This is a genomic window from Streptomyces sp. NPDC002004 (assembly GCF_053593975.1).
In genome coordinates this window covers 173,015-229,611 of record NZ_JBSFDP010000007.1, presented here as the reverse complement: position 1 = coordinate 229,611, position 56,597 = coordinate 173,015, and the positions used below count along the sequence as shown (strand labels likewise).

The following is a 56,597-nucleotide window of genomic DNA, read 5'->3' as shown; positions in this document are numbered from 1 at the left end:
TTCTCACAACCGCATACCGAGCAGGTCCTTGCATCACGCACCACCTCCCAGAAGCGCGTGCCGAGCCCGGCACAGGAAAACAACCGGAGGAGCCGCAGTGGCCACCACGCCCAGGTTCACCAAGCAAGGCAGCACCCCCGACGCGTCGGAAGGAGACGGAGCCAGGCACCCCGTCGACGAGACGCTCCCCCCTCTGAAGATGGCGACCACCGGTCTCCAGCACGTCGCCGCGATGTACGCGGGCGTGGTCGCCCCGCCCCTGATCGTCGGCGCGGCCGTGGGCCTCTCGCCGAGCGAGCTCACCTTCCTCACCGGCGCCTGCCTCTTCACCGCGGGCCTCGCCACCTTTCTCCAGACGCTCGGGTTCTGGAAGGTGGGCGCCCGGCTGCCCTTCGTCAACGGTGTGACGTTCGCGGGCGTCGCCCCGATGCTCGCGGTCGTCGACTCCGCCAAGGACAAGTCCGACGCGCTCCCGGTGATCTTCGGCGCGGTGATCGTGGCCGGTGTGCTCGGCTTCATCGCGGCTCCCTTCTTCAGCAAGGCCGTCCGCTTCTTCCCGCCGGTCGTGACCGGCTCCGTGATCACGCTCATCGGTGTGTCCCTGCTGCCGGTGGCCTTCGGCTGGGCGCAGGGACCCGACCCCGCGGCCAAGGACTACGGGTCGACCACCTATCTGACCCTCGCGGGCATCACCCTCGTGATCGTGCTGCTGCTGCGCCGGTTCACACGCGGTTTCGTGAAGCAGATCGCGGTGCTGCTCGGCCTGGTCATCGGCACCCTTCTCGCCATCCCCTTCGGTGCCACCGACTTCGGGCCGGTCGCCGACGCCGACCTCATCGGCTTCCCCACCCCGTTCCACTTCGGCGCACCGCAGTTCGCGCCGGCCGCGATCGCCTCGCTCTGCGTGGTCATGGTCGTCTCGATGACCGAGTCCACCGCGGACATGCTCGCGCTCGGCGAGATCGTGGAGCGCCCCGCCGACGAGCGGACCATCGCCGCCGGACTGCGCGCCGACACCCTCGGCACGGCCCTCAGCCCCCTCTTCAACGGCTTCATGTGCAGTGCGTTCGCGCAGAACATCGGCCTGGTCGCGATGACGAGGATCCGCAGCCGCTTCGTGGTCGCGGTCGGCGGCGGCTTCCTGGTGCTGATGGGCCTGTGCCCGATGGCCGCGTCCCTCATCGCGGTCGTGCCACGCCCGGTGCTCGGCGGCGCCGGGGTCGTCCTGTTCGGCTCGGTCGCCGCGAGCGGCATCCAGACGCTGGTGAAGGCAGGCCTCGAACGGGACAACAACGTCCTCATCGTCGCCGTCTCGCTGGCAGTCGGCCTGATCCCGATCAGCGCGCCGGGCTTCTACCACGCGTTCCCCGAGACCGCGAGGATCATCCTGGACTCGGGCATCTCCACGGGCTGTGTCACCGCCGTCGTCCTGAACCTCCTGTTCAACCACACCGGCAGGGACCGGGAGGCCGACGAGGTGACGGCCCCGATGGAGCCGGGCGGGGAGATCTCGCAGACGCGGGCGCGGGCGGCGGAGGCGCACTGATCCCGGCGGAGGAGCGCTGATCCCGGGAGGCGGCCGACAGTGCGTGGCCGTCGCCGGTCCGTCTCCGGTCCGCTTCCGGTCGGCACCGCCCGCGTGGCGGGGGCCGACCGGAAGCGCAGCGCATTCCGCTTACCGCGGGAAACGTTGCGCGTTCATGCCAGGACTACTAGCGTGACGCTGCTTACCGGGGGGTAACCCGCCGCGACCTGCACGCACACGAGTCCTGGGGAGTCCATGCGCAGGCGACCACGCCGCCCTACGATCCGCGGACGGATCGTAGCCCTGACGGTCATGCCGATCGTCGTCCTGCTGGGCCTGTGGACGTTCGCCATGGTGTCCGTCACCGGTGAACTGCGCGCGCTCGTCCGTCTCCAGGACGTCTACGAGACCTTCGGCACCCCCGTCGACACGGCCGTCGGACAGATCCAGATCGAGCGGCGGATGTCCGCCGCGTACCTCGGGGAAGCGCAGCGCGGCGGTACCCCGGACGTGGCCGCGCTGACCCGTCAGCAGCGCAGGACCGACCGGGCCGTCGCCGCGATGCGCGTCGCGGTCGGCGACCGTTCCATGCGGGACGAACTCACCGCGCGGCAGCGGGGGTCGCTCGACGCGATGACCCGCTCCGTGTCCGGCCTGGAGGACCTGCGCACCCGTGTGATGGCCCGGAACATCTCCTGGGACCGCGCCGTCGACGCGTACACCGCGATGGTGGAGCCGACCTTCGACGTACAGTCCCAGCTCACCGCTCTCCAGGCCGGGCAGCTCGCCCGCGAGGCGCAGGTCGTGGTCGAGCTGGTCCGCGTCCGTGAGTACGTCTCCCGCGAGGACGCCCTCGTCGCCGGGGCGCGCGCGGCGGGCACCGTCACCGACCGCCAGTACGATGCGCTCACCGGCACGATCGAGGACCGACGCGTCTTCCACCGCACCTATGTGGCCGACCTGCCCGGCGACTCCCGCAAGCTGTTCCACGACTACGAGCACGGCGCCGTGTACCGGCAGCTCACCCACGGCGAGGACGCCCTGCTGCGCGCCGGGTCGGCCGGCGCCGCCCGCGCCGTCGCCGCGGACTCCTGGCGCACCACCACCGACCACGCGGTCCTGCGCTACCGCGAGCTGTGCACGGATTCCGCCCTCAACGCGGCGAGCCGCGGAAGGGCCTTCGCCTACCACGAGCTGATCAAGTCCGCGGTCGTCGGCGGTACGGGACTGCTCGCCGTGGGGCTGTCCATCTGGTTCTCCGTCGCCAGCGGCCGCCGTATCTCGCGTCGGCTGGAGGCCCTGCGCGACGCCGCCGACGTCCTGGCGACACAGCAGCTCCCCGAGGTCATGCGGAAGCTCAGCGCGGGCGACGAGGTCGACGCGGCCGCCGCCGCGCCGCCACTGGACTTCGGCGCCCCCGAGCAGGACCTCGACGAGATCGGCCAGGTCGGCACGGCGCTCAACACCGCGCGGCGGGCCGCCGTGGAGGCCGCGGTCAAACAGGCGACCCTGCGCCGCGGGGTCTTCGCGGTGCTCCTGAACATCGCCCGCCGCAACCAGGCGCTCGTGCACCGCCAGGCCAAGCTCGTCGACACCCTCGAACGCCGGACCACGGACGCCGACATCCTCGAGGAACTCTTCCGCATCGACCACCTCACCACCCGGATGCGGCGGCACGCGGAGGGCCTGATCATCCTCTCCGGCGCCGTCCCCGGGCGCCGCTGGCGCCGGCCGGTGCCCGTGGTCGACGTCGTCGCGGCGGCCGTCGGCGAGATCGAGGACTACACCCGCGTCGTCGTGCCGCCGATGCCTCCCGTGGGCATCACGGCCGACGCGGTCGCCGACGTCGTCCACCTCCTCGCCGAACTCATCGAGAACGCGACCGTCTTCTCGCCCCCGCACACCCAGGTCACGATGCGGACCGGCGAGGCGCAGAGCGGCTTCGTCCTGGAGATCGACGACCGCGGGCTCGGCATGGACGCCGAGGAACTGAAGGAGGCCCACCACACCCTCTCCCGCCCGGGCGACTTCGACCCGGTGCAGGACGAGCGGCTCGGGCTGTACGTCGTGGGACGCCTCGCCGAACGGCACGGCATCGGCGTCACCCTCATGGCCTCGCCGTACGGCGGCACCACCGCCGTGGTCCTGCTGCCGACCTCGCTCCTGGCCCCCGTCGACGGGTCCGCCCCCGCCGGGGAGAGCGGTCCGGCCGCGGCCGGCACCGACGGCACCGGTACGCCGGCACGGGGCACGGGCCACGCGGCCCCGGCGGGAACCGCCGGCCACACCCCGGCCGCGGCTGGTGCACCGGCCGCCGGGACGGGTGCCCCGACGACGGCCGGCTCTCCCGGACCGGCCGCGCCGCGCGGGGGTGCCCCTGCCCCCGCACCGGTACGCGCCGTTCCGCTGCCGCGCCGGACCGGGCAGCCGCTGCTGCGGCCCGTCCCGGACCTGGACGGGGCCCCCGCCGGCCAGGAACGGGACGAGGAGCCGGCGCCCGGCGACGGGCACCCCGACGCGGCCGCGTCCCTGCCCGAAGCCGTAACCTTCGTGCCCGAGGCCGTCGAGCCCGAGCCCGACGCACCGGCGCTGCCCACCCGCGTACGGCAGGCGTCCCTTGCCGCGCCGCTGCGCGAGGAACCTCCGGCGCCCGGCCGCTCCGACGCCCCGGAGCCGTCCGCGGAGGAGATGCGCGCGGTGTTCGGGGCGTTCCAGCGCGGACTGGACCGGGGGCGGGCGGGCGAGCCCGCACGCGGACACCAGCGGAACCCCGACGCCCGCCGCACCCGTACCACCGACGAAGGGACCGACGACGATGCCTGAGGCACACGAGGGCGAACACGCGGACCTCGGCTGGCTGCTGGACGATCTGCTGGCCCGCACCGACCATGTGCGGCAGGCCGTGCTGCTGACCGCGGACGGCCTCGCCATCAGCGCATCCGAAGGGATGGCCCGCAAGGACGTCGAGCACCTGTCCGCCGTGTGCGCCGGCTTCCACAGCCTGGCCAAGGACGTCGGGAGCCGTTTCGAAGCGGGCGCGGTGCGGCAGACCATGGTCATGCTGGAGGATGCCTACCTGTTCGTCACCCCGGCCGGCGACGGCAGCCGGCTCGCCGTGCTCACGGACCTGGAGACCGACGTCGGACAACTCGCCTACGAAATGTCGCTGCTGGTGAGGCGCGTCGGCCGGCACATGGCCGTGTCCGCCCGCGCCGACGCCGAGGCCACCGACGCCTAGCCCGTGAACGACCACTGGTACGAGGACGAGACCGGTCCCCTGGTACGGCCCTACACCGTCACCCGGGGCCGCACCCGGCCCGCGACGGAGCACGGCATCGACCTTCTCTCGCGGGTCACCGCGCTGGAGCCGACCGGCGCGGAACCGCCGCTCGACCATGCCCGCAGCGCACTGCTCGCCGTGGTGCGCCGCGAACCCCGTGAGGTCGCCGAACTCGCCGCCGACAGGGACCTGCCGGTCACCGTCGTGCGTGTGCTCCTGGCCGACCTGGTCGACGCCGGCCTGGTCAGGATCTCCGCGCCGAAGACCCGGACGGCCCACGACGACCCCGCCCTGCTCCGCGAAATCGTGGACCGCCTGCGGGAGTTGTGACGCGGAACACGGACCGCCCGCCCGCCGCGCGCACCGGGAGGCTGATCATGGTCACATAGGGTGACCCCATGGTGGAGGGGACCAGAACCGAGGACAGCGGGGCGGCGGCGCCGGCGGCGCCGGAGCAGGGACACGCCCGCCGGGGGACAGCGACCGGGGGAGGCCTGGCGCGCTCGTCGCTGCTGATGGCGGCCGGCACCGTGGCGTCACGGGCGACCGGCCTGGTCCGTCAGGTGCTCCAGGCGGCGGCGCTGGGCGCGGGCCTGCTGGCCAGTACCTACAACACCGCCAACACGGTGCCGACCAGCCTGTACACCCTGCTCATAGGCGGCGCGCTCAACGCCGTGCTGGTGCCCCAGCTGGTGCGCGCCAGGAGCACCCAGCCCGACGGAGGGCGGGCCTACGAGCAGCGCCTCGTCACGCTCGTCGTCTGCGTGCTGGGCGTGGGGACCGCACTGGCGGTCTGGGCGGCCCCGCAGATCGTGAGCCTGTACATGCAGGACACACCGCACCGGCACCAGGCGTTCGCACTGACCGTGCTGTTCGCCCGGTTCCTGCTGGTCCAGATCTTCTTCTACGGCCTGTTCGGCATCTACGGCCAAGTGCTGAACGCCCGCGAGAAGTTCGGCGCCATGATGTGGACACCCATCCTCAACAACATCGTGCTGATCGCCATGTTCGGCGCCTACCTGGGGCTGATGACCGTGCCCGACCGGGTCGAGGACATCACCCTCGCCCAGGTGCGGCTGCTGGGAATCGGGACCACGGCCGGCATCGCCGTCCAGGCACTCGCGCTGGTCCCCTGCGCCCGGGCCGCCGGATTCCGTTTCCGGCCGCGGTTCGACTGGCGCGGTACGGGCCTCGGCGCGAGCATCCACGCCGCGAAGTGGACCCTGCTGTTCGTCCTGGCCAACCAGGTCGCCCTGACCGTCGTCACCAACTTCGCCAACGCAGCCGACCAGGAACTGCCGAGCGCCGGCGTGGGTTTCACCGCCTACACCTACGCCCAGACCATGTGGATGCTGCCGCAGTCCATCGTCACCGTCTCCCTGGCGACGGCCCTGCTGCCCCGCATGAGCCGGGCCGCCGCGGACGGCCGTGTCACCGAACTGCGCGACGACCTCTCGCGGGCCCTGCGCCTCAGCGGCGTCGCCATCGTGCCGGCCGGTTTCCTCTTCCTGGCCCTCGGCCCGCAGATCTCCACCCTGCTCTTCGCCCACGGGACGCTGGACGCCGCCTCCGCCCAGCCGCTCGGCCATATGCTCCAGGCCTTCGGGATCGGACTCATCCCGTTCTCCGCCCAGTACCTCCTGCTGCGCGGCTTCTACGCCTTCGAGGACACCCGCACCCCGTTCCTGATGGCCGCCTGGATCGGAGCCGTCGACATCGCGCTGGCCACGGCCTGCCATCTGCTGCTGCCCGCGCGGTGGGCCGTGACCGGTATGGCCGCCGCGTACACCCTGTCCTACCTGGCCGGACTCGTCGTCACCGCGCGGCTGCTGCGCAGGAAGCTCGGCCGTCGCATCGACGACGGGGCACTGCGCCGCACCTACCTCCGGCTGCTGTGCGCCGCGGCCCCGGCGGCGGCACTGGGCTGGGCCGTCGCCCGCGCCTGTACCGCCGCCCTGGATCCCGGAATGTGGTCCGTCGCGCTCACGCTGCTTGCGGGTACGGCCACCATCGGCGCGGCCTACCTCGTCCTCGCCCGGCTGATGGGCGTGCGCGAGCTGAGCCGGCTGCGCCTGACGCGATAGGAGCAGCATCGCGGCGATCCGGCGCGGGGCGAACCGCCGCCCGCCCCGCGCCGCAGCGTCAGCCGATGTGGTAACCGTCCCCGTACACCTTCCAGTCCAGCGGTGTGTGCAGGTCGAGGTTGCCCCTGCGCAGGAACACCCGCTGCTCGGTGTCGACGCGGCTGGTGTCGCTGTGGGCCTCCTCCTGCTTCATCGCCCAGACGCGTGCGTCCAGGAAGGCGTTCAGATAGGCCACCTCGTCACCGCCCTGCGCGGGCGGCTTCGCCTTGGCCAGGGCGCGCTTGCGGATGCTGCCGAAGCTGGTGCGGTCGGTGCCGTCGCCGTGCATCACGATCGCGTCGTAGTAGGTGAACTGGCCCAGCACGCCGATCCCGTCGGCCTTGCCCCGGCGCACCGCAGGGTCGAAGTAGACCCGGTCGCGCTCGTCGTTCTGGGCCTGCTGGAAGGCCGGGTCCTGGGCCGCCCTGCGCCACGCCCCGGGGAAGCCCGGGTCGAGACCCTCGTGGGAGTCGCTGCCGTTCACACGGCGCAGCGCCGGCAGGTAGGGCGCGAGCGCGTTGCCCGGCGTGCGCCGGGTGTAGAGCTCGACGAGGTCGAGCATGTCGCCCGTGCCGGAGCAGAAGCCGATGATGCCGGCGGTGTAGCCGCGTCCGTCGCCGATGTCCTCGATGTACTTGTACTGCGCCTTCCAGTCCAGCGAGGAGTTCTCCGCACTGGACACCAGCTGCATGGCGATGTCCTTCTTCGCCGGGTCGTCCAGGCCGACGGCGGTCGGCGAGGCGTTCGCGGCCCGGATCAGCAGGCCAGGTCCGGCGAGCGCCGCCGCGCCCGCCAGGGCGAGGAGGGTGCGGCGGCGTGTCGTGGTGTGCACGTGGGGGGTTGGCACGGGACCTCCAGCGGGGGACGGGTACGTTCGTATTCTGTTAGGAAACTTTCCTACCAGAACGCGGGCTTGACGTATACCCGTCAGGGGCGGCGGAGTTGACGCTCCGGGACCGTCCCGCGGCCGTTCGGTGCCGCGCGCCTACCGGCTCCGGCCGAGCAGCGCATGCACCTCCAGGGCGACCTTGTACGTGTCTCCCGTGGGGCGCGTGGTCAGGGTGCCCGGATTCCTCGTCCAGCGGTCCTCCAGGGCGAACCAGTCGATGGCCGTGGGCGTCCGGTGCTCCCGCACCGCCGCCGCCAGCTCCGTGAAGTAGGCCGACCAGCGCAGCCGGTACAGACCGCCCACCAGGCCGGCCCACTCACGGTTGGCGTAGTCGTGCAGTCCGGCGTCGGCGCCCTTGCGTGTGCCCCACACCGTCAGCAGGGACAGCTGGTCGTACGCCAGCCGGTCCTGCTCCGCGGCGTCCGCCCCCCAGGCCCGGGCCTCGGCGACCCAGCGGCCCAGCAGATGGGCGGAGTCGGTGGCCAGCAGCCGCTCCAGCAGATCCATCAGCGCCAGCCAGGTGCCGGTCAGCCGGGCGAACCCCGCGCCGTCCCCGGTGTCGTACGCCTCCTTGATCCGTGGGAGCAGCACCCGGCTGCGGTTCGACAGCGTCTGCCGTGCCACGTCGAGCAGATCGCGGCGGTACGCCGACGACCCGCGCAGCGCCCTGCGTACGGCGAGCAGCTCGCCGAGCGCGGGCTCGAAGTCCTCGGCACGGTAGCGCAGCTGCTTCGGCGACCAGGACGCCGCCGAGCCGGCCGTCAGCGAAGGGCGTGCGCCGAACAGCCCGTCGGCGGCCTCGCTCCACGAGTCCTCGCGCGTCGTCCCGTACGCCGTGCGCCGCAGGACGTCCCAGGCGGCGGCGGCATGCGCGTCCTCGCCGCCGTACCGCGCGACGGACCACTGTGCGAACCACGCCTTCAGATCCAGGTCGCCGTCCGTCCAGGGCAGTTCGGAGAACAGTGCGAACGCGGCCGGGTTGTTGTCCGCGGCTTCCGGAAGCAGCGCGACACCGTCCAGGGCACTGCCGGGGCGGGTGCGCCACTCGCGGTACCGCTGCGCCCAGTCCGGGGTGTTCGCGCCGAGCGCCGTGTGCCCGCCGAAGTTCCAGATCGAGCCGAACGCGTACGGTGTGCCGCCCCAGTCGGACTCGCGGTCGGTGATGCGCGGAAAGCGGTCCGACAGGCCGTCGACGACCAGCATCCGCTTCTTGTCGACCGCGTCGACCAGGGCCCTCGGCGGATTGTGCTGCCAGCCGAGGATCACCCAGGTGGCGTCCGGATGCGCGGCCAGCAGAGCCTTCTGCACACCCCGCGCCGCATCCCCGACCGGCACGTCACCGGGCTTCCCGCCCTCGTGCAGCAGATCCATCTTGTACAGCGTCGACGCGCCGAACATCCGGTCCTGGGCCTCGTAGAACGCGGCGGCGACCCGCGCGAAGTGGCCGGACCTCGGATCCAGCCAGTCGGGACGCCGGAGTCCCATCCAGTTCCCCTGGGGGACGGTGTGGGCACCCGGGTTGCGCTCCGCGAAGTCCGGCGGCACCGTACCGAAGTAGCCGGGGAACACCGGTGTCATGCCCAGCTCGCGCACCCGGTGCGCGATGCGCCGGCCGAGGGCCGCCCGGGCATCCAGCAGCTGCCGCGACACCCCTTGCGGGAACTTGGGGAACCCGGACAGGTTCTGCAGCAGCCACCACGGCTGGTGCGCGGGGCTCGGGATCCACCGCCGCAGCTCCTCGTCGTGGTACCCGAACCCCTGGAACACCCGGTGGTAGAGCGCGTCCGCGCCGACGTAGACGAGCACCTCGTTGTAGCCGTGCAGGGCGAGCACGTCGAGCTCGCGCTCCCAGTACGCCCAGTCGTGGTAGGCGCTCGTATAGCCGTCGTTGGTGTCGTTGAGGACGAAACGGTGCGGGACGTTCGCGCGCCGGGTGAGCGTCCCGGTGACGGCGGGCAGCCGCGCCGGCAGGCCGACCTGTTCCCCGGCCCAGGTGATGTTCGCGTGCGCCACCTGCCGCAAGTAGTGGTTGAGGCCGGTGAGTTGCACGGCGGGTGTGGTGCCCGCGACGGTGATCCTGCCCCGGCCGCCCGACACCTCGAACACATCCCCGTGGTGCGCGGGCACCGTCCGGAACGCGAGCTGCTCCCAGTGGTGGGGGAGCAGCCTGCGCGCGGACGACGCCGCGGGGGACAGCGCGCCCGGAGCGGCGGCCCGGGCGCCCGGCGCCACCGCCGTGCCGTCCGCGCTGGCCCGGGAGCAGGCCACAGCCGCGACGCCCGCCGAACCGGCGAGCGCGGCCAGGAACGTACGACGAGGAGGACGGGGGGCCTGGACGGTGTGGGGGAAGGGCATGGTGCCTCCGGCGGCCGACGGGTGGGGGAGGGCGTGACAAGTCCGGCGTCAGGAAAGCCGTGTGAAGCCATACCCGCTGCGTTAACGTTCTGAGCGCGCAACTTCGGCCAGAGGCCTGTGGGGAGTAAAGGCATGAACGAGTCCGGCCGGGTGGAGGCGTTCAGCGACGGCGTGTTCGCCATCGCCATCACGCTGCTCATCCTCGAGATCAAGGTGCCGGAGACGTCCGGGCACGAGAGCCTCTGGGTGGCCCTGGGCCACCAGTGGCCCTCGTACTTCGCCTATGTGGTCAGCTTCCTGGTCATCGGCATCATGTGGGTCAACCACCACCAGGTCTTCAGCTACGTCGCGCGCGTCGACCGCACGCTGATGTTCCTGAACCTGCTGCTGCTCATGGTGGTGGCCGCCGTGCCGTGGCCGACGTCCCTGCTCGCCGAGTACCTGCGCGAGGACCAGTCCTCCCACATCGCCGCGGCCGTGTACTGCATCGTCATGGTCGCGATGGCGCTCACCTTCCAGTGCCTGTGGTGGCATCTCACCCGTACGGGGCACCTCTTCGACGCCCGAGTGGACGTACCGGCCGCCCGCCGCACCCGGACGCGTTTCGCCGTCGGCTCGCTCGCCTACCCGGCGACGGTCGCCCTCGCGTTCGTCTCGGCACCGCTCACCCTGGCCGCGCACGCCCTGATCGCGGTGTACTACGGCTTCAACCAGGTGCCGGTGCCGATACGGGCCGGAATGGAGGAGGTCGAAGCCGCATGACGCGGTGTCACGCGGCCCGGCCCGGGACCGATCGGCGGCACACCTCCTGACGGCCGATGTCGCCGTGTGACGCGCCCCGACGCCGGGCCGGCGCCGCGGCACGGGCCGCGCGCACCGCGGTGCCCACGCCGGCCCGCCGGACCGCACCGGAATGACGCCGGGTCAGGGATCCGGGAGGGGTCTTGCGTCCCTCAGAGGCCGAGCGCGCCCGGGTCGGCCGCCAGGGCGCGGAAGTACTCCGCGGGGTCGGCGACCAGCCTGCGCTCCTGGAGGTCCAGCAGACCGCCGACCGCGGTCACCTCGGCGGCCACCGTGCCGTCCGGCTTCCGCACCTCCTGCCGGACGTGGAAGGTCCTGCCCTCACCCCATACGAACGCGCAGGTCACGTCGACCTCGTCGCCCGCGCGCAGCTCATGCCGGTAGCGCACGGTGGTCTCCAGGGTCACCGGTCCGACACCCTTGCCCACCAGGTCGGTCTGCCCGATCCCGGCCCGTTGCAGCAACGACCAGCGGGCGTGCTCCGCGTACTGGAGATAGACGGCCTGATTCAGATGGCCCTGCGTGTCCGTCTCGTACCCGCGGACGACCACGTCCACGGAGAAAGGCTCTGCCACGGTGTTCCTTTCCGGGCGGTGACCGGCCGCGCCGACCACCTCGGTGAGCGCTCGCTGAGCGCTTGCTCATCAGAGGCAACATATGGGGGACCTGTGACATTCCGGTTCCGTGCGCCGGTCCGGCCCGGCCCGTCCCGGGGTACCGCCCCGGTCCGCCCGGCGACGGCTCACCGCGGGCCGACGCTCAGGCGCGACGCGGGGACGCCAGCAGATAGCGGTCGCCCGTGCGCGGCTCCCGGTGCGCCCCGGTCTGCCACCCCGCCCGGTCCAGGGCGTCGGCGCACGCCCGCAGGGCATCGGGGCCCGGGGCCCGTACGGCGACCGCCTCCGGCTGCGGGGTGTCCATGACGCGGTAGCCCTCGCGGCCGGGAGCCGCCGGGGCGCAGCCTGCCGCCTCCAGGGCCAGTGCGGCGGCGGGGACGAGATGCGTACGCTCCCAGGGCCCCGGGCGGTCCGTCGCACCGTCCGGGTTGGTCATCCGCCGCATCTCCAGCAGACCCTGCCAGGCCGCGTACACCTCGCGCACCCGCGCGGGTCCGTCCACGACGTCCGGCTCACCACCGGTACGCGCGGCGAACACACCGGGCCGCGCCGCCGTCGCGGCCGGCCCCGCGGCGGGCTCGACGGCGGCGGGTGAGCCGGCGGGAGCCGAGCCGGCAGGATCCGCAGAGGACGGCGAGTCGGTGCCGGACTCCGCGCGCACCCGATGGCCTTCGGGGGTCAGGAAGCAGTCGTGCGGCGGGCGGGGATGCCGGAACGCCAGCCGCAGCCGTACCAGTGCCGCGAGCTGCGTCTCCGTGCCCCTCAGACGGCCCGTCACCGGGTCGGCTGCCTGGATGATCCGCCGCTGCGCGGCGGTCGGCGGACGTGACATGGCCCGTACCCTCCCCGGTGCTCCGGCCGCCGTCCCTACCGCCCGGGCGCTGCCCTCCGCGGCGGACGCCGGCGGGCCGTCCCCGCACGGCGCGTGCGGACGGGCGGCTCTCCCCTGCCCGTCCCTGCAGGCTAGGTCCCCGGTCTGACATTCCACTCGGCGACGACCGGCCGGTCGTGCTCCGTGCCCAGCCGGCACACCGTCCCCGTGGCCAGCTGGAACAGTGCGCCGCCCGACGCGGGCAGGCCCAGCCTGCGCGCGGTGAGCACCCGCAGGAAGTGTCCGTGGGCGACCAGCACCACGTCCCCGTCGGAGTCCGAGAGCGTCCTGTCCACCCTGGTGAGCACCCGGTCCGCGCGCTCCCCGACCTCCTCCGGGCTCTCGCCGGGCCGGTCCGGCGGGCCCGGGGCGACCCCGTCCCGGAAGAGGAACCAGTCGGGGCGGGTGCGGTGGATCTCGGCGGTGGTGATCCCCTCGTAGCCGCCGTAGTCCCATTCGTGCAGGTCCGGGTCCGTGTACACGCCCTTCAGACCGGCGAGCCGGGCGGTCTCCTGGGCACGCTTCATCGGGCTGGCGAAGGCGGCGCCGATCCGGTACGTCGCGAGCAGCGGGGCGAGCTCCCGCGCGTTGTCCCGGCCGCGCTCGGTCAGCGGGATGTCGGTCAGGCCGGTGTGCCGCCCGGAGAGCGACCACTCGGTCTCACCGTGCCGGACGAGGAGAAGATCACCCATGCGTCACAGATTACGGGCCCAGCGCTCCAAGTCCGCGAACTGACGCTCGCGCAGCCCCTTGCGCGCAGCGATGGGCAGGAGCAGCGCGGGGGCGTCGTGACATGGCCGCGGTGCCGGAGGAACCGGGCGCGGAACGGGTTGAGGAGGCCGGCGACGTCGAGGAGCGGCAGCGGTCGGTCACTCATGGGGAAGACCTGCCCGTGGTGACGCGGTCGCATCTGTGGGGGCGTAGCCGGCCGCTACTGCCGATAGCCGCTCAGGAACCGTCCGATCCGGCTGATCGCCGCGTCCAGGTCGTCGGCGTGCGGCAGCGTCAGGATGCGGAAGTGGTCGGGGCGCGGCCAGTTGAAGCCGGTTCCCTGCACGACCTGGATCTTCTCGCGCAGCAGCAGGTCGAGCACGAACTTCTCGTCGTCGTGGATCGGGTGCACCTTGGGGTCCAGGCGGGGGAACGCGTACAGCGCGCCCTTCGGTTTGACGCACGAGACGCCGGGGATCTCGTTGAGCTTCTCCCAGGCGCGGTTGCGCTGCTCGTGCAGCCGGCCGCCGGGGGCGGTCAGCTCGTCGATGGACTGCCGGCCGCCGAGCGCGGCCTGGATGGCGTACTGCGCGGGAGCGTTGGCGCACAGCCGCATGGAGGCCAGCATGGTCAGCCCCTCCAGATAGTTCTGCGCATGCCGGCGCGGGCCGGTGACGACGAGCCAGCCGGAGCGGAAGCCGGCAACGCGGTACGTCTTCGACAGGCCGCCGAAGGTCAGGACCACGAGATCGGGCGCGAGGGTGGCGGTGGTGTGGTGCACGGCGTCGTCGTAGACGATCCGGTCGTAGATCTCGTCCGCGAACACCATCAGCTGATGGCGGCGGGCCAGGTCGAGGATCCCCTCCAGGATCTCCTTCGGGTAGACCGCGCCCGTCGGGTTGTTGGGATTGATGATCACGACCGCCCTGGTCCGGTCGGTGATCTTCGACTCCATGTCGGCGAGGTCCGGGTACCAGTCCGCCTGCTCGTCGCACAGATAGTGCACGGGCCTGCCGCCCGAGAGCGTCGTGACGGCGGTCCAGAGCGGGAAGTCCGGTGCGGGGATGAGGACTTCGTCGCCGTCCTCCAGCAGCGCCTGCACGGCCATGGTGACCAGCTCCGACACGCCGTTGCCGAGGAACACGTCGTCCACGCCGACCTCGAGACCGAGGCCCTGGTAGCGCTGGGCGACGGCCCGCCGGGCGGAGAGGACGCCGCGGGAGTCGGTGTAGCCGTGCGCCTGCGGGAGCATCCGGATCATGTCCTGGACGATCTCCTCGGGCGCCTCGAAGCCGAACAGCGCGGGGTTGCCGGTGTTGAGGCGCAGGACGCTGTGGCCCGCCTCCTCCAGGGCGTTGGCGTGCTCGATCACCGGGCCCCGGATCTCGTAGCACACCTCGCTGAGCTTGCTCGACTGCCGGAACTCCATGTGCTGGCCTCCCAGACCCTTCGGTGACGCACCGACTCACTGACACCATCCGTGCTTGGTTTTACCAAGTGCGAGCTTGGAAAGTCCAACAACTTGTCTAGACTGAGTCGCATGCCACGTCAGCAACGACAGCCCCGTCAGCCGCGACAACAGGGCCGCAGCTACGACCAGTACTGCGCCGCCGCCCGCGCCCTGGACGCCGTCGGCGACCGCTGGACCCTTCTGATCGTCCGCGAGTTGCTGGCCGGGCCGCGCCGTTACACCGATCTGCACGCGGACCTGCCCGGCGTCAGCACGGACATGCTGGCAGGCCGGCTGAAGGACCTGGAGCGCGAGGACGTCGTCACCCGCCGCAAGCTGCCCCCGCCGGCCTCCGCGGCGGTCTACGAACTCACCGCCCGCGGACGTGCGCTGCTGCCCGTGCTCGAGGCCCTGAGCGTCTGGGGCGCCCCCCTGCTCGAGGAGCGCCGCCCCACGGACGCCGTGCGCGCCCACTGGTTCGCGCTGCCCCTGCGGGCGCGCCTGGAGGCGCTGGAGGTGACCGGCACGGTCGAGGTGCGGCTCGACGAAGGGGAGTTCCATCTGCGCCTCGGCCGCGAGGCCGGGACCGTGGCGTACGGCGACGGGCCCGCCCCCGAGGAGCCGGACGCCCGGCTGCGTCTCGACGCGGGGACCTGTCTGGCCGTCACCCGCGGCGAGCTGACCCTGGAGGACGCCGTGCGCGAGGGGCGCGTCGACGTCACGGGCGAGGGAGCGGCGGCGAAGGTGCTGCGGGGTGCGTGAACGCGTGAGGCCCGCCGTGCGCAGCGCACGGCGGGCCTCACGGTGACGGCCGCCCCTTACGGGGTGAGCCGCCGTCAGACTCCCGGTGGCACCCGGGACGGCCGACCCGAGCCGCGGGTCAGCGCATATCCCCCGATGCCCGCGAGCGCGGCCAGTACGGCGCCCAGCGCGGTCCAGACCCAGCGGTCCGTCCACCAGCCCGACGACCAGCCGTCCTCGGGCTCACCGGTGGGCAGGGCCTGCGTCGTACCGGTGTCGGCATCCTCCGTGTCCTGAGCGCCGGAGGCGACGCTGACGCCCGGTACCAGCGGCTTGCCGAGCGAGCCGTCCACCGCCTGCGATCCGCCCATGTCCTTGGAGTCCGCCCGGACCTCGGCGTGCACGGGCAGACCGAGCTCCGACGGCGCGAGCCCGACCACCGTGAGCCGTATGTAGTACGTGCCGGGCAGCGGCTCGTTGTCCCAGGCGTCGGCCCAGGCGCGCACCGGGCGCAGCGTGCAGGCCAGTTCGACGGAACCGGCGCCCGCGTCGGCCGACCGCGTCTGTGTGCCGTACATGCAGGGCTGGCGGCGGCGCAGCCCGTCGTACACGTCGACCTGCCAGGTCGAGGAGGAGCCGTGCCCCGCCGACGACGGCAGCTTCACCGTCGCCCTGACGGTCGGGCGCTGACCGGCGTCCGCCGGGAACGACCAGTACAGATAGTCGCCGGTGGACGCGTCCGCGGTGGCCCGCTGACCCTGCCGGATCGCAGTGGCCGTCCGGAACGACGTACCGGCCTCGGTCGGTGCCGCGTCACCGGAGGTGGCGCTCGGCGATGGCGAGGAGTCGGCGACGGCGGGGGCGCCCCCCGCACCGAGAACGGCGACCCCCAGCCCCAGCAGCGCGAACAGATTCCGCAGTCGTCGTGCCGCACGCATCAGTTGGTCCTCCAAACGGCCACCCGCCAGCGCGAGAGCCAGCCCCACACGAGACCCGCCAGGAATCCGACGACCACCAGGGCGCCGAGCAGCCACCAGCCGCGGCCGAGCCCGAAGGCGGCCACGTCGGACGCCTGGCTCGGGCCGTCCACGACGTCGACGGAAAGCTCGACCGGCATACCCGGCGTCGTCTTCACGGAGGACGGCGCCGAGTAGGCGTTGCCGAGTTCGAGGCAGACGGTCTCGGCGGCGGGCTCGCCGCTGTCGTCGCTGTCATCGGCTTCGGGCTTCGGATAGCGCAGCCCCGTGGAGATGACGTCGGTGCGCCCGGCTCCGGACTCGGACCCGCGCACGATCTCGCGCCCGTGCGCGGTCACGGCCCGCAGAAGGACGCCGTAGTCGCGGTTGACCTGCCGGTCGGCGGCGACGCTGGCGGACGCGCGCAGCTCCTGACCCGGACGCACGTCGACGCGGTACCAGCGGTGCCTGCCGAACTCCTCGCGGTCGGTGTAGAGCCCGGGCTTGAGCTGCGGGGCGTCGGTGCACCGTTCCGTGCCGTCCACGGCCACCGGCGTCGCGGTCCGCTGGGCCGTCCGATGGACCAACTGCCCCACCCGGTCGCTCAGTTCGTGCCGGTGGCGCACCGTGGTGTACGTTCCGCCGGTCGCCTCGGCGATACAGCTGAGCTGGTCGCGGGTCTTGGCGTTCGGCACCAGTCCGAGCGTGTCGATGACGAGATGGATGCCCTTGGCGGCGATGTCGCGGGCCACCTCGCACGGGTCGAGCGGGGCGCAGGTGTCCTCGCCGTCACTGATCAGCACGATCCGCCGCGAGCCGTCGCCGCCCTGAAGGTCCCCTGCGGCCTTCTGGAGGGCCGGTCCGATCGGGGTCCAGCCGGTCGGCGCGAGCGTCGCGACCGCGGTCTTCGCCTCGGTACGGTCGAGCGGCCCGACCGGATACAGCTGCTGGGTGTCCTTGCACCCCTCCTTGCGGTCCTGGCCGCGGTACTGGGCGCCGAGCGTCCGTATACCGAGCTGTACGTCCTCCGGCGTCGCGTCCAGCACCTCGTTGAACGCCTGCTTCGCCGCGGCCATCCGCGACCCGCCGTCGATGTCCCGCGCCCGCATCGAACCGCTGACGTCCAGCACCAGCTCGACCTTCGGCGCGCTCTTCGCAGGCTCCCCGTCGGCGGCGTACGCCCCACCGGGCTGCAGCCCGACGCTCAAGGCGGCGAGCAGGGCACACAACCCGGCCGCCAACCGTTTTCTTATGATCATCGGCGGATCCTATTGATCGCGGGGTGCGTGCTCAAAACCGGGCGGCCGGGGCGGCCACGGAAGGCGCCGACGGGCCGGGGGAGTTGCGGCCGTCCCGACCGCTGCGGGTGCGCCTGGCAGGCAGGTACGGCTCGCGGCCGTCGAGGGCCGGGGCGACCGCAGGGGTGCGCCGACTCGGGGGGGCGCAGGGCCGCGTCGGCATGTGCCGGCCGACCGTGTACGTCCCGCGGGCCCTGCGCGAAAAAACCCACGCCGTCCGTCCGCGCCTCTGCCGTACCCTGGCCGGTGTGCTGCGCCAGGTGACCGCCGTTCGCTACGTGACCCCCCTCCGGACCGGAGGGTCGGTCCCGGGTGTCGTGGAGGCCGACGACCTGGGGACGTACGTCGTGAAGTTCACCGGCTCCGCACAGGGGCGCAAGGCGCTGGTCGCCGAGGTGATCGTCGGGGAGCTGGCGCGGGCGCTCGGGCTGCGGGTGCCGGAGCTGGTGCTGGCCCACTTCGACCCGGCGGTCGCCGGGGACGAGCCGCACCAGGAGGTGCGCGACCTGCTGGACCGCAGCGCCGGCCTCAATCTGGGCATGGACTTCCTGCCGGGCGCCGTCGACTTCACCCCCGGCGCGCCGCTGGCCCTGGACCCCCTGGAGGCCGGGAAGGTGGTGTGGCTCGACGCCCTCACGGCCAACGTGGACCGCACCGTGCACAGCTCCAACCTGATGATCTGGCCCACCTTCGGCACCCGCGAGCCGAAGCTCTGGCTCATCGACCACGGTGCGGCCCTCGTCTTCCACCACCGGTGGGACTCGGCGGGCGACTCCGTCGCGAAGGTCTACGACTTCCGCCAGCACGCACTCGGCGCCTACACCCCGGACACCCGGGCGGCCGACGCCGAGCTGGCGTCCCGGGTCACCCCCGGCCTGCTGCGCGAGATCGTGGACCTGGTCCCCGACGCGTGGCTGGCCGGCGAGCCGGGCTTCGCCACGCCCGACGAGGTGCGCCAGGCCTATGTGACGTACCTCGCAGCCCGCGCGAAGGCCTCTTCGGCCTGGCTGCCGGACGACTTCCCCTCCCGCGAGGAGCTGGCCGCCGAGGCCGCCCGCCGCGCCGAGGCCACGGAGGCCGGCCGCCCCGCCTGGCTGAAGCGCGTGCCGAACCTGCACGGCAAGCCCGCCGCCGCCCAGGACTGGTCCGTCCACCTGGGATGAGCGCGCCCGGCCTGATCCGGCCCGAGGCACCGGTGCGGGCCCGCGCACGCCCGCATACTGGCGATCATGACGAGTCGCATAGCTGTGCTGTCCGACGTCCATGGGGTCCTGCCGGCCGTCGAGGCGGTCCTGGCGGAGCCCGACGTGGCGTCCGCCGACCGGATCGTGCTCACCGGCGACATCGCCTGCGGACCCCAGCCGGTCCAGGTGCTCGACCTGCTCGCGGGACTCGGCGACCGGGCCGCATGGGTCAGGGGCAACGCCGACCGCGAGCTCGTCGAGTACCGGCGCGGGCTGCGGACGTCCATCCCCGACCCGATCGCGCCGTCCGCCGCCGAGAGCCTGCGCGAGGACCAGGTCGACTTCCTGGCGGAGCTCCCCACCACGCTCACCGTGCCGGTCGACGGACTGGGCGAGGTGCTGTTCTGCCACGCCACGCCCAGGGACGACGCCGAGATGGTGCTGGTGGACTCCCGCGCGGCACGGTGGGAGGAGGTCTTCGCCGGTCTCGGTCCCGGCGTGACCACCGTGGTGTGCGGGCACACCCATATGCCGTTCACCCGGCTCGCGGCCGGCCGGCTCGTGGTGAACCCGGGCAGCGTCGGCATGCCCTACGGCCGCCCGGGAGCCCACTGGGCCCTGCTCGGGCCCGGGGTCGAACTGCGGCGCACGGTGTTCGACGTGGCGGCCGCGGCCGCCCGCATCGCCGCGGACTCGGCCTTCCCGCAGGCCGCGGAGTGGGCCGACCACTGCCTCAACGCCCGTACGACGGAGGCCGAGGCCCATGCCCTGTTCGCGCCGCACGACGGCCGGGGACGGTGACGGCCCCGTCCCCCCTGACGTCGTGCGGCGCCGGGGTCGGGGCCGTGCTCCCCGGGCCGTGCGCGGTCAGCCGGTCAGCTGCTCGTACGCGGGGAGGGTGAGGAAGTCCGCGTAGTTCTCGTCGAGCGCGACCTCCAGGAGGAGGTCGTGGGCCTGCTGCCAGTGTCCGGCCGCGAAGGCCTCCTCGCCGATCTCGGCGCGGATGTCGGCCAGTTCCTCGGCGGCGACCTTGCGGGCCAGCTCGGGTGTGGCGTGCTCGCCGTTCTCGAACACGACGCCCGCGTTGATCCACTGCCAGATCTGGGAGCGGGAGATCTCGGCGGTGGCCGCGTCCTCCATGAGGTTGAAGATGGCGACGGCGCCGAGGCCGCGCAGCCAGGCCTCGATGTAGCGGATGCCGACCTGGACGGCGTTGACCAGACCGTCGTACGTCGGCTTCGCGTCGAGGGAGTCGACGGCGATCAGGTCGGCCGCGGCGACGGAGACGTCCTCGCGGAGACGGTCCTTCTGGTTCGGCCGGTCACCGAGGACGGCGTCGAAGGAGGCCATGGCGATGGGCACGAGATCGGGGTGGGCGACCCAGGAGCCGTCGAAGCCGTCGCCCGCCTCGCGGTCCTTGTCGGCACGGACCTTCTCGAAGGCGACCTTGTTGACCTCGGCGTCCTTGCGCGAGGGGATGAACGCCGCCATGCCGCCGATCGCGTGCGCGCCCCGCTTGTGGCAGGTGCGCACGAGCAGTTCGGTGTAGGCGCGCATGAACGGGGCCGTCATCGTCACCGCGTTGCGGTCCGGCAGCACGAACCGGGGCCCTCCGTCACGGAAGTTCTTGACGATGGAGAACAGATAGTCCCAGCGGCCGGCGTTGAGCCCGGAGGCGTGGTCCCGCAGCTCGTAGAGGATCTCCTCCATCTCGTACGCGGCCGTGATCGTCTCGATGAGGACGGTGGCGCGGACGGTGCCCTGCGGGATGCCCACGTAGTCCTGCGCGAAGACGAAGATGTCGTTCCAGAGGCGGGCCTCCAGGTGCGACTCGGTCTTCGGGAGGTAGAAGTACGGCCCCTTGCCCAGGTCGATGAGCCGCTGGGCGTTGTGGAAGAAGTACAGGCCGAAGTCGACCAGGGCGCCCGGGACGGGGCGGCCGTCGACCCGGAGGTGCCGCTCCTCCAGGTGCCAGCCGCGCGGGCGCATGACCACCGTCGCCAGCTGCTCGTTCGGCTTCAGGGCGTAGGACTTGCCGCTGCGCTCGTCGGTGAAGTCGATGCGGCGCTCGTAGGCGTCGATCAGGTTGAGCTGACCGGTGACCACGTTCTCCCAGGTGGGCGCCGACGCGTCCTCGAAGTCGGCGAGCCAGACCCTGGCGCCCGAGTTGAGGGCGTTGATGGTCATCTTGCGGTCGGTGGGGCCGGTGATCTCGACCCGGCGGTCGTTCAGCGCGGCCGGGGCGGGGGCGACGCGCCAGGTGGGGTCCTCGCGGAGCTGTGCGGTCTCCGGGAGGAAGTCGAGGGTCGAGGTGCGGGCGATCTCGGCGCGGCGCTCCGCACGGCGGATCAGGAGCTCGTCACGCCGGGGCGTGAACAGCCGGTGCAGCTCAGCCACGAAGGCCAGGGCCGCGTCGGTGAGGACCTCATCCTGCCGGGGCAGGGGCTCTGCGTCGACGATGGCCGGCGAGGACGGCGCTGGTGCGGACATGAGCTGTCACTTCCTTCAGCGAACTTCTCGGGCGTCTCAGGCGGTTGCCGGGGCCGCCCCGCTCTCGCTCGGCGCGAGCCGGGGGACCCCCACGGCCGACGGGTCGCCTCCATGGTGCGCGTGGCGGGAGTGCGGGGTAAGTCGGCACTGCGTGCCACGGCTCCGGATGCGGCCGTGGACGCCGTCTGAGGGTGTCGGGCGCTTCTGAACAGTGGATAGTAGTTTCCTCATGGTGGAAGTTCAAGGTGTGTTGATGTCGAGATTCTTCTTGTCGACACAACATGGCGCTGAGTGCCACGCCGCTCACTCCCGGTGCGTCGCGCGCGCCGGCGCGGCGCGGCGGCTCACTCCAGGTGAGTCAGATCCGCCTCCGTGTCGATGTCGTACGGCTCCGCGACATCCCCGCACTCGACCAGCGTGATGCCCTCCCCGTGCGTCTTGAGGTAGGCGCGCGCGCCCCGGTCGCCCAGCGCGGTCTCCCGGATCCCGGCCCAGTGCTCCGCGCCGAACAGGACGGGATGGCCCCGCTCCCCGTCGTACGAGGCCGCTGCGAGCGTCGCGGGCGAGCGGTAGGCGGCAAGGACGCGGGCGACGGCCGCCGGGCCGATGCCCGGCTGGTCGACGAGGGACACCAGCGCCGCCCGCGCGTCCGTGCGGGCGACCGACGAGAGTCCGGCGCGCAGCGACGAGCCCATGCCCTCCTCCCAGGCCGGGTTCTCGACCAGCACGCACCCGTCGAGCCGGGCCCGCTCCCGGACCGTCCCGCTCCGTGCCCCCAGGACCACGTGCACCCGGGTGCAGCCCCCCTCGCGCAGGACCCGCACGGCGTGCTCCACCAGCGGCCGCCCGTGGTGCTCGAGCAGCGCCTTCGGCCTCCCGCCGAGACGCCGCCCGCCGCCCGCGGCCAGCAGCAGCCCCACGACCTCGCGCCGGGCCCTGTCCAACTGTTCGGATTCGGTCATGCTCCCTGCATACCTCAGCGGCGTGCACCCATGGCAACGCTGCATTCCGTGCCACGTCGATGAGTTGAATTTCGGTCCGTGGAGTGGCGCCCACCGGTTCGGGTGGCGTTTACTGGCCCGCGATCCCCGGCGTCCGGGCACTGCACCCGGGGGGCACCTCCCGGGCCCTCGCGGCTCGGGGGAGGGCGGGTACGGCGGAGTACGCGGAGCGGCGCACGAGGATGTGCGCGGGGGGAGTGCTGTGTTGCGGAGCGTGGGGCAGAAGCCAGTGATCGGCAGCGACGAGGACCCTCGAGTGACGGAGCTGCGGGGCGCAGTCTCCCGGTTACGCCGTGAACTCGCCGCCCATCCGGCGGAGTTCCCCGACCGGGGGATCGCGGAGGACGAGCTGGCGGCACTCGACGCGATGGCCGGGAGCGGGGTGCCGGAGATCCCCCGGCTGCGCCGGTCCCTCCTGCTCATCGCCGGGGCCATCGGCTCGGTCAGCGCGCTGGCGTCCCGGCTGGCCGACGTCCGCGACGCGGTGGACCTCTTCGGCGAACCCCCACGACGGTGACCCCGGGCTCTTCGTCCGCGGCGCCGGGAAGCGCCCGTCACCCTTCCGGTGCCCCGGCACCGCGGCCTCCCCGGCTCGCCGGCCACCTCCCGTCGCCCGCCCGGTCACCCGGCACCGTGGAGACGCTCCCCGCCGCCCTGCACGGCACCCGGCACCCGTGGGCTGCGCCCACCTCCGCTCCGGCGGAACGACTGCCCACAGCGGTAGCGGCTCGCGTGCCCCCGATCCGTGGTGAAGCGGTCCGCGCCCCCGCGGGCAACCCGGGTCAGCCTTCGCGGCGGATCAGCCCCCGTGCCGTCGCCGCGGCCACCGCCGCCGTGCGGGAGTCGACGCCCAGCTTGGCGTAGATATGGACCAGGTGGGACTTGACCGTGGCCTGGCTGAGGAAGAGCGCCTTGCTGATCCGCTGGTTGGACAGGCCGTCGCGGACCAGCCGCAGCACTTCCAGCTCACGCCGGCTGAGGGCCGCGCCGGGCGCCCGCATACGGTCCATAAGCCGGTTGGCCACGGCAGGGGCCAGCGCGGACTGACCCGCCGCCGCGGTCCGTACCGCCGCCGCCAGTTCCTCGGGCGGCGCGTCCTTGAGGAGATAGCCCGCCGCCCCCGCCTCCACCGCCGCGAGGATGTCGGCATCGGAGTCGTACGTGGTCAGCACCAGCACCCGCGGAGCGCCGGCCCGCCCGGTGATCGCGGCAGTCGCCTCCGCCCCGTGCATCCCGGCACCGAACTGGAGGTCCATGAGGACGACGTCGGCATCGCCCGCCGCGGCCAGTTCCACGGCGTGCTCCGCCGTCGCCGCCTCCGCGACGATCTCGAAGTCCGTCTCGGCCGCGAGGACGGCCCGCAGCCCGGCACGGACGACGGGATGGTCGTCCGCGAGCAGCAGTCTGATGGTCACGCCCGGCCCTCCTCGACGAGGGCGGGGGCCGATGTCCGAGGGGGGACGAGGCCGGGGACGAGGCCGGGGACGGGTGCCCGGCCGAGGGCGGCGGACGCCGCCCCGGGGTCCGTGGCCGCCCCGGACGGCAACGGCAGCGTGACCGCGACCGCGGTGCCCTGTCCGGGCGCCGACTCCACGGTGAACGTGCCGCCCAGCGACCGGGCCCGCGACCGCATCGCGGGCAGCCCGAACCCGCCGTCGCCCCGCTCCGCCCGTACCGCGCCGGGGTCGAAGCCGGCCCCGTCGTCGACGACGTCGAGGGCCACCGCCGTGTCCATGAAGCTCAGGGTGATCTCGGCCCGCCGCGCCCGGGCGTGCCGCACCGTGTTGCCCAGCGCGGACTGCGCGGTCCGCAGCAGCGCCACCTCGTACGGCGTGGGCAGCTCGACGGGCGTGCCGCTCACCGAGAACTGCACCTTCGGCGCCCCGGCCGCCCCGGCCGCCCCGGGCAGCGCGGCGCACAGCCGTTCCAGGGCGGCCGCCAGCGAGCCGTGCTCCAGGTCCGGCGGGGCGAGGGCACGCACGAACCGCCGGGCCTCGGCGAGGTTGTCCTGCGCCGTCGCGCGCGCCTGCTCGATGTGCGGCGCCGCGGGCGAACCGGGCCCGAGCGCCCGTTCGGCGGCGCGCAGCAGCAACTGGATGCTGGACAGGCCCTGGGCGAGCGTGTCGTGGATCTCGCGCGCCAGCCGCTCCCGCTCGGCGAGCGTCCCGGCGGCGCGCTCCGCGGCGGCGAGCTCCGCGCGGGTGGCGATCAGCTCCTCGATGAGCTGCCGGCGCCGCTCGTTCTCGCGGTACAGCGCCTGGTAGCCGAGGACCGTGGCGACCGCGACGGCCGCGCCCAGCAGCGGTCCGATGAAGGCGCCGGGCGTGACCGGTTCCCCGTGGCGCACGAAGGAGGCGATCGCGGTGGCCGCCGTCAGCAGCACCACCGGTACGCCCCAGCGGGCGCGCAGCAGATGCAGCTGGAGGAAGTACAGCGGGAACGCCAGCCACAGGGCGTCCGGGGTGAGTGCGAGCAGCACCAGCCAGGCCGAGCACAGCGCACCGAGCCACAGCGCGGCGGCGGGGCGCGAGCGGCGCACCGCGGGCAGCAGCGCGGCCGCGCCGTACACGCCGGCCATCGCGGCCGCGGCCGTGACCACCGCCCAGGCGCCGGAGCCGTTCGGGCGGTCCGCGACGGCGCGGACCGCGGCGAGGGCCAGCAGTCCCGCCATCAGCAGATGCAGGCAGACGCGCAGGACGCGCAGGGCGGGGGAGAGTGAACGTGGATCCATACCGTCCTCAAGGGTAGGCAGCGGACCCGCGTGCGCGGTCAACCGAAAGGTGGATTCCGCCCTCGCTCCTTCGATCCCGGCGAAGCGTGCCGCGGCGCGATGCCGGACGAGGGGTCCCGCCGCCAGGGTGGAGGCATGTTCGTCGCATGGAGAGACCTACGGTTCGCCAAGGGCCGGTTCGCCCTGATGGGGGCCGTCGTCGTTCTGATCACCCTGCTCGTCGGTCTGCTGTCCGGGCTGACCGCCGGGCTCGCCAAGGAGAACACCTCGGCGATCGGCGGGCTGCCCGCCGACCACCTCGCGTTCGCCGCGCCGCCCGACGGCCGGTCGGTGTCCTTCACCGACTCGGCGCTCCCCGCACGCGCCTGGCACACCTGGGCCGCCCGGCCCGGCGTCACCTCGGCCGACCCCCTCGGCATCCGCACCCTCAACGCGTCCGCGGGCGACCGCACCGCCGCGGTGTCCGCGTTCGGCGCCGAGCCGGACGCCGAGGTCGCGCCCCCGGGGATCGCGCCGGGCCGGGCCGTGCTCTCGCGGAAGGCCGCGGCCGGTCTGGGCGCCCGGCCCGGCGGCCGGGTGCGTGTCGGCGGCGTCGACCTGCGCGTCGCGGCCGTCGCGGGCGACGCCTCGTACAGCCATACGCCCGTGATCTGGACGTCGTTCGACGACTGGCGGCGCCTGTCGCGCACGTCCGGCGCACAGGCCACCGTGGTCGTGCTCCGCACCCGGGGCGCCGACTTCGCGGCCGGAGACAGGGCGGCCCGCACACGGTCCCTCACCGTGGACGACGCGCTCGGCGCCATCGGCTCCTACCCGGCCGAGAACGGCTCGCTCCAGCTGATGCGCGGCTTCCTCTTCGCCATCTCGGCGCTGGTCATCGGAGCGTTCTTCACGGTGTGGACCATCCAGCGCAGCGGCGACATCGCCGTGCTGAAGGCACTGGGCGCACCGACCTCGTATCTGCTGAGGGACGCGCTGGGGCAGGCGGTGCTCCTGCTCGCCGCCGGATGCGCGCTCGGCACGGCGCTGGCCGCCGGGAGCGGCGCCCTGATCGGCGGCCACGTGCCGTTCGTGCTGGACGCGCCGACCGTCCTCGCCCCGGCCGCCGTGATGATCGTCCTCGGCGTGCTCGGCGCCGCCCTGTCCGTCCGGCGCATCACCGCCGTCGACCCACTGACCGCCCTGGGGAGCGCCCGATGACCTCTGCGAACCTCGTCCTGGACGACATCACCCTCACCTACCCCGACGGCGACGGCAGGCTGACCGCGCTGGACCGGGTCGCCCTGGAGGTGCCCGCGGGCACCCTGACCGCCGTGGTGGGGCCGTCCGGGTCCGGCAAGTCCAGTCTGCTCGCGGTCGCCGCGACGCTCGTCACGCCGGACTCCGGCAGGGTCGTCGTGGACGGCAGGGAGACGGGGTCACTGACCCCCGCGGAGCGGGCGCGGCTGAGGCTGCGCGGAATCGGCATCGTCTTCCAGCAGCCGAACCTGCTGCCCGCGCTGACCGCGCTGGAACAGCTCCAGGTCATGGCCCGGCTCGACGGGCGGGACCCCCGTGCGGCGAGGGAGCGGGCCGGTGAACTCCTCGCGGCGGTCGGGCTCGCGGGCCAGGCGCACCGGCGCCCGCACCAGCTGTCCGGCGGTCAGCGCCAGCGCGTCAACATCGCCCGTGCCCTGATGAACGCGCCGTCGGTGCTCCTCGTCGACGAACCCACCAGCGCGCTCGACCACGAGCGCGGCACGGCCGTCCTCACGCTGCTGTCGACGCTGACCCGGGAGCGCGGCACCGCGACGGTCCTGGTGACCCACGACCGCACAAGTCTGTCCGCGGCGGACCAGGTGGTGGAGATGTCGGACGGCCGCCTGACGAGACCCGTGCCGGCCTGACGCATTCCGCGCCCGCGACCCCGCAGGGCCGTCGGGCCACCGGGCCCGAGCCCGTCTCAGGCGGCCGGGCCCGAACTGGTCAGGGCCTCGGAAAGGTCCGCTGCCACCTGCTGGAGCACCGGCACGATCTTGTCGGTGGCGGCCTCCGTGACCCGGCCCGCGGGGCCGGAGATGGAGATCGCCGCCGGAGTGGGGGAGTCGGGGACGGTGACCGCGATGCAGCGGACCCCGATCTCCTGCTCGTTGTCGTCGACCGCGTAGCCGACGCGGCGTACCTCTTCGAGTGCGTCGAGGAAGCCGTCCGGGGTGGTGATGGTCTTCTCCGTGGCGGCCGGCATACCGGTGCGGGCGAGCAGCGCGCGTACGTCATCCGCGGGGGTGTACGCGAGCAGCGCCTTGCCGACGCCCGTCGAGTGGGGCAGCACCCGCCGCCCGACCTCGGTGAACATCCGCATCGAGTGCTTCGAGGGCACCTGGGCCACGTAGACGATCTCGTCGCCGTCGAGCAGCGCCATGTTCGCCGTCTCGCCGGTCTCCTCGACCAGCCGCGCGAGGTAGGGGCGCGCCCAGGTGCCCAGCAGGCGCGACGCGGACTCGCCGAGGCGGATCAGCCGGGGACCCAGCGAGTAGCGGCGGTTGGGCTGCTGGCGCACGTATCCGCAGGCGACCAGCGTGCGCATCAGACGGTGGATGGTGGGCAGCGGCAGCCCGCTGCTCGCGGACAGCTCGCTCAGGCCGACCTCGCCCCCGGCGTCGGCCATCCGCTCGAGCAGATCGAAGGCGCGCTCGAGGGACTGGACACCACCGCTCGATGCGGTCGTTTTGGAGGCGTCGGTGGTGCTGGCGCTCGACGTCGGCACGGCGCGTTCCTTTCGGGGCGGACGGTCGGGCAGTTCAAGGCCGACCGGCAAGGCAGCAGCCTACCCGGCGGTTCATCGGAGGGTCCCCCGTACGTCGTGCCGTCCTTCCCGGTCAGGGCGCGTTTGTCCGGTGTTCGCGGGCGCTGTCGAGGGGCGCGCGACAGTCTCCCTGTGCGGATCTACCTTCTGTTTCGTGGAATTCTAATTCCACTTTGTGGAATCGTCCAGACGGATGGAGGAGGTGTCGGGTCACAGGGGTCCCACTCTTGACGGGGTGGGGCTGGAGGTGAAGACTCCTTCAACAGAACGTTGAATTTCCGTGGTGCGGAAGGTTCCGCCCGGCGGAGCGAGGGTTCCGGCCCGCGCGGGAGCGTGGGGAACCGAGCGAGAGGGGTCCGGGTGTCCGACGTCGAACTGGTGCTGCGCTCGACGCGCGTCATCACCCCCGAAGGCACGCGGCCCGCCTCGGTGGCCGTCGCCGGAGGGACGATCACGGCGGTGCTGGCGCACGACGCCGAGGTACCCGCCGGTGCCCGGCTCGAGGACGTCGGCGACGACGTGCTGCTGCCCGGGCTCGTCGACACCCACGTCCATGTGAACGACCCCGGCCGCACCGAGTGGGAGGGCTTCTGGACGGCCACCCGCGCGGCGGCAGCCGGTGGCATCACGACCCTGATCGACATGCCGCTCAACTCGCTGCCCCCGACCACCACCGTCGACAACCTCCGCACCAAGCAGGAGGTCGCCCGCGCCAAGGCGCACATCGACGTCGGCTTCTGGGGCGGCGCGCTGCCCGACAACGTGAAGGACCTGCGCCCGCTGCACGACGCCGGGGTCTTCGGCTTCAAGTGCTTCCTCTCGCCGTCCGGCGTCGACGAGTTCCCCGAACTGGACCAGGAGCAGCTCGCCCGGTCCCTCGCCGAGATCGCCGGGTTCGGCGGACTGATGATCGTGCACGCCGAGGACCCCCACCACCTCGCCGCCGCTCCGCACCGGGGCGGCCCGAAGTACGCCGACTTCCTCGCCTCGCGCCCGCGCGACGCCGAGAACACCGCGATCGAGAACCTCGTCGCCCAGGCCGCGCGGCTGAACGCGCGCGTACACGTGCTGCACCTGTCCTCCTCCGACGCGCTGCCGCTGATCGCCGCCGCCAAGCGCGACGGCGTACGGCTGACCGTCGAGTCCTGCCCGCACTTCCTCACGCTCACCGCCGAGGAGATCCCCGACGGGGCCACCGAGTTCAAGTGCTGCCCGCCCATCCGCGAGCACGCCAACCAGGACGCGCTGTGGGAGGGCCTCGCCGACGGGACGATCGACTGCATCGTCTCCGACCACTCGCCCTCCACCACCGACCTCAAGACCGGCGACTTCGCCACCGCCTGGGGTGGCATCTCCTCGCTCCAGCTGGGGCTCCCGGCGATCTGGACCGAGGCGCGGCGGCGCGGCCACACCCTGGAGGACGTCGTCCGCTGGATGTCGGCCGGGCCCGCCGAACTGGCCGGACTCTCCCTCAAGGGCGCCATCGAGGCCGGCCGGGACGCCGACTTCGCGGTCCTCGCGCCCGACGAGACCTTCACCGTCGACCCCGCCGGACTGCAGCACCGCAACCGCGTCACCGCGTACGCGGGGCGCACCCTGCACGGCGTCGTCAGGTCCACCTGGCTGCGCGGCGAACCCATCGTGGCCGACGGCGAGTTCACCGAGCCCCGGGGACGGCTCCTGGCCCGGCTCGGGTGACCCTGCCCGGCTGATCAGAATCCGCGCGCCCCGGGCCCGCTCCCCGGCCCGCGCACCCCCAGGCCCTCGCACCCTTCTGGAAAGGAAGACCCGATCAACGTGACGGCGATACCCAGTTTCACCGGCGACGCGAGCCCGTACGGCGGAGGCGACCCGTACGCCGACTACCGCACCGCCGACTTCCCGTTCGCGCAGTACGCGAACCTCGCCGACCGCAGGCTCGGCGCCGGTGTCATCGCCGCCAACGACGAGTTCTTCGCCCAGCGCGAGAACCTTCTCGTGCCCGGGCGCGCCGAGTTCGACCCCGAGCACTTCGGCCACAAGGGCAAGGTCATGGACGGCTGGGAGACCCGCCGCCGGCGCGGCGCGTCGGCGGAGCACCCCTGGCCCACCGAGGACGACCACGACTGGGCCCTCGTCCGCCTGGGCGCCCCCGGCGTGATCCGCGGCATCGTCGTCGACACCGCCCACTTCCGCGGCAACTACCCGCAGGCCGTGTCCGTCGAGGCCGCCTCCGTACCGGGCTCACCGTCGCCCGAGGAACTGCTCGCCGGCGACGTGAAGTGGACGACCCTCGTCGAGCGCACTCCGGTCGGCGGTCACGCGGCCAACGGCTTCGCCGTCGACGTGGAGCAGCGCTTCACGCACCTGCGGCTCAACCAGCACCCCGACGGGGGCATCGCCCGCCTCCGGGTGTACGGCGAGGTCGTCCCGGACCCGCAGTGGCTCGCCGCCCTCGGCACCTTCGACGCCGTCGCCCTGGAGAACGGCGGCCGGGCCGAGGACGCCTCCAACCTCTTCTACTCGCCCGCCACCAACACCATCCAGCCGGGCCGCTCCCACAAGATGGACGACGGTTGGGAGACCCGCCGCCGCCGCGACACCGGCAACGACTGGATCCGCTACCGGCTCGCGTCGCAGTCGGAGATCCGTGCCGTCGAGATCGACACCGCGTATCTGAAGGGCAACTCCGCGGGCTGGGCCTCCGTCTCCGTCAAGGACGGCGAGAGCGGCGAGTGGACCGAGGTGCTGCCGCGCACGCGTCTGCAGCCCGACACGAACCACCGGTTCGTGCTGGACGCCCCGGCCGTGGGCACCCACGCGCGGATCGACATCTTCCCGGACGGCGGCATCTCCCGGCTGCGCCTGTTCGGTTCGCTCACCGAGCAGGGCGCGGCACGGCTCGCGGCCCGTCACCAGGAGCTGGGCGGCTGACACCCCCTGGCGGGCGCGCCGGCCCGACAGCACCGGCGCGCCCCGCGCCCCCTGCGCGGGCCCGCGGCGAAGGGGGCGCGGCCCTACGCTCCGTAGCCGCCGTCCACGGTGAACTCCGCGCCCGTGACGTACGCGGCCTCGTCACTCGCCAGATACGCCACCAGCGAGGCCACCTCGTCCGCGGTGCCGTAGCGGCCGAGCGCCGTCATCGCGCTCTGCGCCGCCGCGGACGGCCCGTCGGCCGGGTTCATGTCGGTGTCGGTCGGGCCGGGGTGCACGATGTTCGCGGTGATGCCCCGCTCGCCGAGTTCCCGGGCGAGCGCCTTGGTCAGACCGGTCAGGGCCGACTTGCTCAGTGTGTAGAGGGTGGTGCCGGGGCCGGGGGAGCGCCGGGTCAGACAGCTGCCGAGGGTGATGATGCGTCCGCCGCGCTCCATGCGCGCGGCCGCGGCCTGCGACGCGAGGAAGACGCCCCGGACGTTCACCGCGAGGACGCGGTCGACGTCGTCGAGCGACAGCTCGTCCACCGGGGCGAGGGCGGCGACCCCCGCGTTGCCGACCAGGACGTCCAGCCGTCCGCCGAGCGCTTCCGCCGCGCGGTCCACGGCTTCCGCGGCCTCCGCGGCGTCCGCCGAGTCCGCCCTCAGGGCGACACCGCGACGACCGGCGGCCTCCACCCTGCGCACGACCTCGTCGGCCGCCTCCTTGCCGTGCACATAGGTCACGGCCACGTCGGCGCCCTCCCGGGCGAGCCGCACCGCGGTCGCGGCGCCGATCCCGCGGCTGCCTCCCGTCACCACGGCCGCCTTGCCGTCCATGGAACCTCCTGAAGTCATCGGTGAGTGGGACCCCAGGAAATCGCCGGAAGGATCCCGGTGCTGGCGGGATACGGACGCCGCGTCCGGGGCCGCGGGGGAAGCCGCAAGGGCCCTCTCGGAACCCCGGCGCGGGTGCCGTACGTTGATGCAGCGCACCATCGCCTCCGTACCGTCAGGGAGTCCGGCCGTGACCCTTCAGCAAGAGATCGTCGGCAATGCCATGCAGATGGCCGTCGTCAGCCTTCAGCCCGGGCAGACCGTGTACTGCGAGGCGGGGAAGTTCCTCTTCAAGACGACGAACGTCACCATGGAGACCCGGCTCTCCGGCCCCGGCGCCGGAGCGAACGGCGGCGGCCGGCAGGACCAGGGCAGCGGCGGCATGGGCGGACTGCTGCGGCAGGCCATGGGCACCGCCATGCAGGTCGGCCAGCGCGCACTCGCCGGTGAGTCGCTGGCCTTCCAGTACTTCACGTCGACGGGCGGCGAGGGCACCGTCGGATTCGCGGGTGTGCTGCCCGGTGAGATGCGCGCCCTGGAACTCGACGGCACCCGTGCGTGGTTCGCGGAGAAGGACGCCTTCGTGGCCGCCGAGTCCACGGTCGACTTCGGCATCGCCTTCCAGGGCGGACGCACCGGCATGAGCGGCGGTGAGGGCTTCATCCTGGAGAAGTTCACCGGCCGGGGCACGGTCATCATCTGCGGTGCCGGCAATTTCATCGACCTCAACCCGGCGGACTTCGGCGGCCGTATCGAGGTCGACACCGGCTGTGTCGTCGCCTTCGAGGAGGGCATCGAGTACGGAGTGCAGCGGATAGGAGGTCTCAACCGCCAGGGCCTGATGAACATGGTGTTCGGCGGCGAGGGCCTGTCCCTGGCCACGCTGGAGGGCAACGGCCGGGTCATCCTGCAGTCCCTCACCATCGAGGGCCTGGCGAACGCCCTGAAGAAGGCGCAGGGCGGCGACAAGCAGGGCCCGACGGGCGGCCTGTTCTCCACGAACGTGGGGTAGCCGCCGGGAGCCCGGGGCTGCAACGGCCGCTCGGGTCGCCGCGCCGGTCGGTGCGCCGTGCCGGCGCCTCGCCGGCCGGACCGCCGGACTGCCGCACCGCTGTGCCGTTGCGCACCGCCGCACCGTGCCGATCGAGGCGGTCGCGCCACCACGTGAACATCCGGTTCGCCTCGTGAACGTCCGGAAAACTTCCGGGAGTTGTCGTTGACACGTCAACGTCTACGCGCGTCATGATGGGCCTTATGCGAATCCCCCCACGAATTCTCGCAGCCACTGCCCTTGCCGCCACCGTTCTCGTCGGTGGCCCCGTCGCCGCGTCCGCGTACGCGACCCCGTCCAACTCCACGACGCACGTGGCCGGTTCGTACCGCGTCGCGGACGTCGGTCACGTCTGCTCCTCCACGCTGCCCTCCGAGGCGCACGACACGCTCGACCTGATCGAGAAGGGCGGCCCCTACCCCTATCCGAAGGACGGCACCGTCTTCACCAACCGTGAGGGCGTGCTGCCCAAGCAGTCCAGCGACGACTACTACCACGAGTACACCGTGGTCACCCCGGGCTCCCCCGACCGCGGCGCACGCCGCATCGTCACCGGTGAGGGCAACCAGGAGGACTACTACACCTCCGACCACTACTCGACGTTCTCGCTGGTGGACTTCGGCTGTTGACGGTGTAGCGCGGGGAGCGCCGGCTCCCCGCGCACCCCGGTCGTGCGAGGGCCGGCTCCCCCACACCATCGGGTGGGGGAGCCGGCCCCGCTTTCTTCCGTGCGTACGGGTCAGTTCCCCGCGGGCTTCACGGGGTGAACGTCCCTTTCCGTGCGCTTCATCCGGTCCGTCGCCACGAGCAGCGCGATGCCGAGCATGGTGAACACGACGCTCGCGTAGAGCTCGTAGCCGTCGAAGACCGGAAGCCGCACCAACAGCCCGTGGACATGGCTCCAGCCGGTCCACTCGTGCACGAGTCCCATGATTCCGCTGCTCCCCACGACGAATCCGACGAACTCCATCAGCTTCCGCATGCGGCCGCGGCTCGACAGCTTCTGCATGCGGGTCATCCTCGCCCCGTGGCCCTTCCCCTGACATCGGCCGCGGGGCGACGCCATGGCCGGCTCCGGTCGTACCCACGGCGTGCCGCGGACCATCGAAAGGAGGACCCCCGCCATCTTTGGTCGGCGGATCGCGCCCGACCGGGCGCCGACGGCGCGGCGTTGCGTAGATTTCTCGGCATGGCAGGTCATGAGGCGGCACCGCCGGCACCGCGCTTTCCCCGGCACCGGTGGCTGCTTCCGTCGGCGGTCGTGAAGGAGCTGGACCCCGACCGCACACGGGAGGGGCCGGCGAGGACCCGTCGCACCGTCCGGGACTGGGCCGTCGACGTCATGTGCTTTCTGGCGGCCGTCCTGTTGTGGCTGACGTCCGTGAGCCCCGATTCCGGCACCCGGGACGTTCCCGTGGACCTCGAGGTCCTGAACGCCGTGCTCGGAGCTCTGGCCTGCGCCGCCGTCTGGCTGCGGCGCAGGTGGCCGGTGGCTCTGGCCGTCGCGATGCTCCCCGTCGGAGTGCTGGCCGAATCCGCGGGCGGAGCGGAGGTGGTCGCCCTCTTCACGGTCGCCGTGCACCTGCCCTTCCGTCATGTCGCCTGGATCGGCGGCGCCTCGATCGCGGCGGGCGCCGTGTCGCTCCTGCTCTGGCCCGAGCCGGATCTGTCCTATGTCGCATCGGTCGTGTTCAGCGCCGTGCTCACCGTCGCCGTCGTCGGCTGGGGCATGTTCGTGCGCTCCCGGAGACAGCTTCTGATGAGCCTGCGCGACCGGGCCCGGCGTGCCGAGACCGAGGCCGCCCTGCGCGTCGAACAGGCGCAACGGCTGGCCCGTGAGGCGATCGCCCGCGAGATGCACGACGTCCTCGCGCACCGGCTGAGCCTGCTCAGCGTGCACGCGGGCGCCCTCGAATTCCGGCCGGACGCGCCCCGCGACGAGATCGCCCGGGCGGCCGGGGTGATCCGGGAGAGCTCCCACGAGGCGCTCCAGGACCTGCGGGAGATCATCGGAGTGCTGCGCGCCGGGGACGGTGACGCGGCCGGGCGCCCGCAGCCCACCCTCGCCGCGCTCGAAGCGCTCGTCGCCGAGTCCCGGGAGGCCGGTGCGCGGGTCGACCTCGACAACCGGGTCGCCGAACCTGCGGCCGTGCCCGCTTCCATCGGCCGCACCGCCTACCGCATTGCCCAGGAGGCCCTCACCAACGCCCGGAAGCACGCCCCGGGCGCCCATGTCGGCGTCCATGTCTCCGGTGCGCCCGGCGACGGTCTCACCGTCTCCGTCCGCAACCCCGCGCCGCCGGGCGAGGTCCCGGACGTCCCCGGCTCGGGCCAGGGGCTCATCGGCCTCACCGAGCGGGCCACGCTCGCCGGCGGCACGCTCGCGCACGGGCCCGAGGGCGACGGGGGGTTCGCGGTGCGGGCATGGCTCCCGTGGCCGGCGTGACGGACGCGCCGTGACGGACGCGCCGCGACGGACGCGCCGCGACGGACGCGCCGCGACCGCCGCCCCCGCGGTGCGATCGGCCCGGTTGGCCGAAACGCCATGACCGCGGCCCGCACCTGACACCGCCCGACCCTGGCTACCGTGACCCCATGAATCCGATCCGGCTGCTCCTCGTCGACGACGATCCCCTGGTCCGCGCGGGCCTGTCCCTCATGCTGGGCGGCGCGGACGACATCGAGATCGTCGGCGAGGCGGCCGACGGCTCCGAGGTCGCCGCGCTCGTCGACCGGCACCGGCCCGACGTCGTCCTCATGGACATCCGCATGCCCACCATGGACGGCCTCACCGCCACAGAAGCCCTGCGGCGTGGCGAGAACCCGCCCGAAGTCATCGTCCTCACCACCTTCCACGCCGACGAGCACGTCCTGCGGGCGCTGCGGGCGGGTGCCGCCGGATTCGTCCTGAAGGACACCGCGCCCGCGGAGATCGTCGAGGCGGTACGCCGCGTGGCCACCGGATCCCCGGTGCTGTCACCCACGGTGACCCGCCAGCTCATCACCCAGGTCGCCGGCCCCGAACCGCGCCACGACCGCCGTGAGCGCGCCCGCGCCCGCCTCGAAGCGCTCGCGGACCGGGAACGCGAGGTCGCCGTCGCGGTCGGCCGCGGCGCCTCCAACGCAGACATCGCGGCCGAGCTGTACATGAGCGTGGCCACGGTCAAGACCCACGTCTCCCGCATCCTCGCCAAACTCGGCCTCAACAACCGTGTGCAGATAGCCCTGTTGACCTATGACGCCGGAGTGCTCGACGACGAGACCTGACCACGCGTTCCGGGAACCGGACGGCATGTCCCGGGAGTTACCTCTCCGGACCATGGGTCGGAGCAGTCCGTTCGCAGTGGACCGGTACCGACGCACCACGCACGGAGACAGGGGGCAGAAGATGGCGGACCTCGTCGATCTCGGAGAGTTCGGACCGGCGTTCAACGACGACCCGCACGAGGTGTACGCCCGGCTGCGCGCCATCGGCCCGGTGCACCGGGTCCGGATGCCGCCACCCTCCGACTTCCACGAGGGATGGCTCGTCGTCGGGTACGAGGAGGCGCGCGCCGCCCTCGCCGACCCGAGGCTGTCCAAGGACATCACCAGGAGCGGTGAGCTCTCCCCCGACGAGCAGCGGATCGGCCGCCATCTGCTGCTCGCGGACGCCCCGGACCACACCCGGCTCCGCAAACTCGTCGCCCGCGAGTTCACCGGCCGGCGCGTCGAGTCGCTGCTGCCGCTGATCGGCCGCATCACGGACGACCTCCTCGACGCCATGCTGCCGCGTGGCCGGGCCGACCTCGTCGAGTCGTTCGCGTTCCCGCTGCCGCTCACCGTCATCTGCGAACTGCTCGGCGTGCCCGCCATGGACCGCGAGGCCTTCCGCGCCATGTCCAACGACGTGGTGGCGCCCCCCAGCGCGGAGGCCTCCGACGCCGCCTTCGCCGGCCTGGCCGACTATCTGGACGAGCTCATCGAGGACAAACGGTGCAGCGGCCCGGCCGACGACCTGCTGAGCGCGCTGGTGCGCACCACCGACGAGGACGGCGACCGGCTCTCCCCGGCAGAGCTGCGCGCCATGGCCTTCCTGCTGCTCATCGCGGGCCATGAGACCACGGTCAACCTGATCGCGACCGGAGTGCATCTGCTGCTCACCCACCCCGGCCAACTCTCCGCGCTGCGCTCCGACATGGGCCTCCTGGACGGCGCGATCGAGGAGTTCCTGCGCTACGAGGGGCCCGTGGAGAACGCGACCTACCGCTTCGCCGCGGAGCCCCTCGACATCGCGGGCACCCCGGTCGCCGCCGGGGAGTCGGTGATCATCGGGCTGGCCGCGGGCGACCGCGACCCCCTGCGCTTCCCCGACCCCGACACCTTCGACATCCGCCGCGCACCGCAGGGGCACCTCGCGTTCGGGCACGGCATCCACTACTGCCTGGGCGCGCCGCTCGCCCGGGCCGAGGGCCGGGTCGCGCTGCGGTCGCTGCTGGAGCGGTGCCCCGATCTGGCGGCGGACGGCCCGGCCGGTCCCTGGCTGCCGGGCATGCTCATCCGGGGCGTACGCCGCCTGCCGGTGCGCTGGTAGCGGCGCCGCCCGGCCCGGCGGCGCGCCCCCACCGAACCGTCCACGCCATGCCCCCGAGGAGCCCGGCACCATGACCGCACCGTTCGATCTCGACCTGGCCCGCCAGGTGCTGGACAGCCAGCCGTTCAGCAGACTGCTGAAGGCACGGATCACCGCGTTCGGCGGGCGCGCGGCAACCCTGGAGGTCGACATCCGGGAGGAACTCCGGCAGCAGAACGGCTTTCTGCACGGTGGAGTCATCTCCTACGCCGCCGACAACGCCCTGACCTTCGCCGGCGGGGCCGCGCTCGGCCCCGCCGTGCTCACGGGAGGCTTCTCCATCCAGTACCTCCGGCCGGCCACCGGCCGGACCCTCCTCGCCCGCGCCGAGGTCGTGCACGCCGGGCGCCGGCAGGCGGTCGTCCGCTGCGACCTGTGCACCGTGGACGCCGAGGGCTCAGAGACCCTGTGCGCCGTGGCGCAGGGCACCGTCCTGGTGGCCGCCCGGGAGGCGCCCTGACCCCGGTGCGGCCCCGACCCCCGACCCGCAGAAGCCAGGAAAGGACGAACGTGACCCACGAGGCGATCGTCGATCTCGCCGCGCTCGGCGATGAGTTCACCCGCGACCCCTACCCCGTCTACGCCGGGCTGCGGGCCCGGGGCCCCGTGCACCGGGTCCGGATGCCCGAGGGTCCCGACGCCTGGCTCGTCGTCGGATACGAACAGGGGCGCGCCGCGCTCGCCGACCCACGGCTGTCCAAGGAGTGGCGCCGTGCGTCGCCGGACCTCGGCGTCCAGCCGGTCACGCCGGGCGTCTCCATGCTGAGCAGCGACACGCCCGTGCACACCCGGCTGCGCAAACTCGTGGCGCGGGAGTTCACCGTGCGCCGGGTCGAAGGGCTCGCCCCGCGCGTCCAGCGGATGACGGACGAACTGCTGGACGCGATGCTCGCCGCCGAGGACCGCCGCGCGGACCTGGTCGAGGCACTGTCGTTCCCGCTGCCGATGTCCGTCATCTGCGATCTCCTCGGCGTGCCCTTCCTCGACCGCGAGCGCTTCCGCGCCTGGTCGAACGTCGCGGTCTCGGCGACCGACGAGGCGGCCCGGACGGCCGCCGCGAAGGAGATGGGCGCCTACCTCCCGCGCCTGCTCGACGAGAAGCGCGCACATCCCGGCGACGACCTGATGAGCGCCCTCATCCACACCGCCGACGAGGACGGCGACCGGCTCACCGGCGACGAACTCCTCGGCATGTCCTGGCTGCTGCTGGTCGCCGGGCACGAGACCACGGTCAACCTCATCTCGAACGGTGTGCTGGCCCTGCTCACCCATCCCGAGCAGATGGCCGCACTGCGCGCGGACTTCGACGGCCTGATCGACAAGGCGGTCGAGGAGATGCTGCGCTACGACGGTCCGGTGGAGACGCCCACGTACCGCTTCACCACCGAGCCGCTGGACATCGGCGGCACCACCATCCCCGGCGGCGGTGAGCTGGTGCTGATCGCGATGGCCGACGCCGACCGCGACCCGGCGCGGTTCGACGAGCCGGCCCGGTTCGACATCCGGCGGGACGCCCGCGGCCATGTCGCGTTCGGCCACGGCATCCACCACTGCCTGGGCGCCCCGCTGGCCCGTCTGGAGGCCCGCATCGCCATCCGCTCCCTGCTGGACCGCTTCCCCGGCCTGTCCCTCGACATCTCCCCGGCGGCGATCACCTGGCGCACGGGCATGCTGATCCGCGGCCCGGAGCGGCTGCCGGTCCGCTGGTAGCGGCGACGCCCGGTGCCGGGTCCGGGGAACCTAAGGGCCGCCCGCGCCGACGGGCGGCCCTGGGGGCCTGAGGCGGGCTGCGTCCCACCGCGTGGCCCACCCGGGCCCGGCCGGGGCCCGCCCGATCCCCGGGCGCCCGGTACCGGCGCACCGGGCCGAGGTCAGGCCCCCGGTGCCCCGGGGATCTCCTCCAGCCGGACGGGCCTGCGCTCCCTGCGCGACAGCTCGCACGCCTCGGCGATCCGCAGCGCATGGAGCGCCTCGCGACCGTCGCACGGGTTGTCCCGCTCGCCCCCCAGCACGTCGACGAACGCCCGCAGTTCCGCCTCGTACGCGGGTGCGAACCGCTCCAGGAAGCCGGTCCACGGCTTGTCGGCGGCCGGTGGCCCGCCGGGCTCCGTCGAGGCGATCGGCGTGCGGTCGTCCAGCCCCACCACGACCTGGTCCAGTTCACCGGCGAGTTCCATGCGGACGTCGTACCCGGCGCCGTTGCACCGGGTCGCCGTCGCCGTGGCGAGTGTGCCGTCGTCGAGGGTCAGCACGACAGCGGCGGTGTCGACGTCACCCGCCTCCCGGAACATCGCGGGCCCCGCGTCGGACCCGGTCGCGTACACCTCGCTCACCTCACGCCCCGTCACCCAGCGCAGGATGTCGAAGTCGTGCACCAGGCAGTCCCTGTAGAGCCCACCGGACAGCGGCAGATACGCGGCCGGCGGCGGCGCCGGGTCCGAGGTGATCGCCCGGACGGTGTGCAGCCTGCCGAGACTGCCGGAGCGCACCGCATCGCGCGCTGCCGAGTAGCCGGCGTCGAAGCGCCGCTGGAAGCCGAGCTGCAGGATCGTGCCGGCGGCGTCCACTTCCCGCAGCGCGGCCAGGGTGCCCGACAGGTCCAGGGCGATGGGCTTCTCGCAGAAGACCGGCAGCCCCGCGCGTGCGGCGCGGCCGATCAGCTCGGCGTGCGCCGAGGTCGCGGCCGTGATGATGACGGCGTCGACGCCCCAGGTGAAGATCTCGTCCACGGTGGGCGCCGCAGTCGCCCCGATCCGGTCCGCCAGGGCGGCCGCCCGCGCGGGGTCGGCGTCGGTCACGACGAGGGAGCCGACCTCGCGGTGGCGGTTCAAGACTGCCGCATGAAAGGTGCCGATGCGGCCCGTTCCGATGAGTCCGATGCGCATGGGTACAACCTGGCGTCGGCCCCGCGCCCTGTCAATGGTTTGTCCGGACAATCGAACTTCACAACTTCCCGTCATCATTTCCTGCGACTACGCTCGCCCCGTGCCCAAACCAGAAGTCGATCCGACCGTGACGCTCCAGCTCGGCGTGGACCGCAGCAGCCCCGTGCCGCTGTACTTCCAGCTGGCCCAGCAGCTGGAGGCGGCGATCGAGCACGGGACGCTCACCCCCGGCAGCCTCCTCGGCAACGAGATCGAGCTGGCCGGCCGCCTCGGCCTGTCCCGCCCGACCGTCCGCCAGGCCATCCAGTCGCTCGTCGACAAGGGCCTGCTGGTGCGGCGCCGCGGCGTGGGTACCCAGGTGGTGCACAGCCAGGTCAAGCGCCCGCTGGAGCTCAGCAGCCTCTACGACGACCTGGAGGCGGCGGGGCAGCGTCCGGCCACCCGTGTCCTGAGCAATGTGCTGGTGCCCGCGTCCGCCGAGGTGGCCGCCGCGCTCGGGGTCACCGAAGGCGGTGAGGTGCACCGTGTGGAGCGGCTGCGGCTGGCCCACGGCGAGCCCATGGCGTACCTCTGCAACCATCTGCCGACCGGGCTGCTGGACCTGGACACCGCGCAGCTGGAGGCCACCGGCCTCTACCGGCTGATGCGGGGCGCCGGCATCACCCTGCACAGCGCCCGCCAGTCCGTCGGGGCGCGGGCCGCGACGGCCGAGGAGGGCGAGCGGCTCGGCGAGCCGGAGGGGGCGCCGCTGCTCACGATGCAGCGCACCACCTTCGACGACACCGGCCGGGCCGTCGAGTTCGGCTCGCACACGTACCGGGCCTCGCGCTACTCCTTCGAGTTCCAGCTGCTCGTACGTCCGTGAAGGCGCCGGGCGGGTTTGTGCGGCAGTAAGAATGTTCTGACAAACCCATTGACGTTGCCGTGCGCACAGGGCTAGAACTCCCTCCAGCCGCAACCGGGCGGCCGGAGAAGAGGTGGTCCCACGATGCGTAGAGCCCGCACGGCAGCAGCAGTGATCGCCGCGATGGCGCTTGCCGCCGGATGCAGCAGCTCCGGCGGCAAGGCGTCGGAGGACGGGTCCGGCGGCGGTTCCGGTGGCGGCAAGGCCGCGAACACGCCGCGGCTGAAGATCGCCATGGTGACCCACTCGGGCGAGGGCGACACCTTCTGGGACATCGTCCAGAGCGGCGCCAAGCAGGCGGCGGCCAAGGACAACGTCCAGTTCCTCTACTCCAACGACAAGGAGGCGAACGGCCAGGCGCAGCTGGTCCAGTCCGCGATCGACAAGAAGGTCGATGGGCTGATCGTCACGCTGGCCAAGCCCGAGGCGATGAAGGACGTCCTCGCCAAGGCCGAGGCGGCCGGCATACCGGTCGTCACGATCAACTCGGGGGCGGAGTTCTCCAGGAAGTTCGGGGCGCTCACGCACATCGGCCAGGACGAGTCCGTGGCCGGTGAGGCGGTCGGCGACGAGCTGAACAAGCGGGGTCTGAAGAAGGCCCTCTGTGTGATCCACGAACAGGGCAACGTCTCCCTGGAGCAGCGCTGCGCAGGCGTCAAGAAGACCTTCAAGGGCTCCGTCGAGAACCTCAACGTCGAGGGCACCAACGCACCCGCCGCCCAGTCGTCCGTCGAGGCCAAGCTCCAGGCGTCGAAGGGCATCGACGCCGTCGTCGCCCTCGGCGCCCCCATCGCCGCTCTCGCCGTCAAGGCGAAGGACGACGCCGGCAGCAAGGCGGAGATCGACACCTTCGACCTGAACGCCGAGGTCGTCAAGCGCCTCAAGGCCAAGGAGGTCGGCTTCGCCGTGGACCAGCAGCCCTACCTCCAGGGCTATCTCGCCGTGGACGAGCTGTGGCTGTACAAGACCAACGCGAACGTCATCGGCGGCGGCAGGCCCGTGCTGACCGGCCCCCAGATCATCACCGGGAAGGACGTCCCCGCCCTCGAGAAGTACACGGCACGCGGCACCCGATGACCATGTGCGCGATCCCGGTGTGCCCGGCACGCGTCCGGGGGGCGGCCGCCCGGCCCCCGGACGGAGGCCGCCCGGGGCCCCGTGGACCTGCCCGGCAGGGGCGATCAAGGGTCGGCGATACTTGGGCGTACCGAGGAGTAGTGGAGCAAGAAGGGCGCGGCGTCGTGGCAAGGGTTCGGACAGGGGTACGTGCGGTGGGGGCCGTTCTGGTGGCGGTGCTCGGCGCATCGTCCCTCGCGGGGTGCAGCAGCACCGGTGGCAAACGTGCCGAGGACGCCCGGAGGGCAGCCACCGCCCAGGGGAAGGCCGCGGTGAACACTCCACGCTGGACCTTCGCGATGGTGACGCACTCCGGTGAGGGCGACACCTTCTGGGACATCGTCCAGAACGGCGCCAAGCAGGCCGCCGTCAAGGACAACATCAACTTCCTGTACTCGCACGACGACCAGGCCCAGCAGCAGGCCCAGCTCGTCGACGCGGCCGTCGACAAGAAGGTCGACGGGATCATCGTGACGCTCGCCAAGCCCGATGCGATGAAGGCCGCAGTTGCCCGCGCCGAGAAGGCCGGCATCCCCGTGATCACCGTGAACTCGGGCTCCGGGGAGTCCAAGAAGTTCGGCGCCCTCACCCACATCGGGCAGGACGAGACGATCGCGGGCCAGGCCGTCGGCAACGAGCTCAACAAGCGCGGCCGCAAGAACGCCCTGTGCGTCCTGCACGAGCAGGGCAACGTCGGCCACGAGCAGCGCTGCGACGGCGCCGCGAGCACCTTCAAGGGCCGGATGCAGAAGCTGTACGTCGACGGCACCAACATGCCCGACGTGCGCGCCTCCATCGGCGCCAAGCTGCAGGCCGACCACTCCATCGACGCGGTCGTCACGCTGGGCGCACCCTTCGCGGACACCGCCGTCCAGGCCAGGCAGGACGCCGGCAGCAAGGCCGAGATCGACACCTTCGACCTCAACGCCAAGGTCGCGGCGGAGCTGAAGAACGCCACGCTCGGCTTCGCCGTCGACCAGCAGCCCTACCTCCAGGGTTACGAGGCCGTGGACCTGCTGTGGCTCTACAAGTACAACGCCGACGTCCTCGGCGGGGGCAAGCCCGTCCTGACCGGCCCGCAGATCATCACCAAGGACCAGGCCGCCGCCCTGGAGGACTACACGAAGCGGGGGACCCGATGACCGCCACCGCTCCGGCGCCCGCGCCGGACACCCAGCCCGACGAACGCCTTCTGAAGACCTCGCCGCTGCGCAAGCTCCTCGGCCGCCCCGAGCTGGGCTCGGTCGTCGGCGCGATCGCCGTCTTCATCTTCTTCGCGATCTTCGCCGACAGCTTTCTCCAGCCCGCGAGCCTCAGCACCGTCCTGTACGGGGCCTCGGTGATCGGCATCATGGCGGTGCCGGTCGCACTGCTGATGATCGGCGGCGAGTTCGACCTCTCCGCGGGCGTCATGGTGACGACCTCCGCGCTGGTCTCGTCGATGTTCAGCTACCAGATGACCGCCAACGTCTGGGTCGGCGTCGGCGTGTCGCTGCTGGTGACCCTCGCGATCGGTGTCTTCAACGGCGTGATGCTGGTCCGCACCGACCCGCCGAGCTTCATCATCACGCTCGGTACCTTCCTGATGCTGACCGGTATGAACCTCGGCTTCACCAAGCTGATCAGCGGCACGGTCTCCACCAAGTCGATCTCCGACATGGAGGGCTTCTCCTCCGCCAAGGACGTCTTCGCCTCGACGCTCACCATCGGCGGCGTCGACTTCAAGATCACCATCCTGTGGTGGCTCGTCCTGGTCGCCGTCGCCACCTGGATCCTGCTGCGCACCCGCGTCGGCAACTGGATCTTCGCCGTCGGCGGCGGCTCGGACGCCGCCCGCGCGGTCGGCGTCCCGGTGAACAAGACCAAGATCGGCCTGTACATGGGCGTCGCCCTGGGCGCCTGGATCTCCGGGCAGCATCTGCTCTTCTCCTTCGACGTCGTGCAGTCCGGAGAAGGCGTCGGCAATGAACTGATCTACATCATCGCGGCCGTCATCGGCGGCTGCCTGATCACCGGCGGCTACGGCTCCGCCGTCGGCGCGGCGGTCGGTGCGCTGATCTTCGGCATGACGAGCAAGGGCATCGTCTTCGCCGAGTGGAACCCCGACTGGTTCAAGTTCTTCCTCGGAGCGATGCTGCTCCTCGCGACCCTGCTGAACGCCTGGGTCCGCAAGCGCGCGGAGGCCATCAAATGACGACAGCCCCGAAGGCGGCCGAGCGGACGGCCCTCGTCCGGCTCGACTCCGTCAGCAAGTACTACGGCAACATCCGCGCCCTCGAAGGCGTCTCGCTGGAGGTGCACGCCGGAGAGATCTCCTGCGTCCTCGGCGACAACGGCGCCGGCAAGTCCACCCTCATCAAGATCGTCGCCGGACTGCACCGGCACGACGCGGGCAGCTTCCGCATCGAGGGCGAGGAGGCGAAGCTGTCCTCCCCCCGCGAGGCACTGGACCGCGGGATCGCCACCGTCTACCAGGACCTCGCCGTCGTCCCGCTGATGCCGGTCTGGCGGAACTTCTTCCTCGGCTCCGAGCCGACGAAGGGGACGGGTCCCTTCAAGCGCATGGACGTCGACCTCATGCGCCGCACCACCCGGTCGGAGCTGCTGCGCATGGGCATCGACCTGCGTGACGTCGACCAGCCCATCGGCACCCTCTCGGGCGGCGAGCGGCAGTGCGTCGCGATCGCCCGAGCCGTCTACTTCGGCGCCAAGGTCCTCGTCCTCGACGAACCGACCGCCGCCCTCGGCGTCAAGCAGTCCGGCGTCGTCCTCAAGTACGTCGCCGCCGCCAGGGACGCCGGGCTGGGCGTGGTCCTGATCACGCACAACCCCCACCACGCGTATCTGGTCGGCGACCGCTTCGTCCTGCTCAAGCGCGGCACGATGTCCGGCAGCTACGCCAAGGACGACGTGACGCTAGACGAGCTGACCCGGCAGATGGCGGGCGGCAGCGAGCTGGAGGCCCTGCGGCACGAGCTGGAGCGGGCCCCCGTGCCGACCCACCTGGGCGGGCACCCCACCAAGGTCACGAAGGGTGAGGCCACCGACGCGTGAGGCAGCGCGACCCGGCTCCTTATGCGCCCGCGAGGCCGCGTGAGGCAGAATCGGCCCGATGAGCACCTACCGCGATCTCGCACACCGTGGCTCCGCACGCGCCACCGTCCTGCGGACCGTGGGCACACGCGAGCGCCGATCGCACCTGACGGCGCCCCGCGTTCCCACGGTCGGCATCGACATCGGCGGTACGAAGGTGATGGCGGGCGTCGTCGATGCCGACGGGAACATCCTGGAGCGGCTCCGCACCGAGACCCCGGACAAGTCCAAGAGCCCCAAGGTCGTCGAGGACACCATCGTCGAGCTGGTGCTCGATCTGTCCGACCGGCACGACGTGCACGCGGTCGGCATCGGAGCGGCCGGCTGGGTCGACGCCGACCGCAACCGCGTCCTGTTCGCGCCCCACCTGTCGTGGCGCAACGAACCCCTGCGCGACCGCATCTCCAGCCGCCTCGCCGTCCCCGTCATGGTCGACAACGACGCCAACACCGCGGCCTGGGCGGAATGGCGCTTCGGCGCCGGCCGCGGCGAGGACCATCTCGTCATGATCACGCTCGGTACCGGCATCGGCGGCGCGATCCTCGAGGACGGTCAGGTCAAGCGCGGCAAATTCGGTGTCGCCGGTGAATTCGGACACATGCAGGTCGTCCCCGGCGGCCACCGCTGCCCGTGCGGCAACCGCGGCTGCTGGGAGCAGTACAGCTCCGGAAACGCCCTTGTCCGCGAGGCCCGCGAACTCGCCTCCGCGGACTCCCCGGTCGCGTACAACATCATCGAACGCGTCAAGGGCAACATCCCCGACATCACCGGCCCGCTCATCACCGAACTCGCCCGCGAGGGCGACGCGATGTGCATCGAACTGCTCCAGGACATCGGCCAGTGGCTCGGCGTCGGCATCGCCAATCTGGCCGCCGCCCTCGACCCCTCCTGCTTCGTGATCGGCGGCGGTGTCTCGGCCGCCGACGACCTCCTCATCGGCCCCGCGCGGGATGCCTTCCGCCGCCACCTCACCGGCCGCGGCTACCGCCCCGAGGCCCGCATCGCCCGCGCCCAGCTCGGACCCGAGGCCGGTATGGTCGGTGCGGCGGACCTGGCCCGCCTGGTCGCCCGGCGCTTCCGCCGGGCCAAGCGGCGCCGCGTAGAGCGGTACGAGCGCTATGCGCGCTACGCCGAGGCCCGCCGTACCTCCAGCTCCACCCAGGGAACCCCGTAGACATGGCAGCAGACACGCCCACCGTGCCCCGACAGGCGTCGCCCCCGGACGGGCCGCGGCGCCCCGTCGAGGACCGCCGCCACATGATCCGCCGCCGTGCGATCACGCTGCTGATCATCGTGCTGCTCATCGGCGTGCCCGCCGTGTATCTGCTGATATGCGCAGACCAGAGCCGGGACAGCGGCAAGGACAAGGAGGCGAAGTACTCCGCGACGGGCCTCTCCGTGGGCTGGCCGTCGAAGGTGCAGCGGCGCCTCTACGACGTGCCCGTCCCCGGCTACTCCGCGGGCGTCGCCTCCTACGAGACCAACAACTGGAAGACCAGCCGGCTCTACGTCCAGTTCGTCACCAACCCCGAGGGCCTCGACCGCTTCCTCACCCGGATCGGGACCAGCGTCGACGCGCTGCACGCCGACGACATCTCCATCAGCGCACGCAACCGGAAGATCGTCGGCTGGGACTTCACCGGTACCGGCCCCTGGTCCGGCCTGACCCATGCGCAGGCCGACCCGCAGCCCACCCTGAACATCGTCGTGAACCGCGCCAACCCCGCGCACCCCAAGGTGTACGTGGTGTCCACGACCACGCCCTGACCGACGGGTGCCCGGCCTCCGCGGGACCGGCGGCACGGCCCGTTGTCGGACCCCCCTCGTAGAGTCGAAAGGCGTCGATGCGACGAGGCCGAGGTGACGAGCGGGCGGAGGTGACGGGCCCATGACGGACGGCGAGGGGACACCCCTGCCTCCCGACGCCACCGCGCTCCTTCGGCTCGCCGCCGTGTTCCTGCCCGCCGAGCCGCCCCGCGCGGGCCGCATGGCCTTCTGGGACCCCCGGGGCGCCGAGCTGCCGCCCGCTCCGGGCGCGGGGGACACCCGGGAGCTCACGGTGGTGCGCCCCCGCGGCGACGGTGTACGCAGCGTGCCCGTGCCGGCACTGTCCCTGCCCATCGGCGACGCGCTGCCGCTGCTCGTGCGCGCCCGGCACGACCGGGCGGCCCACCCCGCCACGGCCTGCTGGGGCGCCGCCGCGCTGCACGCCCTCCGGCTCGTCGCGCGGGGCCGCCTGCTGCCCGGGCTCACCGCCGAGGGGTACGACGCCTGGCGCGCCGGCCCCCTGGAGGCCGACGACACCGCCCATCTGCGGGCCGTCGCCGCCGGACTGCCCCACGAGGGGCACGCGAGCCCGCTCCCCGGGCGGCGGCCGCTCGAGCTGCCCCAGCCCGAGGCCCTGGTCCGCGCGTTCCTCGACGCCGTCGCCGACACGCTGCCCCGCACCCCGGCGGCGCCCCACGCCGTCGGCGCACCGTTCGCCGCCCACGCCCCGCAGCGGATGCCCGGCGCGCGGGACTGGGCCGCCGAGGTCGCGGCGGGCATGGACGCGGGCGTCCGCATCTCGCTGCGCCTGGACCTGTCCGCCCACCGTCTCTTCGACGAGGCGGGCACGGGCAGGGACGCCGGCGCGGCCGTCGTCCAGGTGCACAGCCTCGCCGACCCCGCCCTCGTCGTCGACGTGGCGGAGCTGTGGGCGGCCGAAGCCGGCGTGCCCGCCGCGCCGTTCGGCCCCCGCGCCCGCATCGACGCCGCGCTCGCCGTCCGCCGCGCGGCCCGCGTCTGGCCCCCGCTCGACCGGCTCGCCGACCGTGACGCGCCCGACGTCCTGGCCCTCTCCGACGACGAACTCACGGACCTGCTGGGCCCGGCGGCGACCCGGCTCGGCGCCGCCGGTGTCGCCGTGCACTGGCCGCGCGACCTCGCCCACGACCTCGGCGCGACCGCCGTCGTCCGGCCCGCGCCCGGCTCGGCCACCGACGGCACCGCCTTCTTCGACGCATGGGGATCCCGCAGGGGAGAGGCCGCCGGCGGGGGAGAACTCCTGCAGTTCCGCTGGCAGATCGCGCTCGGCGGCGATCCGCTCACCGAAGCCGAGATGGACGTGCTCGCCGAGGCCCACCGCCCGGTCGTCCGGCTGCGCGACCGCTGGGTGCTCGTCGACCCGGCCCTCGTCCGCAAGGCCCGGCAGCGCGACCTCGGCCTGCTGGACCCGGTGGACGCGCTGGCCACCGTCCTCACCGGCACCGCCGAGATCGACGGCGAGACGGTCGACGCGGTCCCGGTGGGCGCGCTCGCCGCGCTCCGCGACCGGCTCACCGCGGGCCTCACCCCGGCCGAGCCGCCGCCCGGTCTGAACGCCCGGCTGCGGGACTACCAACTGCGCGGCCTGGCCTGGCTCGACCTCATGACATCCCTGGGTCTCGGCGGCTGCCTGGCGGACGACATGGGCCTGGGGAAGACGGTCACCGTCATCGCGCTGCACCTGCGGCGCGCCCGCACCGAGCCCACCCTGGTGGTCTGCCCCGCCTCGCTCCTCGGCAACTGGCAGCGGGAGATCACCCGTTTCGCGCCGGGCGTCCCCGTCCGCCGCTACCACGGCGCCGGGCGCACCCTCGACGGCATGGACACCGGCGGGTTCGTCCTCACCACCTACGGCACCATGCGGTCGGCGGCGCAGCAGCTCGCCGACCGGAAGTGGGGGATGGTCGTCGCCGACGAGGCACAGCACGTCAAGAACCCCTACTCGGCGACCGCGAGGGCGCTGCGCACCATCCCCGCCCCGGCCCGCGTCGCGCTCACCGGCACCCCCGTCGAGAACAACCTCTCCGAGCTGTGGGCGCTGCTCGACTGGACGACTCCCGGACTCCTGGGACCGCTCACGTCGTTCCGCGCCCGGCACGCGCGGGCCGTGGAGAGCGGAGTCGCCGACGGCCAGGACACCGGGGCGGCGGAGCGCCTGGCCCGGCTCGTCCGCCCCTTCCTCCTGCGCCGCAGGAAGTCGGACCCGGGCATCGTGCCCGAACTCCCGCCCAAGACGGAGACGGACCACCCGGTCTCGCTCACCCGCGAGCAGGCCTCGCTCTACGAGGCGGTGGTCCGCGAGTCGATGGCGGCGATCGAGGCCGCCGACGGCATCGGCCGCCGGGGCCTGGTCCTCAAGCTGCTCACGTCCCTGAAGCAGATCTGCAACCACCCGGCGCAGTACCTGAAGGAGCCGGTTCCGGAGCCGGACGCGGCGGCGCCGCACGGGGCGGGACCACTGGTGCAGCCCGGCCCGCCACCGTCCGGCGCCCACCGCCTCGCCGCCCGGTCCGGCAAGCTGACACTGCTCGACGAACTCCTGGAGACCATCCTCGCCGAGGACGGCTCGGCGCTGGTCTTCACGCAGTACGTGAGCATGGCCCGACTGATCGCCGCGCACCTCGCGGTACGCGGGGTCCCGGCGGGCCTCCTCCACGGCGGCACCCCGGTGCCGGAGCGCGAACGCCTGGTGGACCGCTTCCAGAGCGGGGGGACCCCGGTCCTGGTCCTCTCCCTCAAGGCGGCGGGGACCGGCCTCAACCTCACCCGCGCGGGGCATGTCATCCACGTCGACCGCTGGTGGAACCCCGCCGTCGAGGACCAGGCCACCGACCGCGCCCACCGCATCGGGCAGACCCAGCCGGTCCAGGTCCACCGCCTCATCACCGAGGGCACCGTGGAGGACCGCATCGCCGACCTCCTGCATGCCAAGCGCGCCCTGGCCGACGCGGTCCTCGCCACCGGTGAGACGTCGCTGACCGAACTGACGGACCGGGAACTCGCCGACCTGGTGTCCCTGAGGAGGCAGCCATGAGCGGCGCAGACGGCGGACAGGACGAGGCTCCCCGCCCGGCCGACGCCGTGCGCCGCGCCCTGAGGGACGCCCGCCGTGCCGGGAACCCACCGGAGACGGACCGCGACACGGCCGGTGCCGGCACCCCGGGCGTGACCGCCGGTCCGCAAACACCTGGCGTGACCACCGGTCCCGCCTCTGCGGGGGTGAGCGGGAGCGCCCTCGCCGCGGGGCAGGCCGAGGAGCGCGCGGACGAGAGCCGCCCCGGTGACGTGGCGCGCGAGGCACTCCGCGCGGCGCGCGCAGCCCGGCGTGCCGCGCAGGACCCCGACAGCCACTCCGACGTTCCCGCCGGCATGTCCGCCGAGGAGGACGTGCGGGCCCCGGCCGGCCCAGCCGGCACGTCCGAGGGGGCGCCGCGTCCTGGTGACATGGCGCGTGACGCGTTGCGTTCGGGGCGCGCAGCCGGGGGCGCCGCGCAGGGTCCCGATGCCCTGCCGGCCGAGCCCACCGACGGCGACGCGCGGGGTCCGGGCACGGGGGCCCACGTGCCGGCCGACGGCGGGCGGCCCGGCGACGTGGCGCGTAAGGCCCTGCGTTCGGCGCGGGGTGCGGAGGGTGCGGCGGATCCGGACACGTCCGCCGACGCGCACGCCGAGGGTGACGTGCCGGGCCGGGATGCCCGGGTGGACGCGTCCGCGGACGGCGGGCGGCCCGGTGACGTGGCGCGTGAGGCGTTGCGTTCGGCGCGTGCCGCCACGGCCGCCCCGGAGGGACGCGACGCGGGGCAGCGAGCAGCCGAGGGCGACCGGCGCGCGGCGGGCGACGGGGATCCGCCGCCCCGGGCCGGGCGGGCGCAGGGAAGCGCACCGGCCCCCCGTCCCGGGGATCCCGGCCGCGCGGACATCCACCACCGCACCGCCGCCACGGCCCCCGCACACCCCCGCGACGGCGGCGGCACCCGCCCGTTCGCCACCACGTGGTGGGGACGGGCCTGGGTGGCCGCGCTGGAGGACGGCGCCGTCGACGCGGCACGGCTCGCCCGGGGGCGGGCGTACGCGGAGGAAGGGCACGTCGGGACGGTCAGGGTGACGCCCGGGGAAGTACTGGCCTATGTGCAGGGGAGCAGGCCGCGCCCCTACCGGGTGCGGCTCGAGGTGCGCAGGTGGTCCCCGGACGCGTGGGAGCGTTTCCTGGACGCCGCTGCGGCGGCGCCGGGCCGGATCGCCGCCCTGCTGGAGAAGGAGCTGCCGCAGTCGGCGGCCGAGGACGGCGCGCTGCTGCCCGGCCCGGGCGAGCTCCGTACGGAGTGCGGATGCCCCGACGCCGGACGCCCCTGCAAGCACGCCGCGGCGCTCTGCTACGCGACGGCGCGGCTCCTCGACGAGGACCCGTTCCTGCTGCTGCTCCTGCGCGGGAGGGGCGAGCACGACGTCCTCGACGCCCTCGCGCAGCGCAATGCGGCACGCGCCGCCGCGTCGGCGCTGCCCGCCCCGCTCCCCGGCCTCCGCGCCCGCGACGCCGTCAGGCCACGGGCGCTGCCGCCCCTGCCCGCACCTCTCCCGCCGCCCCCGCACCCCGAGCAGCCCCCGGCCTGTCCCGCGGTGCCCGGAGGCCCGGACCCGTTCGCCCTCGACCAGCTGGCCACCGGCGCCGCAGCCCGCGCCCACACGCTGCTCACCCGGGGCCGTGACCCCCTGGCGGGGCTGACGCTGTGGCAGGACGCCGTACGCCTCGCCGCGGCCCATCCGGGCTCCGGCCTGACCGCCGCGACCCGCGCGCTCTACGCCTCCCTCGCCGAGGCGACCGGACGCACCGCCGCCGACCTCGCCCGCGCCGTCGCCGCCTGGCGCCAGGGCGGCGAAGCCGCTCTGACCGTGCTCGAAGAGCCCTGGGACCCGCCCGCCGGGCGTTTCGACCGTGCCCGCCCGGCGCTTCTCGCCGCCGACTTCCCGCCCTTCCGGCCCCGGCACAACCAGCTCACGCACCCGGACGGTCACCTGCAGCTCCGCCTGGGCCGCGACGGCCTCTGGTACGCGTACGAGTCGGAGCCCGGCCACGACGACTGGTGGCCGCGGGGGACACCCGACCTCGATCCGGTCGGCGCGCTCACCGGCCTCGGTCTCGGTTCCGGGAGCGGCGAGCGCGGCGGCACCCCGGCGCGGGACTGACCGGACGCGCCGGGCGCACGCTCCTGTGCCCTGGCGCACGCCCACGCGGCCGGGAGCATCGGGGCGAGCCCCTCGCAACCCAGTGCATCAGTCCGCGCGGACAGGTCCGCACCCCCTCGCGGCCCCCGCGCAAACCCCTCGTGGATCTTGGCGGCCGGCCGTTCGAGACTGTCCGCGCGAGCATCCCGCAAAGCTCCGTATGAGCCGCTCGCGCCCTGTCTGCACGGGTTTCTCGCGGTACTTGCACACGATCCCCGCCACCCTCGCCCCACCGTGTGGGACACGCTCTCGGGAGGGCGGTGCCGCGCGGATCCGCGGGCCCGCCGAAGGGGACCCGTTGCATCACCAGGGAGCGCCGATGGATAGCGTGGAGCGAGTGAGTGAGACGAAGACCCCTGCCCTCCAGTACCGCTTCGACGGCCCGGAAGACGCCCCGGTCCTCATCCTCGGCCCCTCGCTCGGCACCACCTGGCACATGTGGGACCGGCAGGTCCCCGAGTTGTCCCGGCAGTGGCGAGTGCTCCGGTTCGATCTGCCGGGCCACGGGGGTGCCCCGGCCCATCCGGTGGGGTCCGTGGGGGAGCTGGCGGAGCGGCTGCTCGGCACGCTCGACGCGCTGGGCGTGCAGCGTTTCGGATACGCGGGCTGCGCACTGGGCGGCGCCATCGGCGCCGAGCTGGCGCTTCGCCATCCCGAACGCGTGGCCTCGCTGGTGCTGATCGCCGCGTCGCCGAGGTTCGGCACGGCCGACGAATTCCGTCAGCGCGGAGTGATCGTGCGCACCAACGGCCTCGACCCGATCGCCCGCACGTCTCCGGAGCGCTGGTTCACACCGGGCTTCGCCGCCGCCCAGCCGGCGATCACCGAGTGGGCCGTACAGATGGTGCGCACCACCGATCCGGGCTGCTACATCGCCGCGTGCGAGGCGCTGGCCTCCTTCGACGTCCGCCCCGAGCTCGGCCGGATCGGCGTCCCCACGCTCGTCCTCGTCGGCTCCGAGGACCAGGTGACCGGTCCGGCCGAGGCGCGCACGCTCGTCGCCGGCATCCCCGACGCCCGCCTCGCCGTGGTGCCCGGCGCCTCCCATCTGGCGCCCGTCGAGCAGCCCGCCGCCGTCACCGACCTGCTCGTACGCCACTTCGGCACCGCCTGGCAGGCGGCCGCCGACACGACGGTCCAGGCCGCCATCCAGGCGCCCCCCGTCAAGCCGGTGCTCGCGCCGCCGCCGGTCGCTCCTCTCGGGGAGATCGCGGCCGCGGTCGTCCAGCCTGCCGCGGACGGGCGGCCGGACCCGTACGAGACGGGGCTCAAGGTGCGCCGCGAGGTGCTCGGCGACGCGCACGTCGACCAGGCGCTGACGGAGGCCGACGAATTCTCCGGCGACTTCCAGGAACTGATCACCCGTTACGCCTGGGGCGAGGTGTGGAGCCGCCCCGGCCTCGACCGCCGCGCCCGCAGCTGCGTCACGCTCACCGCGCTCGTCGCGGGCGGCCATCTCGGCGAGCTGGCCTTCCACACCCGGGCCGCCCTGCGCAACGGACTCACCCCGGACGAGATCAAGGAAGTGCTGCTGCAGGCCGCCGTCTACTGCGGTGTGCCCGCCGCCAACTCGGCGTTCCGCGTGGCACAGCAGGTCATCCGCGAGGAGACCACGCCGCGCGGATAGCCCGCCCGGCGACGCGGTCGACCCCGGGTGCGCGCCCCCGGGGCGGAGGGTGGGGCCCGGGGAGCAGGATGTGCCGTATGAAGCTCACCAAGAAGAGTCATTCGTGCATCCGTCTCGAGAAGGACGGCCGCACCCTCGCCATCGACCCCGGCGGCTTCAGCGAGGAGAACGCGGCCGTCGGCGCGGACGCGATCCTCGTCACCCACGAGCACGCCGACCACTTCGACGAGGGGCGGCTGCGGGCCGCCATGGAAGCGAACCCGGGCGCCGAGATCTGGACCCTGCGCTCCGTCGCGGACCAGATCTCGGCGGCGTTCCCCGGCCGGGTGCACACGGTCGGCAACGGTGACACGTTCACGGCGGCCGGCTTCGACGTGCAGGTGCACGGCGAGCTGCACGCCGTGATCCACCCGGACATCCCCCGCATCACCAACGTCGGCTACCTGGTGGAGAGCTCGGTCTTCCACCCCGGCGACGCGCTCACCGTCCCCGGCCACCCCGTCGAGACGCTGATGCTCCCGGTGCACGCCCCCTGGAACAAGATCTCCGAGGTCATCGACTACGTCCGTGAGGTCAAGCCGCAGCGCGCGTACGACATTCACGACGCGCTCCTGACCGACCTCGCCCGCCCGATCTACGACCGCCAGATCGGGGCGCTCGGCGGTGCCGAGCACCTGCGGCTGACGCCGGGCGGCTCCGCGGAGGTGTGAGGCGCCCGCTCCCCGGGGAGGCGGTGCGCTGTCGGTGGCGCCGGGTAGGTTGGTGCCCATGCGCATCGCCACCTGGAACGTGAACTCGATCACCGCCCGTCTCCCGCGGCTGCTCGCCTGGCTGGAGAGCAGCGGGACGGACGTGCTGTGCATCCAGGAGACCAAGACCACCGAGGCGGGCTTCCCCGCGGACGAGCTGCGCGAGCTGGGGTACGAGTCGGCGGTCCACGCCACGGGCCGGTGGAACGGCGTGGCGCTGGTCTCCCGGGTCGGCCTGGAGGACGTGGTCAGGGGCCTGCCCGGAGACCCCGGGTTCGAGGGCGTCGAGGAGCCCCGCGCGCTCTCGGCGACCTGCGGCCCGGTCCGGGTCTGGTCGGTGTACGTGCCGAACGGCCGAGAGGTGGAGCACGCGCACTACGCGTACAAGCTCCAGTGGTTCGAGGCCCTGCGGGCGGCGGTGGCGGGCGACGCCCAGGGCAGCCGGCCGTTCGCGGTGATGGGCGACTACAACGTGGCGCCGACCGACGACGACGTCTGGGACATCGCCGCGTTCGACGGTGCCACGCATGTGACTCCCGCCGAGCGCGCCGCCCTCGCCTCCCTCCGCGAGGCCGGCCTCTCCGACGTGGTCCCGCGCCCCCTCAAGTACGACCACCCGTTCACGTACTGGGACTACCGCCAGCTCTGCTTCCCGAAGAACCGGGGCATGCGCATCGACCTCGTCTACGGCAACCAGGCCTTCTCCAAGGCGGTCTCCGACGCCTACGTGGACCGTGAGGAGCGCAAGGGCAAGGGCGCGAGCGACCACGCGCCCGTCGTGGTGGATCTCGACGTCTAGGACCTGTCCCTCGGATCACGCCGGGCTCGCGGAGCGGGTGCGGCCTGATCCGAAGGGCTCAGGCGGCCGCGCCCTCCGGCAGGAGGGACAGTAGCTGCCGGGTGTGGCCGGGCAGCTCCACGTCCGCCAGGCCCGTGACGAGATCCCTCAGCGGGACGAGGCCGTCGACCAGGACGGCGCCCTTGGACAGGAGCAGGGTGGGCACGGGCGTGTCCAGTTCTGCCTCGCTCAGCACGGGCCCGACCAGGGCACAGAGCGCGTCCCCCTGGCGGCGGACGCGGTCCCGGAGCCCTGCGGTGCCGCCCGCGCGCTCGATGACGCGTGCGATGGTCCAGGGGTCGAGCGCCATGCGGTTGTCGTACGTCGTGTGCGCCGCCGAGGTCACGGCCGAGACGGCGGAGAGGGTGGCGGCACCGACGACCGTGACGTGCGCCAGGATCTCGTCGGCGTTCCATTCGCCGGGCGGCGGGACGGGGTTCGTGCCGCCGGAGCCCGCCACGGTGGCTGCGGCGTCCAGCAGCGCCCGGTAGGCATCCCGAAGCGCGGTGGTGTCCATGGAAGTCTCCTGCTGTATGTGAGGCGGGCGCGGAGTGGAACGGGGTGCGCACCGGGAGGACCCGTGACGGCCGGTGTCTCAGCCGTGCGTGCGGGTCATCTCCCACGGCGCCTGCGGGAGGACCTCGCCGGTTTCGAGCAGCGACTTGAGGTTCGCCAGCACGGCCGGCCAGCCCTGCGAAATGCCGCCGAGCATCTCCTGGTTGGGGAGGTTCTCGTGGGTCACGGTGAGCCGGACGATGTCCTGGTGCGGTTCGACGAGGAAGGTGACCACCGACGCTTCCCGCGGTGTCCCGGCGTCGGGGGCGTCGTCGAAGGTGATGACCAGGCGGGTCGGGGGCTCGGTCTCGATCACCCGGCCGACGACGTCGACGACGCCCGATCCGTCGACGCGGCGGTGCTCCCATGCGGAGCCGGGCTGCCAGTCCGAGACGTTGGCGTGCCCCCAGTAGCGCGCCGTCAGGTCCGCGTCGGTCAGGGCCTGCCACACCTGTTCCGCGCTCGCGCGGATGTAGGTGACATAGACATAGGTCGGTACGGGCGTTGTTTCGTCGGTCATGGCGTATTCCTCTGCCTGGTTCCTGATGGCGCTGATCGCTTGCAGGCGGGGCCTGTCGAACCCCGAGATCCACCGCTCCTCG

At 73.0% G+C, this 56,597-nt stretch carries 51 protein-coding genes (1 of these 51 cut by a window edge); 33 read left to right on the top strand and 18 right to left on the bottom strand.

The genetic code is table 11. The features are described from left to right. Positions 1-199: 199 nt before the first annotated feature. The 5 genes from ACWCP6_RS14620 to murJ all read left to right on the top strand — a co-directional run bounded on the left by ACWCP6_RS14620 (position 200) and on the right by murJ (position 6,889). The gene (locus ACWCP6_RS14620) at positions 200-1,546 is read left to right on the top strand and encodes a nucleobase:cation symporter-2 family protein (RefSeq protein WP_450932827.1); all 1,347 of its coding nucleotides are present in this window, start codon (positions 200-202) and stop codon (positions 1,544-1,546) included. A gap of 291 nt (positions 1,547-1,837) precedes the next feature. Further along, on the top strand, positions 1,838-4,348 hold the full coding sequence (locus tag ACWCP6_RS14615; RefSeq protein WP_450932761.1) for a nitrate- and nitrite sensing domain-containing protein: 2,511 nt from the start codon (positions 1,838-1,840) through the stop codon (positions 4,346-4,348). Beyond that, entirely contained in the window at positions 4,341-4,763 is a 423-nt protein-coding gene (locus tag ACWCP6_RS14610; protein ID WP_450932760.1) for a roadblock/LC7 domain-containing protein, read from the top strand. The genes ACWCP6_RS14615 and ACWCP6_RS14610 overlap by 8 nt, the downstream gene beginning before the upstream one ends. 3 nt (positions 4,764-4,766) lie before the next feature. Continuing rightward, on the top strand, positions 4,767-5,135 hold the full coding sequence (locus ACWCP6_RS14605; protein WP_450932759.1) for a DUF742 domain-containing protein: 369 nt from the start codon (positions 4,767-4,769) through the stop codon (positions 5,133-5,135). 185 nt (positions 5,136-5,320) lie between these two features. After that, positions 5,321-6,889 (top strand): murein biosynthesis integral membrane protein MurJ, encoded by a 1,569-nt coding sequence (gene murJ / locus ACWCP6_RS14600; protein ID WP_450932826.1) that lies wholly within the window; start codon positions 5,321-5,323, stop codon positions 6,887-6,889. Between the two features lie 58 nt (positions 6,890-6,947). Here murJ and ACWCP6_RS14595 read toward each other — a convergent pair whose 3' ends face one another. Both ACWCP6_RS14595 and ACWCP6_RS14590 read right to left on the bottom strand, forming a co-directional pair. Continuing rightward, the gene (locus ACWCP6_RS14595; protein ID WP_450932758.1) at positions 6,948-7,775 is read right to left on the bottom strand and encodes a chitosanase; all 828 of its coding nucleotides are present in this window, start codon (positions 7,773-7,775) and stop codon (positions 6,948-6,950) included. A gap of 138 nt (positions 7,776-7,913) precedes the next feature. Next, complete coding sequence (locus ACWCP6_RS14590; protein ID WP_450932757.1) at positions 7,914-10,172, bottom strand: alpha-N-acetylglucosaminidase; 2,259 nt, start codon at positions 10,170-10,172, stop codon at positions 7,914-7,916. Positions 10,173-10,304: 132 nt separating this feature from the next. Between ACWCP6_RS14590 and ACWCP6_RS14585 the strand changes: the two genes are divergently transcribed. Continuing rightward, positions 10,305-10,934 carry a TMEM175 family protein gene (locus ACWCP6_RS14585; RefSeq protein ID WP_450932756.1) on the top strand — a complete coding sequence of 210 codons (630 nt, stop codon included), beginning with the start codon at positions 10,305-10,307 and terminating at the stop codon, positions 10,932-10,934. A 191-nt stretch (positions 10,935-11,125) separates the two neighbouring features. On the opposite strand, the gene ACWCP6_RS14580 is transcribed toward ACWCP6_RS14585, so the two are convergent. The 4 genes from ACWCP6_RS14580 to ACWCP6_RS14565 form a co-directional block, all read right to left on the bottom strand. Then, positions 11,126-11,548, bottom strand: coding sequence for an acyl-CoA thioesterase (locus ACWCP6_RS14580; protein ID WP_450932755.1), 423 nt, complete (start codon positions 11,546-11,548; stop codon positions 11,126-11,128). 184 nt (positions 11,549-11,732) lie between these two features. Further along, positions 11,733-12,422, bottom strand: coding sequence for a hypothetical protein (locus ACWCP6_RS14575; RefSeq protein ID WP_450932754.1), 690 nt, complete (start codon positions 12,420-12,422; stop codon positions 11,733-11,735). Positions 12,423-12,553: 131 nt separating this feature from the next. Next, entirely contained in the window at positions 12,554-13,153 is a 600-nt protein-coding gene (locus ACWCP6_RS14570) for a histidine phosphatase family protein (RefSeq protein WP_450932753.1), read from the bottom strand. A 239-nt stretch (positions 13,154-13,392) separates the two neighbouring features. Further along, positions 13,393-14,601 (bottom strand): pyridoxal phosphate-dependent aminotransferase, encoded by a 1,209-nt coding sequence (locus tag ACWCP6_RS14565; protein ID WP_450932752.1) that lies wholly within the window; start codon positions 14,599-14,601, stop codon positions 13,393-13,395. A gap of 111 nt (positions 14,602-14,712) precedes the next feature. On the opposite strand from ACWCP6_RS14565, the gene ACWCP6_RS14560 reads away from it, so the two are divergent. Further along, positions 14,713-15,384: a winged helix-turn-helix transcriptional regulator gene (locus tag ACWCP6_RS14560; RefSeq protein ID WP_450932751.1), complete on the top strand. Its 672-nt coding sequence runs from the start codon at positions 14,713-14,715 to the stop codon at positions 15,382-15,384. 74 nt (positions 15,385-15,458) lie between these two features. On the opposite strand, the gene ACWCP6_RS14555 is transcribed toward ACWCP6_RS14560, so the two are convergent. Together ACWCP6_RS14555 and ACWCP6_RS14550 are read right to left on the bottom strand one after the other, a co-directional pair. Beyond that, complete coding sequence (locus ACWCP6_RS14555) at positions 15,459-16,301, bottom strand: hypothetical protein (protein WP_450932750.1); 843 nt, start codon at positions 16,299-16,301, stop codon at positions 15,459-15,461. Then, positions 16,301-17,578: a VWA domain-containing protein gene (locus ACWCP6_RS14550; RefSeq protein ID WP_450932749.1), complete on the bottom strand. Its 1,278-nt coding sequence runs from the start codon at positions 17,576-17,578 to the stop codon at positions 16,301-16,303. The genes ACWCP6_RS14555 and ACWCP6_RS14550 overlap by 1 nt, the downstream gene beginning before the upstream one ends. Before the next feature lie 287 nt (positions 17,579-17,865). Here ACWCP6_RS14550 and ACWCP6_RS14545 point away from each other — a divergent pair, with 287 nt between their 5' ends. Further along, positions 17,866-18,780 (top strand): HipA family kinase, encoded by a 915-nt coding sequence (locus tag ACWCP6_RS14545; RefSeq protein ID WP_450932748.1) that lies wholly within the window; start codon positions 17,866-17,868, stop codon positions 18,778-18,780. A 66-nt stretch (positions 18,781-18,846) separates the two neighbouring features. Then, positions 18,847-19,602 carry a metallophosphoesterase family protein gene (locus ACWCP6_RS14540; protein WP_450932747.1) on the top strand — a complete coding sequence of 252 codons (756 nt, stop codon included), beginning with the start codon at positions 18,847-18,849 and terminating at the stop codon, positions 19,600-19,602. A gap of 66 nt (positions 19,603-19,668) precedes the next feature. On the opposite strand, the gene aceB is transcribed toward ACWCP6_RS14540, so the two are convergent. Next, the gene (gene aceB, locus ACWCP6_RS14535; RefSeq protein WP_450932746.1) at positions 19,669-21,291 is read right to left on the bottom strand and encodes a malate synthase A; all 1,623 of its coding nucleotides are present in this window, start codon (positions 21,289-21,291) and stop codon (positions 19,669-19,671) included. Positions 21,292-21,635: 344 nt separating this feature from the next. Then, positions 21,636-22,253, bottom strand: coding sequence for a nucleotidyltransferase family protein (locus tag ACWCP6_RS14530; protein ID WP_450932745.1), 618 nt, complete (start codon positions 22,251-22,253; stop codon positions 21,636-21,638). 241 nt (positions 22,254-22,494) lie between these two features. On the opposite strand from ACWCP6_RS14530, the gene ACWCP6_RS14525 reads away from it, so the two are divergent. Then, on the top strand, positions 22,495-22,809 hold the full coding sequence (locus ACWCP6_RS14525; protein ID WP_450932744.1) for a DUF5955 family protein: 315 nt from the start codon (positions 22,495-22,497) through the stop codon (positions 22,807-22,809). Between the two features lie 265 nt (positions 22,810-23,074). Here the strand turns inward: ACWCP6_RS14525 and ACWCP6_RS14520 are convergent, their stop codons facing one another. Then, the gene (locus tag ACWCP6_RS14520; RefSeq protein ID WP_450932743.1) at positions 23,075-23,707 is read right to left on the bottom strand and encodes a response regulator; all 633 of its coding nucleotides are present in this window, start codon (positions 23,705-23,707) and stop codon (positions 23,075-23,077) included. Next, entirely contained in the window at positions 23,704-25,023 is a 1,320-nt protein-coding gene (locus ACWCP6_RS14515; RefSeq protein ID WP_450932742.1) for a sensor histidine kinase, read from the bottom strand. Before ACWCP6_RS14515 ends, ACWCP6_RS14520 begins: the two co-directional genes overlap by 4 nt. Before the next feature lie 135 nt (positions 25,024-25,158). Between ACWCP6_RS14515 and ACWCP6_RS14510 the strand changes: the two genes are divergently transcribed. Both ACWCP6_RS14510 and ACWCP6_RS14505 read left to right on the top strand, forming a co-directional pair. Then, positions 25,159-26,223: an ABC transporter permease gene (locus ACWCP6_RS14510; protein WP_450932741.1), complete on the top strand. Its 1,065-nt coding sequence runs from the start codon at positions 25,159-25,161 to the stop codon at positions 26,221-26,223. Continuing rightward, positions 26,220-26,909 (top strand): ABC transporter ATP-binding protein, encoded by a 690-nt coding sequence (locus tag ACWCP6_RS14505; protein WP_450932740.1) that lies wholly within the window; start codon positions 26,220-26,222, stop codon positions 26,907-26,909. Before ACWCP6_RS14510 ends, ACWCP6_RS14505 begins: the two co-directional genes overlap by 4 nt. Before the next feature lie 56 nt (positions 26,910-26,965). On the opposite strand, the gene ACWCP6_RS14500 is transcribed toward ACWCP6_RS14505, so the two are convergent. Beyond that, the gene (locus tag ACWCP6_RS14500) at positions 26,966-27,769 is read right to left on the bottom strand and encodes an IclR family transcriptional regulator (protein ID WP_450932739.1); all 804 of its coding nucleotides are present in this window, start codon (positions 27,767-27,769) and stop codon (positions 26,966-26,968) included. Between the two features lie 399 nt (positions 27,770-28,168). Here ACWCP6_RS14500 and allB point away from each other — a divergent pair, with 399 nt between their 5' ends. After that, positions 28,169-29,506: an allantoinase AllB gene (gene allB, locus ACWCP6_RS14495; protein ID WP_450932738.1), complete on the top strand. Its 1,338-nt coding sequence runs from the start codon at positions 28,169-28,171 to the stop codon at positions 29,504-29,506. A gap of 99 nt (positions 29,507-29,605) precedes the next feature. Further along, the gene (gene alc, locus ACWCP6_RS14490; RefSeq protein ID WP_450932737.1) at positions 29,606-30,721 is read left to right on the top strand and encodes an allantoicase; all 1,116 of its coding nucleotides are present in this window, start codon (positions 29,606-29,608) and stop codon (positions 30,719-30,721) included. Positions 30,722-30,804: 83 nt separating this feature from the next. On the opposite strand, the gene ACWCP6_RS14485 is transcribed toward alc, so the two are convergent. Next, the gene (locus ACWCP6_RS14485; RefSeq protein WP_450932736.1) at positions 30,805-31,539 is read right to left on the bottom strand and encodes an SDR family oxidoreductase; all 735 of its coding nucleotides are present in this window, start codon (positions 31,537-31,539) and stop codon (positions 30,805-30,807) included. Between the two features lie 187 nt (positions 31,540-31,726). On the opposite strand from ACWCP6_RS14485, the gene ACWCP6_RS14480 reads away from it, so the two are divergent. Together ACWCP6_RS14480 and ACWCP6_RS14475 are read left to right on the top strand one after the other, a co-directional pair. After that, complete coding sequence (locus ACWCP6_RS14480; protein WP_450932735.1) at positions 31,727-32,548, top strand: AIM24 family protein; 822 nt, start codon at positions 31,727-31,729, stop codon at positions 32,546-32,548. 242 nt (positions 32,549-32,790) lie between these two features. Beyond that, positions 32,791-33,216 (top strand): ribonuclease domain-containing protein, encoded by a 426-nt coding sequence (locus ACWCP6_RS14475; RefSeq protein WP_450932734.1) that lies wholly within the window; start codon positions 32,791-32,793, stop codon positions 33,214-33,216. 110 nt (positions 33,217-33,326) lie between these two features. On the opposite strand, the gene ACWCP6_RS14470 is transcribed toward ACWCP6_RS14475, so the two are convergent. After that, the gene (locus ACWCP6_RS14470; RefSeq protein WP_450932733.1) at positions 33,327-33,596 is read right to left on the bottom strand and encodes a hypothetical protein; all 270 of its coding nucleotides are present in this window, start codon (positions 33,594-33,596) and stop codon (positions 33,327-33,329) included. A gap of 180 nt (positions 33,597-33,776) precedes the next feature. Here ACWCP6_RS14470 and ACWCP6_RS14465 point away from each other — a divergent pair, with 180 nt between their 5' ends. The 5 genes from ACWCP6_RS14465 (at position 33,777) to ACWCP6_RS14445 (ending at position 38,909) form a co-directional block, all read left to right on the top strand. After that, positions 33,777-35,033, top strand: coding sequence for a sensor histidine kinase (locus ACWCP6_RS14465; protein WP_450932732.1), 1,257 nt, complete (start codon positions 33,777-33,779; stop codon positions 35,031-35,033). 149 nt (positions 35,034-35,182) lie between these two features. After that, positions 35,183-35,854 carry a response regulator transcription factor gene (locus ACWCP6_RS14460; RefSeq protein ID WP_450932731.1) on the top strand — a complete coding sequence of 224 codons (672 nt, stop codon included), beginning with the start codon at positions 35,183-35,185 and terminating at the stop codon, positions 35,852-35,854. Positions 35,855-35,975: 121 nt separating this feature from the next. Then, entirely contained in the window at positions 35,976-37,160 is a 1,185-nt protein-coding gene (locus ACWCP6_RS14455; protein WP_450932730.1) for a cytochrome P450 family protein, read from the top strand. A gap of 70 nt (positions 37,161-37,230) precedes the next feature. Continuing rightward, on the top strand, positions 37,231-37,659 hold the full coding sequence (locus tag ACWCP6_RS14450) for a PaaI family thioesterase (RefSeq protein WP_450932729.1): 429 nt from the start codon (positions 37,231-37,233) through the stop codon (positions 37,657-37,659). Positions 37,660-37,709: 50 nt separating this feature from the next. Next, positions 37,710-38,909, top strand: coding sequence for a cytochrome P450 family protein (locus ACWCP6_RS14445; RefSeq protein ID WP_450932728.1), 1,200 nt, complete (start codon positions 37,710-37,712; stop codon positions 38,907-38,909). A gap of 161 nt (positions 38,910-39,070) precedes the next feature. On the opposite strand, the gene ACWCP6_RS14440 is transcribed toward ACWCP6_RS14445, so the two are convergent. Further along, positions 39,071-40,084 (bottom strand): Gfo/Idh/MocA family protein, encoded by a 1,014-nt coding sequence (locus tag ACWCP6_RS14440; RefSeq protein WP_450932727.1) that lies wholly within the window; start codon positions 40,082-40,084, stop codon positions 39,071-39,073. A gap of 127 nt (positions 40,085-40,211) precedes the next feature. Between ACWCP6_RS14440 and ACWCP6_RS14435 the strand changes: the two genes are divergently transcribed. The 12 genes from ACWCP6_RS14435 (at position 40,212) to ACWCP6_RS14380 (ending at position 55,401) form a co-directional block, all read left to right on the top strand. After that, positions 40,212-40,949: a GntR family transcriptional regulator gene (locus ACWCP6_RS14435; protein ID WP_450932825.1), complete on the top strand. Its 738-nt coding sequence runs from the start codon at positions 40,212-40,214 to the stop codon at positions 40,947-40,949. A gap of 123 nt (positions 40,950-41,072) precedes the next feature. After that, entirely contained in the window at positions 41,073-42,065 is a 993-nt protein-coding gene (locus ACWCP6_RS14430) for a sugar ABC transporter substrate-binding protein (protein ID WP_450932726.1), read from the top strand. Positions 42,066-42,229: 164 nt separating this feature from the next. Next, a complete protein-coding gene (locus tag ACWCP6_RS14425) occupies positions 42,230-43,246 on the top strand; it encodes a sugar ABC transporter substrate-binding protein (RefSeq protein WP_450932725.1) in 1,017 nt (338 codons plus the stop codon). Then, a complete protein-coding gene (locus ACWCP6_RS14420; RefSeq protein WP_450932724.1) occupies positions 43,243-44,298 on the top strand; it encodes an ABC transporter permease in 1,056 nt (351 codons plus the stop codon). Before ACWCP6_RS14425 ends, ACWCP6_RS14420 begins: the two co-directional genes overlap by 4 nt. Further along, on the top strand, positions 44,295-45,158 hold the full coding sequence (locus tag ACWCP6_RS14415) for an ATP-binding cassette domain-containing protein (protein ID WP_450932723.1): 864 nt from the start codon (positions 44,295-44,297) through the stop codon (positions 45,156-45,158). The genes ACWCP6_RS14420 and ACWCP6_RS14415 overlap by 4 nt, the downstream gene beginning before the upstream one ends. A gap of 58 nt (positions 45,159-45,216) precedes the next feature. Then, positions 45,217-46,371 carry an ROK family glucokinase gene (locus tag ACWCP6_RS14410; protein ID WP_450932722.1) on the top strand — a complete coding sequence of 385 codons (1,155 nt, stop codon included), beginning with the start codon at positions 45,217-45,219 and terminating at the stop codon, positions 46,369-46,371. A 2-nt stretch (positions 46,372-46,373) separates the two neighbouring features. Beyond that, on the top strand, positions 46,374-46,964 hold the full coding sequence (locus tag ACWCP6_RS14405; protein ID WP_450932721.1) for a sugar kinase: 591 nt from the start codon (positions 46,374-46,376) through the stop codon (positions 46,962-46,964). A 121-nt stretch (positions 46,965-47,085) separates the two neighbouring features. Beyond that, a complete protein-coding gene (locus ACWCP6_RS14400) occupies positions 47,086-50,037 on the top strand; it encodes an SNF2-related protein (RefSeq protein ID WP_450932720.1) in 2,952 nt (983 codons plus the stop codon). Next, positions 50,034-52,187 carry an SWIM zinc finger family protein gene (locus tag ACWCP6_RS14395; protein ID WP_450932719.1) on the top strand — a complete coding sequence of 718 codons (2,154 nt, stop codon included), beginning with the start codon at positions 50,034-50,036 and terminating at the stop codon, positions 52,185-52,187. The genes ACWCP6_RS14400 and ACWCP6_RS14395 overlap by 4 nt, the downstream gene beginning before the upstream one ends. A 376-nt stretch (positions 52,188-52,563) precedes the next feature. Further along, entirely contained in the window at positions 52,564-53,853 is a 1,290-nt protein-coding gene (gene pcaDC / locus ACWCP6_RS14390) for a bifunctional 3-oxoadipate enol-lactonase/4-carboxymuconolactone decarboxylase PcaDC (protein ID WP_450932718.1), read from the top strand. Between the two features lie 77 nt (positions 53,854-53,930). After that, entirely contained in the window at positions 53,931-54,563 is a 633-nt protein-coding gene (locus ACWCP6_RS14385) for an MBL fold metallo-hydrolase (RefSeq protein WP_450932717.1), read from the top strand. A 58-nt stretch (positions 54,564-54,621) separates the two neighbouring features. Next, a complete protein-coding gene (locus ACWCP6_RS14380) occupies positions 54,622-55,401 on the top strand; it encodes an exodeoxyribonuclease III (RefSeq protein ID WP_450932716.1) in 780 nt (259 codons plus the stop codon). A gap of 58 nt (positions 55,402-55,459) precedes the next feature. Here ACWCP6_RS14380 and ACWCP6_RS14375 read toward each other — a convergent pair whose 3' ends face one another. Beyond that, positions 55,460-55,957 carry a hypothetical protein gene (locus ACWCP6_RS14375; RefSeq protein ID WP_450932715.1) on the bottom strand — a complete coding sequence of 166 codons (498 nt, stop codon included), beginning with the start codon at positions 55,955-55,957 and terminating at the stop codon, positions 55,460-55,462. Between the two features lie 78 nt (positions 55,958-56,035). After that, on the bottom strand, positions 56,036-56,597 hold the 3' portion of the coding sequence (locus ACWCP6_RS14370; RefSeq protein WP_450932824.1) for an ArsR/SmtB family transcription factor. 227 nt of this gene lie beyond the right edge of the window; the window shows 562 of its 789 coding nt (coding positions 228-789); the start codon falls outside the window, past its right edge; the stop codon is at positions 56,036-56,038.

Excerpts from the sequence above, each read along its gene's own strand:
- ACWCP6_RS14550 (WP_450932749.1), bottom strand. The coding sequence starts at position 17,578 with ATGATCATAAGAAAACGGTTGGCGGCCGGGTTGTGTGCCCTGCTCGCC.
- ACWCP6_RS14470 (WP_450932733.1), bottom strand. The coding sequence starts at position 33,596 with ATGCAGAAGCTGTCGAGCCGCGGCCGCATGCGGAAGCTGATGGAGTTC.
- ACWCP6_RS14455 (WP_450932730.1), top strand. The coding sequence starts at position 35,976 with ATGGCGGACCTCGTCGATCTCGGAGAGTTCGGACCGGCGTTCAACGAC.
- ACWCP6_RS14475 (WP_450932734.1), top strand. The coding sequence starts at position 32,791 with ATGCGAATCCCCCCACGAATTCTCGCAGCCACTGCCCTTGCCGCCACC.
- ACWCP6_RS14395 (WP_450932719.1), top strand. The coding sequence starts at position 50,034 with ATGAGCGGCGCAGACGGCGGACAGGACGAGGCTCCCCGCCCGGCCGAC.
- ACWCP6_RS14410 (WP_450932722.1), top strand. The coding sequence starts at position 45,217 with ATGAGCACCTACCGCGATCTCGCACACCGTGGCTCCGCACGCGCCACC.
- ACWCP6_RS14505 (WP_450932740.1), top strand. The coding sequence starts at position 26,220 with ATGACCTCTGCGAACCTCGTCCTGGACGACATCACCCTCACCTACCCC.
- ACWCP6_RS14615 (WP_450932761.1), top strand. The coding sequence starts at position 1,838 with ATGCCGATCGTCGTCCTGCTGGGCCTGTGGACGTTCGCCATGGTGTCC.
- ACWCP6_RS14450 (WP_450932729.1), top strand. The coding sequence starts at position 37,231 with ATGACCGCACCGTTCGATCTCGACCTGGCCCGCCAGGTGCTGGACAGC.
- ACWCP6_RS14420 (WP_450932724.1), top strand. The coding sequence starts at position 43,243 with ATGACCGCCACCGCTCCGGCGCCCGCGCCGGACACCCAGCCCGACGAA.
- ACWCP6_RS14575 (WP_450932754.1), bottom strand. The coding sequence starts at position 12,422 with ATGTCACGTCCGCCGACCGCCGCGCAGCGGCGGATCATCCAGGCAGCC.
- ACWCP6_RS14620 (WP_450932827.1), top strand. The coding sequence starts at position 200 with ATGGCGACCACCGGTCTCCAGCACGTCGCCGCGATGTACGCGGGCGTG.
- ACWCP6_RS14375 (WP_450932715.1), bottom strand. The coding sequence starts at position 55,957 with ATGGACACCACCGCGCTTCGGGATGCCTACCGGGCGCTGCTGGACGCC.
- ACWCP6_RS14530 (WP_450932745.1), bottom strand. The coding sequence starts at position 22,253 with ATGACCGAATCCGAACAGTTGGACAGGGCCCGGCGCGAGGTCGTGGGG.
- ACWCP6_RS14515 (WP_450932742.1), bottom strand. The coding sequence starts at position 25,023 with ATGGATCCACGTTCACTCTCCCCCGCCCTGCGCGTCCTGCGCGTCTGC.
- ACWCP6_RS14485 (WP_450932736.1), bottom strand. The coding sequence starts at position 31,539 with ATGGACGGCAAGGCGGCCGTGGTGACGGGAGGCAGCCGCGGGATCGGC.
- ACWCP6_RS14460 (WP_450932731.1), top strand. The coding sequence starts at position 35,183 with ATGAATCCGATCCGGCTGCTCCTCGTCGACGACGATCCCCTGGTCCGC.
- ACWCP6_RS14540 (WP_450932747.1), top strand. The coding sequence starts at position 18,847 with ATGACGAGTCGCATAGCTGTGCTGTCCGACGTCCATGGGGTCCTGCCG.
- ACWCP6_RS14465 (WP_450932732.1), top strand. The coding sequence starts at position 33,777 with ATGGCAGGTCATGAGGCGGCACCGCCGGCACCGCGCTTTCCCCGGCAC.
- ACWCP6_RS14590 (WP_450932757.1), bottom strand. The coding sequence starts at position 10,172 with ATGCCCTTCCCCCACACCGTCCAGGCCCCCCGTCCTCCTCGTCGTACG.
- ACWCP6_RS14565 (WP_450932752.1), bottom strand. The coding sequence starts at position 14,601 with ATGGAGTTCCGGCAGTCGAGCAAGCTCAGCGAGGTGTGCTACGAGATC.
- ACWCP6_RS14430 (WP_450932726.1), top strand. The coding sequence starts at position 41,073 with ATGCGTAGAGCCCGCACGGCAGCAGCAGTGATCGCCGCGATGGCGCTT.
- ACWCP6_RS14415 (WP_450932723.1), top strand. The coding sequence starts at position 44,295 with ATGACGACAGCCCCGAAGGCGGCCGAGCGGACGGCCCTCGTCCGGCTC.
- ACWCP6_RS14560 (WP_450932751.1), top strand. The coding sequence starts at position 14,713 with ATGCCACGTCAGCAACGACAGCCCCGTCAGCCGCGACAACAGGGCCGC.
- ACWCP6_RS14570 (WP_450932753.1), bottom strand. The coding sequence starts at position 13,153 with ATGGGTGATCTTCTCCTCGTCCGGCACGGTGAGACCGAGTGGTCGCTC.
- ACWCP6_RS14385 (WP_450932717.1), top strand. The coding sequence starts at position 53,931 with ATGAAGCTCACCAAGAAGAGTCATTCGTGCATCCGTCTCGAGAAGGAC.
- murJ (WP_450932826.1), top strand. The coding sequence starts at position 5,321 with ATGGCGGCCGGCACCGTGGCGTCACGGGCGACCGGCCTGGTCCGTCAG.
- ACWCP6_RS14610 (WP_450932760.1), top strand. The coding sequence starts at position 4,341 with ATGCCTGAGGCACACGAGGGCGAACACGCGGACCTCGGCTGGCTGCTG.
- ACWCP6_RS14555 (WP_450932750.1), bottom strand. The coding sequence starts at position 16,301 with ATGCGTGCGGCACGACGACTGCGGAATCTGTTCGCGCTGCTGGGGCTG.
- aceB (WP_450932746.1), bottom strand. The coding sequence starts at position 21,291 with ATGTCCGCACCAGCGCCGTCCTCGCCGGCCATCGTCGACGCAGAGCCC.
- ACWCP6_RS14440 (WP_450932727.1), bottom strand. The coding sequence starts at position 40,084 with ATGCGCATCGGACTCATCGGAACGGGCCGCATCGGCACCTTTCATGCG.
- ACWCP6_RS14380 (WP_450932716.1), top strand. The coding sequence starts at position 54,622 with ATGCGCATCGCCACCTGGAACGTGAACTCGATCACCGCCCGTCTCCCG.
- ACWCP6_RS14585 (WP_450932756.1), top strand. The coding sequence starts at position 10,305 with ATGAACGAGTCCGGCCGGGTGGAGGCGTTCAGCGACGGCGTGTTCGCC.
- ACWCP6_RS14400 (WP_450932720.1), top strand. The coding sequence starts at position 47,086 with ATGACGGACGGCGAGGGGACACCCCTGCCTCCCGACGCCACCGCGCTC.
- ACWCP6_RS14405 (WP_450932721.1), top strand. The coding sequence starts at position 46,374 with ATGGCAGCAGACACGCCCACCGTGCCCCGACAGGCGTCGCCCCCGGAC.
- ACWCP6_RS14510 (WP_450932741.1), top strand. The coding sequence starts at position 25,159 with ATGTTCGTCGCATGGAGAGACCTACGGTTCGCCAAGGGCCGGTTCGCC.